This window comes from Streptomyces sp. NPDC096323 (assembly GCF_040302845.1).
Taxonomy (GTDB): Bacteria; Actinomycetota; Actinomycetes; order Streptomycetales; family Streptomycetaceae; genus Streptomyces.
This window is the reverse complement of the sequence record NZ_JBEOSI010000005.1, coordinates 110,623-166,172: the sequence shown is the minus strand read 5'-3', so window position 1 is coordinate 166,172 and position 55,550 is coordinate 110,623. Positions and strand designations below refer to the sequence as shown.

Sequence of the window (55,550 nt, the reverse complement as noted above, 5' to 3'; positions counted from 1 at the left end):
TCACCGTCACCCGGGCGGACGGGTCCGACGCGGTGTTCGCCGTACGGCGCCTCCAGCAGGTTGACAAGGGCGCCTTCCCGACCGACGCGGTCTACGGCGACACCACCGGTCCCGAGCTGCGACTGATCACCTGCGGCGGAGAACTGAGAGGTGGCCACCGGCCGGACAACATCATCGTCTTCGCGGACCTGGTGAGCTGAGACGGAGTGGGCGGGAGCTGTCGCGGGGCCACACGGAGGAGTGATCTCTCGCCGAATGTCCGCGGCGCTGGATAAGCTCGTGAACAGGTGGTCCCCGAAAGGAGGATGCCGTGGCCGTCATACAGCACGAGGAGCAGGTGCACGTGCAGGAACAGCCGGAGCTGATGACGCTCGGCGACGCAGCTGACCAGCTCGCTCGCTCGCTGCCTGGGCATCGCGTGGAGATTCTCCAGGGGAGGCTCACGGTGACGCCACCGGCCGACGTATCGCATGCTCTGGCGCTGTCCTGGCTCAGCGAGGAATTCGGTGCTCGGGCACGCAAGACGGGGCTGAGACTCGTCCAAGGGGTCGGGCTGTGGCTTCCGACAGGGCCGGAGGACTATGCCATCCCTGACCTGTCGGTGGTCGAAGCCGACATCAAGGACGCCTACGTCATGAAGAACTGCTACGCCGCCCACGTCTTCCGGATGGTCGTGGAGGTGACCTCGACCAACTGGGCCGATGACCTCGGGCCCAAGGTCGAGGACTACGCCCAGGCGGGCATTCCGGTCTACGTCGTGGCCGACCGCAAGCACGACCAGGTGCTGCTCTGCAGCGACCCCCGGGGCGGCGAGTACAAGAACAAGGCGCACCACAAGCGCGGGATGTCGTTCCTCGTTCCCGAGGAGGTCGGCGTGGAGATGGAGCTCTCGGTGGACCGGCTGCTCGACGGCGACGAGGTCTGAGGGGGCGCCGCCCCACCCTGTGGAACCCTCCGCCGCCGCAAGCGGCTCTCGGCGGGGGCCACTTCGGCGGCGGGGGTGCTGTTCCTCGGCTTCGCGGCGAAGCTCTCGCTCAACAGCGTCTGAGGTCCGGGCCGAGGCCCAGCCGTGCGGCGTACTCGGCGAGCCCGGCGGTGTCCTCGCCGGCCCAGCCGACGTAGCCGTCCGGCCGGATCAGGAACAGGCCCTTGCCGTACGCCTCGCAGGCATCCGTGCGGTGCACCCGGACGGCCTCCCCGGCGAACTCCGGCAGCTCCGCGTCGGTGCCGACCGCAAGCAGCGTGAAGTGCGGGCCCCGGAAGACGTCGAACAGCCGCCGGTCTCCCGCGGGCCCGTCGGGGGCCCGGTCACCGGCCTCCAGGACGCCCGCACGCCCCGTCGACAGCGGCCCCTCGCGGTAGCCGGTGCCGAGCTGCTGGGCGGCCGCGCCGCGCTCCTGCTCACCGCGGTGGATACGGGTGGACAGACCGAGCACCTCGGCGGCGACCGGGCGGCGCTCCTGCTCGTAGCTGTCGAGCAGCGCCGCGGGCGCCCCGTGCCGCAGGACCTGGCCGAGCTTCCAGCCCAGGTTGTACGCGTCCTGCACGCTGGTGTTGAGCCCCTGGCCGCCCGCGGGGGAGTGGATGTGGGCGGCGTCCCCGGCCAGGAACACCCGCCCGTCGCGGAACCGGTCGGCGAGCGCGGCGCGCGGCCGGAAGTCGGAGGACCAGAGCACCTCGGTGACGTCCTCGGCTGCCAGATGGGTCCGCTCGGCGACGACGGCGCGCACGCCCTCCGGGGTGGTGTCCGGCTCACCGTCCTTGTACTGGGCGACCAGCTGGAAGTCCGGGGTGCCGGGCAGCGGGCACAGCGCGAGGTATCCCGCCTCACCGCTCATCATGTGCCAGTTGAGCCGGTCGAGGGCGTCCCCGGCGATCCGTACGTCGGCCACCAGCATCGGCGCCGGGTCCACCGTCTCCCCGGTCATCGTGATGCCCAGGGCCCGCCGCACGGTCGAGCGGCCCCCGTCCGCCGCGACGAGGCAGGAGGCCCGGACCGGGCCGGTGCTCAGCTGCGCGGTGACCCCGTCGGTGTCCTGGGCGAGCCCGGTCAGCGCGGTCGAGAACACCACGTCGCCGCCCAGTTCACGCAGCCGGGCCAGCAGGATCTCCTGGGTACGCCACTGCGGCATCAGCCACGGCTCCCCGTACGGCTCCGCGTCCGTCGGGGCCGCGACCCGGAACATGTGGTGCTCGCCCATCCGCTCACCGCCTTGCCAGATCATCCCGACCGGCGCGGGGCCCCCGTGCTCGCGGACCGCGTCGCCGACGCCGAGATCGTCGAGGACCTCCCGGGTCCGGGGCTGGATCCCCTTGCCGCGCGAACCGGGGAAGAGCGCGGGCGCCTGCTCGACGAGGAGCGCGGGGACGCCGCGCCGGGCCAGGTCGCAAGCCAGGGCGAGGCCGCACGGGCCCGCTCCGACGATGAGGACGGAGGTCTCCGTCACACACTCCTTAACGCTGTTAAGTTCCATGCGGTGGAGTGTGTGCTTAACGCTGTTAAGTTGTCAAGGAGGGGCTGTTAACTTGGCAGGGTGGGTACGACGAAGATCGACCGGTCCCAGGTGGCCGACGCGGCGCTGCGGCTGCTGAACGAGGTGGGCCTGGACGGACTCAGCCTGCGCGCCATCGCCAGGGAGCTGGACGTCAAGGCACCCGCCCTCTACTGGCACTTCAAGGACAAGCAGGCGCTGCTCGACGAGATGGCCACGGTGATGTACCGCCGGATGCTCGACGAGGGCCTGCCCGGCCCGACGCCGGAGCGGTGGCAGGACCAGCTCGTCGCGTACAACAGGGGGCTGCGCCGGGCCCTGCTGCGCTACCGCGACGGGGCGAAGGTCTACGGAGGGGCGAAGTTCACCGGCACCGACCACGCCGAGGGGCTCGAAGGCCACCTGCGGACCATGGTCGACGCGGGCTTCGAGCTGTGGCAGGCCGTCCGGGCGGGCACCACCGCGTACTCCTACACGATGGGCTTCGTCAGCGAGGAGCAGGGCGTGCGCCCGACGCCGGGCCGGCCACGCGAGGGCTTCGACATCGGCGAACGCGCCGAACGCATGGCCCGCTATCCGCTGGCCGCCGCGGCCGGGGAGGAGATCTTCGCCCACTACGAGGAGCGCTTCGAGGACGGCCTGCTGCTGATCGTCGCGGGCATCGAGGCGCGGTACGGGGTACAGGACGGGGCGTGAGGTGATGCGGCGGCGTCACGCCACGCGCGGATGAGGTCTTGGTGTCCTCACGGCTGCGCGTGTGGCGTCCGGGGCGCCAACCGCCGACCGCCCCGCGTCCGCACCCAGGGGATCAGCACCGTCGCCAGCAGTGCCGCCAGGGCCCCCGCCCCGGCAAGGGTCCCGGCCCGCAGCCCCGGCGGCCGGAACGTGCAGTCCAGGCTCGTCCGGTCGCCGCTCACCGGCACCGCGACCAGGCCGAGGTACGAGTCGGCGGGCCGGCCGTCGCAGCTCCAGCCCGCGATCCGGGGTGCGGCGAGCACGGCCAAACCCTCAGGCTGCGGCGGTAGTTCGGCGTGAACGCCGCTGCTGGTGACGGAGACGCTCGTCGCCCCCGTGTGCTTCAGCCCCGCCACCGCATCCGCCAGGCGCCCCCGGTCCAGGCAGCCGACGGCCTCGTGCGGAACGGTCCCCGCCCGGGCCACCCGCAGCGACACGGCGAGCTTGCCGCCGCCCGTGCCCAGCATGCGCATCCCCGCGCGCCGGCCCGGCAACTCGCCGCGGAAGTCGGCCGGTTCACCAGCGGTCCCCAGCTGCGCCCGGCCGAACAGATCGGGGGCCCACAGATACGCCTCGCTGCCCACGGGACAGCTCGCGCCCAGGGTGTACGTACCCGGCCGCACCCGGTAGTCGTACGCACCCTCGTCCGTGGCGTCGCTGCCGTCCGCGGCGCGCAGCGTGGTCACGGGCACCGTGTACACCGGCGCACCCAGCAGCTTCTCCTGGTTGTGGAACGGCGAACGGCCCATCCGCGCACCGGAGTCGGCGGCCGGCCGCACCGTCACCAGCGGCGGCACGTCCTGCCGGGTGACCGTGACCGGCCGGTCGTCCGGGCGGTTCCAGCCCTGGTGCGGATCGCGGGGCACATGGACCCGGGCGCCGACGGAGAACACCGCGTCGGTCACCGGGTTGTCCAGGCTGTGCAGCGCGCGGCCGTTCGACGTCCAGCCGGCGCCCAGAGCGAGGAAGGTGCGGGTCAGCACATCGGGTGTGTGGCTGCTGTAGTAGGCGCCGCCCTGCCCGCCGACCAGCAGCGGGTCGTTGGCGGTGGACTGCTCCAGACCGGGGTCGGTGCGGTAGCGCGGCCAGCCGTCGGCGCCGGCGACCGCGGCGGCCTGGAGGGTCTGGCGCTCGCCCCAGAGTGCGTAGTCGTCGAGCCGGTTCAGCCGCTGCCGGTCGGCGTACGCGGTCGTCGCGGCGGCCTGACCGGCCTGCGCCCCGACCAGCAGCAGGGCCGCGAGTACGGCGAACCTGCCGGTGCGGGCCAGGACCAGCGCACCGATCACGGCGACCAGTCCCGCCGCGAACAGCGGATACGTCCATCCGGTGATCAGGGTGCTGGACGCGGCTGTGGCGGCGATGAGTGTCAGCACCGCGCCTCCGCCCAGCAGGGCCCGTCTGTCCGGCCAGGCGGTGGCGACCGAGGTCCAGGCGGCGATCACCACGAGCCCGGAGAGCACGAAGGTCTGCCGGTACGGGCTCCCGTTCGGCGTCGCGAAGGCGTGCCACAACAGATGCGTCGGGCCCCACTGCAACGACAGCGCGACCGCGGCCACCAGCCCCGGCCACACGAACCGTTCGGCGCGCGGCACGGCACGGTGGAAGGCCGGCGCACACGCCAGCAGCAGCGCACCGCTCCCGAGGAAGAGCGCCGGACTGAAGAAGCTGTACGTGGCCGGCAGCAGCCGTGCGGCGACATCGGGCCAGGCCGCCGGGGCGAACTCCCGGTTCCAGCCCGGGTAGGCGTGCCGGGTGCCGAGGAACACCGGGATCAGGACCGGCGCGGCGAGGCCGATGCCGATGAGCACCGTCCGTACCGCACGCACCAGGCCCCGGACACGCTCCCGACCCGTGCCGTCCTCCAGCAGCAGTCGTACCACCAGCACCAGGGCCGCCCCGAGCGTGGCCATGTACGCGGTGTAGAAGTTCGACACCCAGGCGAGCGTCACCAGGAGCGTCCCGAGCACCGGCCGCCGCCCCGTGCGCGCCCACTCACCGGCCAGGCAGAGCAGCGGGAAGGCGATCAGCCCGTCCAGCCACATCGGGTTGTACGCGGCCTCGACGACCGACCAGCCGCACAGGGCGTAGGAGGCACCGAGCACGGCCGCCGCCCACTCCCGGCCGCGGCCCCGGCGCAACGCGGTGAGCAGCCAGGTCATGGCCGCCGCCGCCACCCCAGTCTTCACCAGCGTGACCGCGTACACGGCCAGGTCGATCCGGTCCCTCGGGAAGACCCCGACGATCAGGGCGAACGGGCTGCTCAGATACGTACCGAAGTCAGGCAGGAAGCCGCTGCCGAAGCCGGACTGCCAGTTCAGCAGCAGCCCGCCGTCCGCACGCCCGTGGAGCAGGTCCCAGAGCCGGGCGTGGAACGGGACGAACTGATTGCCCAGGTCGTTCACGCTGCGGGTGTGCGGGCCGAAGGGGTAGCTGCGGGCCACCGCGTCCCCGGCGCAGACGGTCAGGGCGGTGAGCAGGGCGGCCAGGGCGGCGCCGCGGGCGCGCGGCGATCGGAGTATCGGCAGGGGCTTCGCCGTCGACGGAGTTCTCATGATGAGTCGAATATGTCATCGGACATCATGAAACGCGGGCGTGGACGGCCGGTTCATCCAATGGACGGCCGGGCTTCACGCAGCCGTTCCCGGCCGACCCGCCCGGACCGACGGATCAGCCCGCGGCCGGCCGGCTCAGCCCGCCGCCGCGCGCTTCAGCGTCCTGGCCTTGCGGGCGAGGCGGCGGACCGTCGCGTTGCGCGGGATGAACGCGAGCTGTGCGGGGAGGGCTCCGGGCAGCCCCAGCGCGGTCAGCCGGCGCCGTTTGAAGTACCGCCAGGTCGTGTCGCGGTGGCGGCCGAGGTAGCGCTCGGCGTCAGGGCGCAGGGCGGCCTGGAGCTGCGGCTGCATGGCGTAGCCGACCGCGGCGAGGAGAGCGGTCGGCTCGCCCCGTACCTCGTCGGCGCTCGGCAGCGACCAGCCGGTGACGGCGGACGGGTCCTCCAGATCGGGCAGCAGGGCGTCGACGATCGTCAGCGGGACGCGGTTGCTGTTCTGGTACGGGGCGAGCCGCTGTAGCAGCGGGCCGGTGCCGACGCGGGCGACCGGGAGCCCGTAGAACGAGGCGGCGGTGAGCAGCGCGGTGGAGAAGCAGCCGACGACCAGGGCGGGACGCATGGTCTCGAACAGTGTCTCGGCGAGGACCGGGCTGTCGAGCACGGTGAGCTCCGCGCCGAGCCGTTCCGCCTCCTGCTCCAGCGCGCGGGTCCAGTGGGCCGGTGCGCTCGGGTGCGGCTTGAAGACGACCCGGGTGTGACCGAGGGCGACGGCCCCCCGCAGCATCCGGGCGTGCAGCTCCTCCTCCTGCTGGGCCGTGAGAATGCCCAGCGTGGAAAGGTACTGCCCGAGCAGCAGCGCCGAGCCGGATCCGCCGTGCACCTCGGGGAGTCGCGCCGCCGCGCCGGCCAGCTCCCCCAGCACCTTCAGGAAGGCGTCGGTCGGCACGATCTCCGACTCCACGCCGAACTCGGTGAGCAGCAGCGGCCGCAGACCTGGCACCAGATCGAGGTGGAGGAGCCGGCGGATGCGGGTGCCGACCAGCTGGTCGAGCCTGCTGCGGGTCGGACCGTAACTCATCAGCCCGTCCGCGTAGATGTGCACCGGGCTGTCGCCGAAGATCACGGCGAGGGCCTGGGCGGGGTTGGCCTGGATGGACTCGCAGGCGAGCTCGACCGGTTCGTCACCGAGGTCCCAGGCCTGTCGCACGGCCCGCTCCCACAGGGAGGCGTCCTGGTCCCTGGGCGACCAGCCCGCGGGGTGGAAGGGCCGGATGAAGTCGTTCCAGGAGTGCACCGCGTCGAACTCGGCCGCCAGCGCGTCGAATCCGGGCCGGAGGTGGAGTGGTGTGCCGAGCTCGGGGGAGGGGGAGGTGTCGCTCACGACGAGGACGCGCCGGTGTTCGTCCCGCGGGCCGAACTGGCCGGAGCGCAGGGCGGCGACGAGCGTGGCGGCGGCGTACTGCGTGCACGCGGAGAAGAGCTGAGTGGTGGACCGGCCGGCCGGCGCGGTGTACGTGCCGGGCATCAGGCCGCGACCTCCCGGGAGACGGAGCGGCGGCGGACCCGTCGCAACTGGTCCGCGCGGCGGTCGCCCAGCGAATTCAGGGTATCGGCGAGAACTTCCTGAGGCATGCGCCGCAGGGAAGCCGCGCTCATGGAGCGCAATTTCCGTGCCACTGCGGGTTCGAACCTTTCGATGGATTCCAAATGGTGCGCCATGACCGCGCAATAGGTGCGTACGGCCTTCGGCAGAAGCCGGTCCGCCTCGGGGTCCCGGGACGTCTCCTCCAGGACCTGGTCGAAGGCCCGGATGAAGTCGAGTTGGCGCACATCGCCGATCTGGGTGAGCGAGGACGCGACCCCGCGCCGGTAGAAGACCCCAGGCAGGCCGACGACCGCGAACGATTCGGCCTCCCGGTGCAGACGCCAGATCCAGGGCCGGTCCTCCGCGGTGCGCAGCCCGTCCCGGAACCGGAGGAGCCCGGAGTCCGCGAGCCGCCGGTGATAGGCGCCGGCCCAGGCGTACGCGTAGTCCACCGGTGTCGACCGGTCGGAGGGCGTGATCACGTCGCGCGGGCGCAGCACGGTGTTCCGCAGGCCGTGCGGGACCCGGTGCACGGTGCGCGCCCGGTCCGTGAACTGCACGTGGTCCGTACGGACGAAGTCGCACCCCAGCCCCGTGATGGAGGCCAGCAGCCGCTCGTAGTGACCGGGAACGACCCAGTCGTCGCCGTCGAGGAAGGTGAGGTACTCGCCGCGCGCCGCGTCGATACCCGTATTGCGCGCGGTGGCCAGGCCCCCGTTCCTCTCGTGCGCGACCAGGACGGCACCCGGGATCTCGCGCTCGGCGCGCCGGAGGATCTCCAGGGTCCCGTCGGTCGAACAGTCGTCGACGAAGATGAATTCGAAATCGTCACGGGCATTGGCCCGCAGACTTCGCAAGGTATCGGGGGCGTAGGCCCGTACGTTGTAGAACGGCACGATGACGGAGAGCTTAACCACGCGTCACACGCTAGGCGGAGGTCCGTCATTTGCCCTGGCCCTGACAGGAACGCCAGGTGAACGACGAAAGTCGACCTGATGAACCAGGCCGAATCCCCGCCGGAAACAGAGCATTTGCCGGGGCGATTAGCCAAGCGTCGTCGGGCTGTTAACCCGCTGTTGCCGTCACGTTGGGCCGCGAATCGGAATGCCTTCCTAAGTTCTGGGACGTGCCCCCACGTAACCAAAGGACGACCGCCCTCCGGGCAGCCGTGCTCGCCGACTCCGACACCCGCTGGAAGTGGGGCGCGCTCACCGCGCGCCGGCTGACCACGGGTGACACGAGCGCGCCCACGCCCCGCGCGGAGATCAGCGGACTGCTGCTGCGCGGCCGGGCGACCCCGACACCCCGCCAGCTCGCCGAGGTCGGCGACGTCGGCATCGACACCGACCGGGTGCGCGAGGTGACGGCTCTCGAATTTCTCGACACCGTGCGCGACGAGGGGTACGACCTCGTGGTCCTCGCCCTCGTCGGCGGCGCCGTCCAGGCCATGCTGCACGGCCTCGCCGCCCTGCGTCTGCCTGCCAGGCCCGTCGTCGTCACCGGCTACGTCGGCGTCGTCTACGAGAAGCTCGCCGACGGACTGCTGCTGCGGCACGGCGCCGACGTGATCCTCGCCAACTCCCGCCATGACGCGGAGCGTTTCCGCGCGGTGTACGAGGGAGTGGGCGCCGGCGCCTCGGCCGTCACGGAGGCCGCCCTGCCGTTCCTCGGCGGTACCCCGCACCGCCCCGAACCGGGCCGCGACACCGTCGTGTTCGCCGCACAGCCCTCCGTGCCCGCCTCCCGCGCCGACCGTACGTACCTGCTGCGCAGGCTCATCGAGCACGCCAGGCTCCACCCGCGGCGCGAGGTGCTCCTCAAGCTGCGCTCCAAGCCCGGCGAGCACACGACGCACATCGAGGAACTCCCGTACCAGCGCCTGGCCGAGAAGCTGCCCGGCGCGCTCCCGCCCAACTTCCGCCTCGTGTACGGGCACATGGGGGAGGTCCTGGACCGCACCGACCTGCTGGTCACCGTCTCCTCGACCGCCGCCCTGGAGTCCCTGCACCGGCGCATCCCCACCGCCGTCCTCACCGACCTCGGGGTGCGCGAGACCCTCGGCAACCACCACTTCATCGGCTCCGGCCTGCTCACCTCCTGGGACCACCTGGACGGCGGCGCCCATCCGCACCCCGACCCCGAGTGGCTGGCCGGCCAGGGCGTCGCCGCCGACGGCACGTACGCCACGGCCTACGACACCGCCCGGGCCCGGGTCACGGCCCTGCTGGCGCAGGACCGGCTGCCGGAACTCGCCCCGTACTACACACCCGCCACCGCCCCCGGCTACCTCCCCGGCGTCCTCGCCCGCCACCACCTGGCCCTCGACGGCCGCCCGCTCCCGGGAGCCGCCGCGCCCCGGGAGACCGGCCGGGTCAGGGGAGCGGTCCGCGAGGCGGTCCGGGACGCGGCCCGGGGCGCGTACCGCCAGGGCGTCCAGCGGGTCGCCCCGGTCATCCGACGGATGGGCGAGCTGTGAAGCATCCGACGGATGGGCGAGCTGTGAACACCACCCCTACGACACCCACTGGAGCAGCGATGACGCCGCAGCCCACCGTGCTCGCCGTGATCCCCGCCCGCGGCGGATCCAAGGGCGTACCCGCCAAGAACCTCGCCCAGGTCGGCGGAGTACCGCTGGTCGTCCGCGCGGTCCGCGCCTGCCTGACGTCGACCGAGGTGACGGACGTCGTCGTGACGACCGACGCACCGGCGGTCGCGGAGGCGGCACGCGCCGCCGGTGAAGCGCTCGGCGCGTCGGCGCGGCTGCACTGCGTGCAGCGCCCCGAAGCCATCGCGGGCGACACCGCCACCAGCGAGGCGGCCGTGCTGCACGCGATGGACCGCTACGAGGACGAGCACGGCCGGTCCGTGGACGTCGTCCTGCTCGTCCAGTGCACCAGCCCCTTCCTCGCCCGCGAGGACATCGACGGCGTCGCCGCCGCGGTCGCCCGGGAAGGCGCCGACACGGCCGTCACCGTCGCCCCCTTCCACGGCTTCCTGTGGCGCGACGGCAGCGCGGTCGAGGACCACAACTACGGCGTCAACCACGACAAGGCCGTCCGCCCCCGCCGCCAGGACCGCCCCGAGGACCTCCTGGAGACGGGCGCCGCCTACGCGATGGACGCGACGGGATTCCGCACCCACCGCCACCGCTTCTTCGGCCACACCGCGCTGGTGCGCACCGACCCGGCCCGCGTCCTGGAGATCGACGACCCGCACGACCTCGCCCGCGCCCGCGCCCTGGCCCCGCTCCTGGACCCGGCCCCGCTGCCCACCCGCGAGGACATCGACGCGGTCGTCCTCGACTTCGACGGCACCCAGACCGACGACCGGGTGCTCATCGACTCCGACGGCCGCGAGACCGTCGCCGTCCACCGCGGCGACGGCCTCGGCATCGCCGCCTTGCGCAAGGCGGGCGTCCCCCTCCTGATCCTGTCCACGGAACAGAACCCGGTCGTCGCCGCCCGCGCCCACAAACTCCGCGTCCCCGTCCTGCACGGCATCGACCGCAAGGACCTCGCGCTCAAGCAGTGGTGCGACGAGCAGTCCGTCGCCCCCGAACGCGTCCTGTACGTCGGCAACGACGTCAACGACCTCCCCTGCTTCGCACTCGCCGGATGGCCCGTGGCCGTCGCGAGCGCACACGACTCGGTACGCGCCGCGGCGCGCGCCGTGACCACCACCCCCGGCGGCTTCGGCGCCATCCGCGAGATCGCGGCCTGGCTCCTGGGCCCCACCCTCAGCGACACCACCACCGACTCCACCACCAAGTAAGTAAGGAACACCCCCATGAGCACCTCCCGCCTGCGCACCTTCGGCACCCGCACCGCCGGCCCCGGCCAGCCCGTCTACATCACCGGCGAGATCGGCATCAACCACAACGGCGACCTCGACAACGCGATCGCGCTGATCGACGCCGCCGCCGAAGCCGGCTGCGACGCCGTCAAGTTCCAGAAGCGCACCCCGGAGATCTGCACCCCGCGCGACCAGTGGGACATCGAGCGCGACACCCCCTGGGGCCGGATGACGTACATCGACTACCGCCACCGCGTCGAGTTCGGCGAGACCGAGTACCGGGCCATCTCCGAGCACTGCGCCGAGCGCGGCATCGACTGGTTCGCCTCCCCGTGGGACACCGAGGCCGTCGCCTTCCTGGAGAAGTTCGACGTCCCCGCCCACAAGGTCGCCTCCGCGTCCCTCACCGACGACGAGCTCCTGCGCTCCCTGCGCGCCACCGGCCGCACGGTGATCCTCTCCACCGGCATGTCGACCCCGCGCCAGATCCGGCACGCCGTCGAGGTCCTCGGCTCGGACAACATCCTGCTCTGCCACGCCACGTCGACGTACCCGGCCAAGGCCGAGGAGCTGAACCTCCGCGTCATCAACACCCTCCAGCAGGAGTACCCCAACGTCCCGATCGGCTACAGCGGCCACGAGACCGGCCTGCAGACCACGCTGGCCGCCGTCGCGCTCGGCGCCGCGTTCGTCGAGCGCCACATCACCCTCGACCGCGCCATGTGGGGCTCCGACCAGGCCGCGTCCGTCGAGCCCCAGGGCCTGACCCGCCTGGTCCGCGACATCCGCACCATCGAGGCGTCCCTCGGTGACGGCGTCAAGAAGGTGTACGAGTCGGAGCTCGGCCCGATGAAGAAGCTCCGCCGGGTCCCGGGCGTCGTGGCAGAGAGCGGCGAGACGGCCCTGGCCGCCGAGCCGGTCGCGGTCTGACGGGCAGACCGGTGAACCTCGCCTTCGTCGAGAGCCCGGTCCAGCTCCTGAACGTCCTGGAGTGGGCCTACACCGAGGGGGGCGGCGGCCGTGTCGTCGCGGACGTCACCGTCGTCGTCCTCCCTCCAGTCGACCCGATGTCGCGCGGTCAGCTGCGCCGGATGGCGGAGCTGGCCCGCGACGAGGGCATCACCGTGCGCTGGCAGGAGGCGCGCGGCGACTCGGGGACGCCCCTGAAGTCGCTGCGCGCCCTGACCCGGCTGGTACGCAACGCCGACCACATCGTCATCGGGGACCCGTTCTCCCGCTACGTACAGCTCCTGCTCTCCCTGGTCCGCCCCCGCCGGCTCACCGTGGTCGACGACGGGACCGCCACCATGGAGTTCGTCGCCCTGATGACCCGCGGCGAGCGCCTGGTGCGCTGGCACCGCCGCGGCGGCTCCGGCCCCCGGGACCTCGCCCTCGCCCCGGTCTCGGCCACGGCCCGCCGCCGCTTCACCCCGTCCGCGGCGCGCGAGGTCGAGCTCTTCACCGCCATGCCGGTGATCCCGCCGCCCGGCATCACCCTCATCCCCAACACCTTCTCCTGGACCCGCTCCCGCTTCGGCCCGCCGCTGCTCACCAAGGGCGCGGACCTGGTCGGCACGTCACTGGTCGAGACGGGCGTGGTCGACCGCGGTCAGTACCTGGAGGCGGTCGCGGCCCTGGCCCGTACCCACGGCGCCACCCGCTACTTCGCCCACCGCCGCGAGTCCACCGAGAAGCTCCACGCCCTGGAGGCCGCCACCGGCCTGGAGATCGTCCGCCCCGACCTCCCCCTGGAACTCATCGCCCGCCGCGGCCCCATCGGCCGCACGGTCCTGAGCTTCCCCTCCACGGTGGTCCACACCCTCCCCCTGGCCCTGGTCGGCACCGAGGTGAAGGTCGCCGTCTGCGACATCGCCCCGGAATGGCTCCGCGAGACGGCGTCGCCGAGAGCCCAGGGCTTCCTCGCGGGCGTGACGGAGACGGCCCGCGACGTCCAGCGGCTGGCGCCGTGGCGGGCTACGGCGGTGACAACGGAGGCGTGATCCCGAAGGGGCCGGCCGCATCCTCCGGCCGTCCGTCGAAGTCATCGGCAATGTGGATCCGCCCCCGGAGCGAACCGCGCCCGGTCCGCTTCACCGGGGCCGACAGCGGCACCAACGTGGGCCTCAGCCCCGGCGGCAGTTCGGACTGCCGCCCGAACACCAGGACGTCGCCCGGGTCGATGCAGTCGTTGTTCAGGGTCGCGATGATCCCTGCTGACAGAAGAATCCTGATCAATGCGTCCTGCATGTGCAGAGTGACCGATCCGAGACGGCGGACGTCCGGTGAATGAGGGTCTCCAGCAGCGACCGCCGCCATTGCGGCCTCGACCAGCCTGTCGTCACCATGCCAGCTCGCGGACACGGCCGCCGAAGCCAGGTCCGCGTCGCGATGGACGTGGACCACCGCACCGGGCCGTGATGCGGAGACGTGGTCGGAGCGGAAAGCGGGCAGTCCGGCGAGCTGAAGCGCCTGGACGACTTCGTCGGCCAACTCGGCGCGTACCGCGATCACCTCGTCGGAGGCGTGGTCGAATCCGTACTCGTCCTTCATTGTTGCGCTTCCTCGCATCCGATCGGCGCCCGTATGCGGCGGAGCGGTCGGCGAGTGTACCCACCCCGCGCTTACCCCACACGCCGCGACCCAGTCATTTATTCGTCTATGTGGCTGAACTTTTCTTGTTTCATGGTCACTTGAAGGGGGAACGGACTTACCCTTCATCAGTGAACCACTCGACGCCCCCCGAGACGCCCCGCGATGGTGAGGCCCGGCCGCTCGCGGCAGAGTCCCTGCCCGGCACGCTGCCCGAAGTGCTGCGCGCCGAGCTCATCGCGTTCCGGCGCGATCTGCACATGCACCCCGAGCTCGGTCACCAGGAGACCCGCACCACCGCGGCCATCAAGGCCCGGCTGGAGCAGGCGGGGCTCGCGCCGCGGGTGCTCGCCTCCGGGACCGGGCTCATGTGTGACGTCGGGACACGGGGCGAGGGGACGCGGCCCATGCTGGCGCTGCGGGCCGACATCGACGCGCTCCCGATCCCGGATACCAAGACGGGCGTCCCGTACCGCTCCACCGTGCCCGACCGGGCGCACGCCTGCGGGCACGACGTGCACACCGCCGCCGTCCTCGGCGCCGGTCTCGTGCTCGCCGAGCTGGACCGGCAGGGGCTGCTGCCCAACCCGGTGCGGCTGATCTTCCAGCCGGCCGAGGAGGTGCTGCCCGGCGGGGCGTCCGACGCGATCGAGTCCGGGGTGCTGGAGGGCGTCGGCCGGATCATCGGCGTGCACTGCGACCCGAAGGTCGACGTGGGCCGGATCGGGCTGCGCGTCGGGGCGATCACCTCCGCCTGCGACCGCCTGGAACTGTCGCTGGACGGCCCCGGCGGCCACACCGCCCGCCCGCACCTGACCACGGACCTGGTCACCGCCGCCGCGAAGGTCGCCACCGAGGTGCCCGCGCTGCTGGCCCGCCGGGTCGACGCCCGGGCCGGGCTCGCGGTGACCTGGGGGCGCCTGGAGGCCGGGCACGCCTGCAATGTCATCCCGCAACACGCCGAACTGTCGGGCACGGTTCGCTGCCTGGATCTGGCCGCCTGGCACGCCGCGCCGGACCTGGTGCACGCCGCGGTCGGCGAGGTGGCCGAAATGTACGGCGCCAAGACGGTGATCGACTACATCCGCGGCGTTCCCCCCGTCGTGAACGACGCGGCGGCGATCGATCTGCTGGCCGGCGCGATGACCGCCCGCCGCGGTTCGTATGCGATCGAGGACACCGAACAGAGCCTGGGAGGCGAGGATTTCTCCTGGTATCTGGAGCACGTGCCGGGCGCGATGGCACGCCTCGGAGTACGTACGCCCGGCGACACGCGCGGGCTCGACCTGCACCGGGGCAACTTCGACGCGGACGAGGAGGCGATCACCGTGGCGGTCGAGCTCTTCACCGCTTCCGCGCTGCTGCACGGCAACCATCCGTAACCGGACAGGTCACCCCAGGTTCGCGACGATCCGATAACGGCTTCCGTACAGGGCTTTATCTGACATCTACGCGCGTTACGATCGCGGCGAAACCAGCGCCGGAAGAGGCGCTTCGGTCAGGTTTGAAGGAGCCTTCCCTTGCGCCGGATCACTAGGATTGCCGCTGTGGGCGTCATGTCCGCAGCACTCGCGCTCAGCGTTACAGCGTGTGGCGACTCGTCCTCGTCGAGCAGCAGCTCCGACTCCAAGGACAAGAAGACCGCCCTCGCGTACGACATCGGCGGTCGTGGAGACCAGTCGTTCAACGACGCCGCTTACGCGGGTCTGGCCAAGGCCGAGAAGGAACTCGGGGTCAAGGGCACCGAGGCCGAGCCCTCCGACGGCGAGTCGGACGCGGACAAGGTCCAGCGCCTCACCTCGCTGGCCCGCGCCGGGAACAACCCGGTCATCGGTGTCGGCTTCGCCTACGCGCCCGCCATCAAGAAGGTCGCGCCGAAGTTCCCGAAGATCACCTTCGGCATCATCGACGACGCCTCGGTGACCGGCCCCAACATCGCCAACATCGTCTTCAACGAGGAGCAGGGCTCCTACCTCGCGGGTGTCGCCGCCGCCAAGGTCACCAAGACCAAGACGGTCGGCTTCATCGGTGGGGTCGAGACCCCGCTGATCAAGAAGTTCGAGGCGGGCTTCACGCAGGGCGTCAAGGACACCAACTCCGCGGTGAAGGTGATCCCCCAGTACCTGACCCAGCCGCCGAACTTCGACGGCTTCTCCAAGCCCGACCTCGGCAAGGCCGCCGCCCAGGGGCAGCTCGACAAGGGCGCCGACGTGATCTACTCGGCGGCCGGTCTGGCCGGTTCCGGTGCGATCGAGGCCGTCTCCAAGGCCGGCAAGTGGAACATCGGCGTCGACTCGGACCAGTACAACCAGAAGGGTCTCGCCGCCTACAAGGAGTCCATCCTGACCTCGGTCACCAAGGACGTCGAGGACTCCGTCTTCAACCTGATCAAGTCCGTGGTGGACGGCAAGCCGCAGACCGGTGAGATCCGCTACGGTCTCGACAAGGACGGCGTCGGCCTGGCCATGTCGAACCCGGCGTTCACCAAGATGACCGAGGTCGTCGCCGCGGTGGACAAGGCGAAGAAGGCGATCATCGACGGCACGATCACCGTCAAGACCGCCCCGTAACGACCCCGGTCGTACGGCTTGACCCCCGTGGGCCCCGGAGCGCGCGCAATGGCGCCTATCCGGCCCGCGGGGGTACTTCGCGAAGTGGTCCGGCCTGTCGCGGCGTCCGCTGCGGACCGGGCCGGACCCGGAGTTCCAGCCGCCCTGTGCGCAGGCGTTTGACGATTCGGCAACGCTACGCGTGTAGACAACCCCGACAGCCTTCAGGCGCGATAACTTCACCCCGCCCCTCTGCCCCTCCGCTCCCGCTCCTGTCCGGCCAAGGAGAGTGCGTCATCAACGCGTCCAGCAGCCCCCCTGCCGTAGAACTGCACGGCATCACCAAGCGTTTCCCCGGCGTCGTCGCCAACCACGACATCGGCATCACCGTGCGCAAGGGCACGGTCCACGCCCTCGTCGGCGAGAACGGTGCCGGCAAGTCCACCCTGATGAAGATTCTCTACGGCATGCAGAAGCCGGACGAGGGCACCATCGCCGTGGACGGCGAGCAGGTCTCGTTCAGCAACCCGGGTGACGCCATCGCGCGCGGCATCGGCATGGTGCACCAGCACTTCATGCTCGCCGACAACTTCACCGTCCTGGAGAACGTGGTCCTCGGCGGCGAGAAGCTGCACGGCATCGGCTCCGCCGCACGGAAGAAGATCAAGGAGATCTCCGACGCGTACGGCCTGGGCGTCCGGCCCGACGCCCTCGTCGAGGACCTCGGGGTCGCCGACCGTCAGCGCGTGGAGATCCTCAAGGTCCTCTACCGCGGCGCCCGCATCCTCATCCTCGACGAGCCGACCGCGGTCCTCGTCCCGCAGGAGGTGGACGCGCTCTTCGCGAACCTCCGCGAGCTCAAGGCCGAGGGCCTCACCGTCATCTTCATCTCGCACAAGCTCGGCGAGGTCCTCTCGGTGGCCGACGACATCACCGTGATCCGGCGCGGGACGACGGTGGGCACCGCCGATCCCGCGCAGACCACGACCAAGCAGCTCGCCGAGCTGATGGTCGGCAGCGAACTGCCGTCGCCCGAAACCCGTGAGTCCACGGTGACGGATGTGCCGATGCTCCGGGTCGAGGGGCTGTCGCTCACCATGACGGACCCGGACGGGGTCGTCCGTGACGTCCTGTCCGATGTCTCCTTCACCATCCACAAGGGCGAGGTCCTCGGTATCGCGGGCGTCGAGGGCAACGGCCAGACCGAGCTGATCGACGCGCTCATCGGGATGAAGGCCGCGGACAGCGGAGTGATCACCCTGGGCGACGCGGACATCTCCCGCGTCCCCACCCGCAAGCGGCGCGAGAGCGGCATCGGCTACATCCCCGAGGACCGGCACCGGCACGGAGTCCTGCTGGACGCGCCGCTCTGGGAGAACCGCATCCTCGGCCACGTCACCGAGAAGCCCAACAGCCGCGGCTTCCTGCTGGACCCCAAGGCGGCCCGCCAGGACACCGTGCGGATCGTGCGCGAGTACGACGTGCGCACCCCCGGCATCGAGGTCACCGCGGCGTCCCTCTCGGGCGGCAACCAGCAGAAGCTGATCGTCGGCCGGGAGATGAGCCACGCGCCCAAGCTGCTGATCGCCGCGCACCCCACCCGGGGCGTGGACGTCGGCGCGCAGGCCCAGATCTGGGACCAGATCCGTGAGGCCCGCCGCGACGGACTGGCGGTGCTGCTGATCTCCGCCGACCTGGACGAGCTGATCGGGCTCTCCGACACCCTGCGCGTCATGTACCGCGGCCGGCTGGTCGCGGACGCCGACCCCGCCACCATCACCCCCGAGGAACTGGGCTCGGCCATGACCGGCGCCGCCGCCGGTCACCTCGAAGCAGCACCGGAGGACGAGGCCTGATGAAGAAACTCGACAAGGACCGGCTGATCCTGGGCTTCGCCGGGCCGGCGCTCGCCCTGGTCGTCGCGTTCGTGCTCAGCACCCTGGTGCTGCTCGTGTCGAACCGCGACCCGTTCGAGCTGTACCGGCTGCTGTTCGAGCAGGCGTCGTACTCCGACGTACAGGTACTGATCATCAACCAGGCCGGTACGTACTACCTCGCCGCTCTCGCGGTCGCGGTCGGCTTCCGGATGAACCTCTTCAACATCGGCGTCGACGGCCAGTACCGCCTCGCGGCGATGATGGCCGCCCTCGTCGGCGCGAGCGTCAACCTCCCCGGACCGTTCCAGATCGCCCTGATCGTCGTCGTGGCGATGCTCGTGGGCGCCTTCTGGGCGGGCATCGCGGGCATCCTCAAGACGACCCGTGGAGTGAGCGAGGTCGTCTCGACGATCATGCTCAACTCGATCGCCACCTCGCTGATCGCCTGGCTGATCCTCCCGAAGAACTTCGGTGACCAGGCGGCCGGGTCCAACAACCTCACCACCGGTGAGATCCACGAGTCCGGCTGGTTCCCGGGAGTGTCCCTGGGCGCCGAGTCCGGAGAGATCTACGGCTTCACCTTCGTCGCCGCCGGCTGCGGCCTCGTGTACTGGTTCGTCCTGAACCGCACCCGCTTCGGCTTCGACCTGCGGGCCACCGGTGCCAGCGAGAGCGCCGCCCAGGCCTCCGGTGTGGACGCCAAGAAGATGATCCTCACCTCGATGCTCATCTCCGGCGCCGTCGCCGGTCTGGCGGGCATGCCGACGCTGCTCGGCGACACCCACACGTACAGCCTCGACTTCCCGGTCGGCATCGGCTTCACCGGCATCACCATCGCGCTGCTGGGCCGCAACCACCCGGTCGGGATCGCCCTCAGCGCCCTGCTGATCGCGTTCCTGGACAAGGCGTCCTCCCCGCTCGACCAGTTCGGGTTCGAGAAGGAGATCGCCACGATCATGCAGGGCCTGATCGTGATCTCCGTCGTCATCAGCTACGAACTGGTCCGCCGTTACGGGACCCGCCGTCAGCAGCAGAAGGTCGGCGAAGAGCTCGCCGCCGGCCACGCCCTCACGACCGAGAAGGAGGCGGCCCTGTGAGCACCAGCAAAGTCTCCGCCGCACGCGTCGCCCCCGCGAAGGGCGGCCGCCGCAGGCTCTCCCTGCCCGTCGTCCTGCTGATCGTGGCCGGCGCGCTCGCCCTGGTCTCGCTGGTCCGGCTGATCAGCGGCGCGAACGACATCACCTCCGTCGGTCAGGTCGCGGGCGCCCTGGAACTGGCCGTTCCCATCGGCCTCGCCGGCCTCGGCGGCCTGTGGGCCGAGCGCGCGGGCGTCGTCAACATCGGCCTCGAGGGCATGATGATCCTCGGCACCTGGTTCGGCGCCTGGGCCGGATTCCAGTGGGGCCCGTGGGTGGGCGTCCTGTTCGGCATCATCGGCGGCGCGCTCGGCGGTCTGCTGCACGCGGTCATGACGGTCACCTTCGGCGTGAACCACATCGTCTCCGGTGTGGCGATCAACATCCTCGCCGTCGGCGTCACGCGCTACCTCTCGAACTTCACCTTCGCCGACGACCCGGGCGGCTCCTCCAAACAGTCCCCCCGCCTGGAGGAGATCGACAAGATCACTATCCCGGGGCTCTCCGACTGGCTGCAGGACCTCCAGCAGCACCACTGGTTCTTCGTATCCGACCTCGCGGGCATCATCGGCGGGCTGGTCACCGGACTGTCCCTCCTGACCGTCGTCGCGCTGCTGCTGATCCCCGTCACCTGGTGGGTGCTGTGGCGCACGCCGTTCGGGCTGCGGCTCCGTTCCTGCGGCGAGAGCCCGGTGGCCGCCGAGACCCTCGGCGTGAACGTCTACAAGTACAAGTACATCGCCGTCGTCATCTCCGGCGGACTGGCCGGGCTCGGCGGTGCCTTCCTCTCCATCGTCGCCACCTCCATCTACCAGGAGGGCCAGACCGGCGGCCGCGGCTACATCGGTCTCGCCGCGATGATCTTCGGTAACTGGATGCCCGGCGGCATGGCGCTCGGCGCCGGACTCTTCGGCTTCACCGACAGCCTCAAGCTGCGCGGCGGCGCGGAGAACGTCCACGCCATGCTGCTCCTCCTGGCGATCCTGCTCGCGATCGCCGCCCTCTGGCAGCTGTACCGGAAGAAGTACGTGGCCGCGGTGATCTCGGCGGCCTGCTCCGCGCTGCTGTTCACCTGGTACGCGCTGACGGACCAGGTCCCGAGCCAGTTCGTCGACGCCGCCCCCTACGTCACCACGCTGCTGGTGCTCGCGCTGTCGTCGCAGCGGCTGCGGATGCCCAAGGCGGACGGCGTGCCCTACCGCAAGGGTGAGGGCAAGTGACGGCGGGCGTCATGACCCCGGCCGACTGGGACGCCCTGCGGGCCGCAGCCCGGGACGCGATGTCCCGGGCGTACGCCCCGTACTCCGGCTACCCGGTCGGCGTCGCCGCCCGCGTCGACGACGGCCGCACCATCGTCGGCTGCAACGTCGAGAACGCCTCGTACGGCGTCGGGCTGTGCGCCGAGTGCGGACTGGTCTCCCAGCTCCACGCCACCGGCGGCGGCCGCCTCACCCACTTCACCTGCGTGGACGGGGCGGGCGAGATCCTGGTGCCGTGCGGCAGGTGCCGGCAGCTGCTGCACGAGTTCGGCGGACCGGAACTCGTCCTGGAGACGCCGGACGGCTTCCGCACGCTCGACGAGATGCTCCCGCAGGCATTCGGCCCCGGGCACCTCGGTTAGCCACCCGCCGGGCGGGCCCGCACGCGCGGGCCCGCCCGGCGGCTCTTTTCTCCTCTATGCGCGTAGAGTCAACGGGACTCATGCGTGCTCATGCGTACGTACGTACCGGCCGGAAGGACTCCAGACCATGGACGCCATCTCCGTCATCCGCACCAAGCGGGACCGAGGCGAGCTGACCCCCGAGCAGATCGACTGGGTCATCGACGCGTACACCCGCGGCGAGGTCGCCGACGAGCAGATGTCCGCACTGGCCATGGCGATCCTGCTGAACGGCATGAACCGCACGGAGATCGCCCGCTGGACCGCCGCCATGATCGCCTCCGGCGAGCGGATGAACTTCGACGCGCTCTCCCGCCCCACCACCGACAAGCACTCCACCGGCGGCGTCGGCGACAAGATCACCCTGCCGCTCGCCCCGCTGGTCGCCGCCTGCGGCGCCGCCGTACCGCAGCTCAGCGGGCGCGGCCTCGGCCACACCGGCGGCACGCTCGACAAGCTGGAGTCCATCCCCGGCTGGCGCGCCCACCTCTCGAACGCCGAGATGCTGCACGTCCTCGACACCACCGGCGCCGTCATCTGCGCGGCCGGCGACGGGCTCGCCCCCGCCGACAAGAAGCTGTACGCGCTCCGCGACGTCACCGGCACCGTCGAGGCCATCCCGCTCATCGCCAGCTCGATCATGTCCAAGAAGATCGCCGAGGGCACCGGCGCACTCGTCCTGGACGTCAAGGTCGGCTCCGGCGCGTTCATGAAGACCATGGAGGACGCCCGCGAACTGGCCTCCACCATGGTCGCGCTGGGCACTGACAGCGGTGTGCGCACGGTCGCCCTGCTCACCGACATGGCCACCCCTCTCGGCCTGACCGCGGGCAACGCCCTGGAGGTCCGCGAATCGGTGGACGTCCTGGCCGGCGGCGGCCCGAAGGACGTCATCGACCTCACCCTGGCCCTCGCCCGCGAAATGCTGGACGCGGCCGGGCTCAGGGACGCCGACCCGGAGAAGGCCCTCGCGGACGGCTCCGCGATGGACGTCTGGCGCCGGATGATCTCCGCCCAGGGCGGCGACCCCGACGCCACCCTCCCGGTCGCCCGCGAACAGCACGTCGTCACGGCCCCGTCCTCCGGCGTGCTGACCCGCCTGGACGCGTACGACATCGGCGTCGCCGCCTGGCGCCTCGGCGCGGGCCGCGCCCGCAAGGAGGACCCGGTCCAGGCCGGCGCGGGCATCGAACTGCACGCCAAGCCGGGCGACCGCGTGACGGCCGGCATGCCGCTGCTGACGCTGCACACGGACACCCCGGAGAAGTTCGAGTACGCGCTGAAGGCCCTGCCCGACGCGTACGACATCGCCCCGGCCGGCACGCCGTTCGCGGCGACGCCGGTGGTGCGGGAGCGCATCGCGTAACCCCTCGCACGCGAACGGCCCGCCGGGACGGTGAGAACCGTCCCGGCGGGCCGCCGTCATGCGGGGCCGGCGCAGACGTGGCGCCGGCCGCTCGGGCTACTTGCCGAAGTAGGCGTTGTAGATCGCCACGGAGGACGTGTTGCCCTTCTTGTCCGTGACCTTGGCCTTGAAGGAGAGCGACTTCTTCTTCGCCGGGTTCTTCACCGAGATCTTCCCCTTCTTGACCGCGGTCTTCTTCCAGGTCTTCCCGGCGTCATAACTGACGTACACCGTGAGCGACTTGAGGTTCTTTCCCGCGGCCGCGCCCTGCACCGTCACCGGCACGGACACGGACTTGCCGGCCTTGGCCGTGCTGTCCAGCGCCACCGCCGGAGCGAAGCGGACCATGGAGACCGGCAGTGCGACGAGGCCCTTGGTCCGGCCGGAGCGGAAGGTCCAGCTCGCGTCGATCCGGGTGGAGACCGAGGCGACGTCGGCGGCGCGCCGTACCGACGTGGTCAGCCGGTAGTCGGCGGCCCCGGCCGGCACGGTGAAGGGTGTCCCGCCCTCCAGCGGGTCGTCGTTCCTGCCGAACACCTTGCCGTTGCGGTAGAGCACCGTCTTCACCGAGCTGTACAGGGAGGTCCCGGCGTTCCGGTTGCCGTCGGCGACCAGCGGCATCGACCCGATGATCCCGTCGCCTTCGCGGAAGACCCCGAAGTCGGCGTTGACGTAAGGCCCGAAGACCGCCGTGTTCACGGTCTTCGGGTACGTCTTGCCGGCCTTGAGGGCCTGCGGGGCGCCGAGGGAGTACGAGGCCTCGAACCGCGGGTAGCCGTCCTCGTCGAGCGGCCCGTTCTGGGAGAAGTCGAAGCCCCAGCGCACCTTGTCGGCGGTGGAGACGTACGCGGTGGTGGTCGCCGGGAGCTTCTGGGTCGTTCCGGCCGACCAGCCGCCGGACGAGCCGGGCAGTTGGCCCCCTGCGTAGACTTCGCCGGTCTTGCCCCTGACGGACGAACCGGCGCGGATGGCGACCTCGGCCAGCTGCCCGCTGCCGAACGCGCGGTGGTAGCCGGTCGCCACGCGGGTCACCGGTCCGCCGAGCGCGACGTCGTACCGGGTCGCCGCACCCTTGGTCCAGGTGCCGTACCAGTGCTGGGAGAGCTGGACGCCGGTCGCCTTCGGACCGATGTGCGCGGTGCGCAGCTGCTTGTACGAGTCGAGCACCCAGCCGTATCCGTAGCCGTTGCCCTCGTAGTCGACCTGGAGGTCGGGCGAGGCCATCACGGGCTTCGCACCGGTGGCCGGAAGGGTGAAGTCCACCGGCTTGGCCAGGCGCGCGTCGAACGTCACCGTGGTGTTCCCGGTGAGGTTCAGACAGGGCTGAGCGAGCCAGTCGACGCCCTTGCCCAGGTCCTCCGGGTCCGCGTACACGGCCGAGTTCAGCACGTACCCGCCCTTGGGGACGCGGAGCTTCGCCGTTCCGTCGACGACCTCGGGGGACTCCCACACTCCGTCCGCGGCGCCGCTCATGCCGTAGACGTCGCTCGTGGTGTACGGGGCCGGCTTGCCGTCGCGCCCGATGGTCTTGAGCGTGAGGTCGTAGGACTCGCGCTCGCGGTCGACCGCGGCCGCGGTGCGGACGGTCTGCCCGGCACCGGTCGCCACGACGTAGGCGGAGTAGCCGCCGTCGGCCGTGCCGCCGAGCTTGGTGTTCACGGTCAGCGGCACCTCGGCGGTGCCGCCCGCCGGGACGGTCACGCGGGTGGCGCCGAGCGCGAAGAAGCCGGCCGGGGCGGGCTTGCCCGTCGGGCCGGTGCCCTGGACGGTGAGCGCGAGCGTGGCGTCGCTCGTGCCGAGGTTGCGGTACGTCACCTTCCTGGCGACCGGCACGTCATCGGTGTGCGGCCACTGCTGGACGCCGAAGCTCACCGAGACCGGGTCGGCGACGACGGACTGGGTGATCGCCCGGTCGACGGCGATCCGGCCCGAGCCCTGCTGGAAGGGGGTGTACTTCCCCGGCTTCGTGGAGGCCGTGAGGGCGCCCTTGAGCTCGGTGTACTTCCAGGTGGGGTGCTGCTGCTTGAGGAGCGCCGCGGCGCCCGCGACGTGCGGGGTCGCCATCGACGTACCGGAGATCGTCAGATAGCCCGCCGGGCTCTGACCGACCTCCTTGTCGATGACGGAGCCGGGTGAGGCGGCCGCCGTGATGTCCACGCCGGGGGCGGTGACATCGGGCTTGATCGCGCCGTCGCCGACCCGGGGGCCCCGGCTCGAGAAGTCCGCCAGCAGGTCCTTGTCGTCGACCGCGCCGACGGTCAGCGCGGCGTCCGCGCTGCCGGGGGAGCCGACCGTGCCCGCCGAGTCGCCCTCGTTGCCCGCCGCGATGGCGAAGAGCACGCCGCTGTCGGCGGAGAGCTTGTCGACCGCCGCCTCCAGCGGGTCGACTCCCGGGGTGTCGGTGCCTCCGAGGCTCAGGTTGATGACGTCGGCGCCCTGGGCGACTGCCCACTCCATGCCGGCCAGGATGCCGGAGTCGTCGCCGAAGCCGTCGTCGTCGAGCACCTTGCCCTCGAGGAGCCTGGCGTCCGGGGCCACCCCCTTGAACTTCCCGCCCGACTTCGCGCCCGTACCGGCCGCGATGGAGGAGACATGGGTGCCGTGGCCGAAGCGGTCCTTCGTGTCGGGCGACGTGGAGAAGTTCTTCGACGCGAGGATCTGGCCCTTGAGGTCCGGGTGCGTGGCGTCGGCGCCGGTGTCCAGGACGGCGATCTTCACGCCCTTGCCGGTGTAGCCCGCCTTCCAGGCGGCCGGGACGCCGATCTGCGCGACGCTCTTGTCGAGGCTCGCCCGGCGCACGCCGTCCAGCCACACCCGGTCGATTCCGGCGGCCGTTGTCCGCTGGGCGCTGCCCGACGGCTTGCTGGTGAGGGCCTGCCAGATGGACCGGGCGTCTTCCTGCGGGGTGGCCACGGACTGGGCGTTCAGCGACTTCAGCACGGGTCCGACACGGGTGGCGCCCGCGTCGCGTACCTCGGCCTTCGCGGCCGTGGCCGCGGCGCCCCGGTAGGAGACGATCAGCTTCAGGGCCGACTTCTGCGCCCTGCGGTTCTCCGCCCGGCTCAGCTCCGTGACGTCGAACAGCCGGCGGTCCAGCTTTCCGGAACTGATCAGCCGGTGGGCGTCGGCCGGGATGAGCAGGGTGTGCCCGTCCCGCGTCTGCCGCTGCACGGGTATGTGTTCGCGCCCCGCCGCGGGACGGAAGCCCAGGACCCGACCCTTGGCGTCCACCGTGACGCGGTCGCCGGTGATGAGTGTCAGCTGATGCCGTGCGCCGGACGAGCTGCCGGCCGGCTGGGACGGGCTGTTGTCGCGGGCCGTGGCCGGGGTGGTCAACCCGGCCGCGAGCGCCACGGCCGCCGCTGTGGCGACGGTGGAAACACACGCTCTTCTCACGTGTTTGCGCAACTCTCCCCCTGGAGAATCAGGCGGCCCCCGAGGGGGCCGGTGGGCAGTCGGCACCGATGCGTGCACCGGAGCCGGCTGTTTCACCCGTATAGAGGGAGATGTGTCCGAATGGGTTCACAGCAGGCGCACAGATGGCCGGAGTTGGCGGATCTTCACCCGCATTCGGTCGCCTGCCGGTCGGTCCTGCGGGATGGGGGACCGGTCGTTACGAGGGTGGCCGGAGGGTCCCCGGGCAGCTCGCGGCCACCGGGGCACCTCCGAGGAGCCGGCGAAGGGGACGCTCGGGTCCTGCGGGAACCGGAGATCGGCGGGGCGATGAGTTTCGGCCGCCGGACCGGTCTTCCTGGTATGGAACCCCTGTCACCGGCCGTACTCGTCCTCTCCGGACGCGTCACCCGAGCCGGCACGCCGCGCCTCTGCGCGGACCTGGAGGCGATATTGACCGCGTCGGACGCCACCGTGGTGGAATGCGACGTGGGCGGCATCGTCGAGCCGGACCTGGCCTCGGTGGAGGCGATCGCCCGTCTGTCCCTGGTGGCACGCCGGTCGGGAGGCAGACGCCTGCGCCTGCGCGGAACGCCGCCCGAACTCCAATTGCTGATCGGGCTGGTGGGGCTCGCCGACGTGGTGGGCCTGGACGACGGGGCGGACCGGGGCGACGGGGCGGGCATCGAGGCGGACCGGGCACCCGGGCCCTGACCGGGCGCCGCCCCGCGCCCGGGCATGCCGTCACCCCGGTCTGTCCCCGTCGCCGACCGTCCCCGTCCCCGATCAGTCGGAGACCGAGTAGTCGCAGGCCACCACGGTGAGCACGCTCCGGCCTTCCCCGGGCCTCGGGTGCTTCGAGGGCAGCGCGGTGGCGGAGGGGGACGGGGGCGACGCCTGGCGCGCCCTCGCGGCCCGTACCTCCTCCGCGCAGTCGAACTCCGGCTGCGGACCCGGCTCCGCACCCGAGGCCGGGGGCGCGACGGGGGCCGGGCCGGGCGTCGCCACCGGCTCACCGGCCCACTGCGTGGCACACCAGCCGGCGACCGCGAGCACGGCCCACCCCACCACCAGCCACCGCTTCACGCGGCGTCGGCCCCCAGGTGGTCCGGCAGCCCGAACAGCGGGAACCAGCGCGGGGTGTCCAGGAAGCAGTGCATGCCCGTGATCGCCCCGTTCTGGATGTCGATGACCTGCACGGCCCACGGCACGAACCCGGGCCCGTCCGGATTCGGCTTGTAGTGCGCGAACGCCGGGGTGCCGTTCGCCGACGTGGCGACCAGCCGGGAGCCCTCGCAGGACGCGCCGATGGACGTCATGAAGCCCGCGATGTCGTCGTGACCCTGCAGCCAGAGGTCGAACGGCGGCATGGTCATGACGGCGTCCTCGTGGAGGAGCGCGGTCAGCGCCTTCATGTCGTAGCCCTCGAACGCCGCCACGTACCGCTTCAGGAGCTTGGCCTGCTCCTCGTCGAGTGGATCCGCGGTGTCGGCGGGGGAGCTCTGCTGATCGGTCAGCGTGGCCCGGGCGCGCTGGAGCGCGCTGTTGACCGAGGCGACGGAGGTGTTGAGAAGCTCGGCGACCTCGCCGGCCTTCCACGCGAGGACCTCGCGCAGGATCAGCACCGCCCGCTGCTTCGGCGGCAGATGCTGGAGCGCGGCGACGAACGCGAGCCGTACCGACTCGCGCGCGACCGCCGCCTCCGCCGGGTCGGCCACCGTCGGCAGGATTCGACCGTCCGGCATCGGCTCCAGCCAGGTGTTCTCCGGCAGCGGATTGAGGGCGGCCTGCGCGAGCGGCGTCGGCCCGGACAGATCGACCGGCCTGGCCCGCTTGTTGCCCGCGTTCAGCATGTCGAGGCAGACGTTCGTCGCGATGCGGTACAGCCAGGACCGCAGCGAGGAACGCCCCTCGAACTTCTCGATGTTGCGCCACGCGCGCACCAGGGTGTCCTGGACCGCGTCCTCCGCCTCGAAGGCCGAGCCGAGCATCCGGTAGCAGTACGCGGTCAGCTCGACCCGGTGCCCCTCCAGACGACTGTCGATATCGGCCGTCGTCGCCGTCAGATCACTCATGCTTCGGCCGCCCCTGTTGCGCTGTGACACCGCTCACTCCAGCACTTCGGAAGCTACCGCACGGCACTGACAACAGGGACGGGACGAGCGGAAGCGGTCACGTGCCGAGCTTGCGCCCGTACACGTACACGTCGTCGCCGTTCTTCAGCAGGTTCCAGTACGACTTCGCGTCGGCGGTGCGCATGTTGACGCAGCCGTGCGAGCCCGGCGGGTTCCACATCTTCACGCCGACCGCGTGGAACGCCTGCCCGCCGTCGAAGAACTGGGAGTACGGCATCGACACGTGGTAGAGCGACGAGACGTGGTTCTTGTGCTTCCAGTAGATCTTCTTGGCGCCCGTACGGGTCTCGTAGCCGTTGCGCCCCGTCCGCACCGGAACGGGCCCGAACTTCAGCTTGCTGCCGTCCTGGATCCAGGTGATCTGCCGGGTCAGGTCCACGCACGCGATGCGCCCCTTGTTCGTGGGGCACTTCTTGGCCTTGTTCGGGGTCTTGCCCGCCGCCTTCTGCGCGGTGAGCGTCTGCATGGTGCGCCAGGTCACGGGCCCGGCGTAACCGAGGGTGGGCGTGACGCCGTACTTGCTCTGGAACGAACGGATCGCCTTGCAGTCGGCGGCCGACTGCTTGCCGTCCACCTTCAGGTGCAGGTACTTCTCGGCCTGCTTCTGGTACGGCCCCTTGGACGCCGTGCACGACGCCGCCTGGGCGGTGCCGCCGGTGCCGAGCACGAACGCCGGTATCGCGGTCAGACCGGCGACGGCCAGCGTGAGCCCGCGCCGCATCCCTACGCTCCGCATGTTCCCCGTGACTGTCATGTAAACCCCAACTCCCCTTCGCGCACAGTGCGGTACTTCCGCCTGCTAGACGCGCGTCGGGGAGTCGATGGTTGTGCGCCGAATGTCTCAGTTCTGTACGGACGCCATCGCGGCTGCCGGCCGCCGCCGCTCGATGCGTGCCGCACGCGACCCGTACAGCGTGATCGATACGACTCCGAGCACGGCGGCCAGACCCAGCGTGACCGTGCCCGCCCAGCCGCCGGCGTGGAAGGCGACCGCGCCGAGCGTGCCGCCCGCGCTGGAGCCCAGGTAGTACGCCGACTGATAGAGCGCCGACGCCTGGGCGCGGCCCGTGGTCGCCGTGCGGCTCACGGAGGACGAGGCGACCGCGTGCCCGGCGAAGAAGCCGGCCGTGATCAGGACCAGGCCGAGGAGTACGGCGGCCAGCTGGTCCGCGAGCGAGAGCAGCAGCCCGGCGGCCGTGGTGGAGACGGCGAGGTAGAGCGCGCCCCGGCGGCCCAGCCGGCCGACGAGGCGACCCGCGGCCGCGGAGGAGAGCGTACCGACGAGATAGACGAGGAAGATCGAACCGACGACACCCTGCGGCAGGCTGAACGGCGCCTCGACGAGGCGGTAGCCGATCACCGTGTAGACCGCGCCGAACACCGTCATGAACAGGGCGCCGATCGCGTACAGCCGGCGCAGCAGCGGGTCGGCGAGGTGCCCGGCGACGGTCTTGGCGAGGGCCTTCGGGTTCAGCGACCCGGGGGTGAAGTGCCGGGCCCGGGGGATCATGAAGTGGAAGACGACCGCGCAGGCCACGGCCAGCAGCCCGACCGCGCCGAGCGCCGCCCGCCAGCCCCACGCCTGGGCGACCCAGCCGGTGAGGATGCGGCCGCTCATCCCGCCGATGCTGTTGCCGGCCACGAACAGCCCGATCGCGGCGACCAGCGCCTTCGGCCGGACCTCCTCCGCCAGATACGCCATCGCGGAGGCGGGCAGACCGGCGAGCGCGGCGCCCTGGACGGCGCGCAGCGCGATCAGCCAGCCCAGCGAGGGCGCGAACGGGACGAACAGCCCCACGGTCACCGCGACCACCAGCGAGGCGGTCATCATCTGACGCCGCCCGAACCGCTCGGACAGCGCGCTCATCGGCAGTACACACAGCGCCAGCGCACCCGTCGCGGCGGACACCGTCCAGCTCGCCTGCCCGGCCGTGGCGCCGAACGACGCGGAGACGGCGGGCAGCAGCGCCTGGGTGGAGTAGAGGAGCGCGAACGTCGCGACACCGGCGGCGAAGAGCGCGAAGCTCATCCGGCGATAGCCGGGACGCCCGGGCTCGAGCCGGTCCGCCGGGACGGCGGCGACGGGAGCGGGGGACGACTGGGTCGAGGCGGCCACGATGAGGGTGGACGCCCCGGTACTGGCAGGAGGCATGCCACGAACGTAGGCCGCCCCCTTTCATGCGTCCAATGCACAAACACCCGATAATCAATCCCATGGCGCATCAGTACAGCTCACAGCCCCGGCTGTCACCAAGCAGTTACGAAGAAGACATCCGCACGGTCCTCGCACCGCGCCTCGCGTACTTCGAGGCGGTCGCCCGCCACGAACACGTCACCCGCGCCGCGCACGAGCTGGGCGTCCCCCAGTCCACGCTCTCCCGGGCAATGGTCCGCCTGGAACAGGACCTGGGTGTCGCCCTGTTCGCCCGCAAGGGCCGCACGGTCTCCCTCACCCCGGCGGGCCGCACCTTCCTCGGCTCGGCGGAACGGGCCCTGGCGGAGGTGGAGAAGGCCGCCGACTCGGTACGGGCCGACGCCGACCCCACCGCAGGCAAGGTCGCCTTCGGCTTCCTCCACACGATGGGCTCCGAAACGGTCCCCGCCCTCATCCGCGCCTTCCGCGTCGACCACCCCAAGGTCCGCTTCCAGCTCGTCCAGAACTACGGCGAGGCCATGATCGAACGCCTCCGCGCCGGAGACCTCGACCTCTGCCTCACCTCACCGGTCCCCGACGCCCCCGACCTCGTCGCCCGCCGCCTGGACGAACAGCGCCTGCGCCTGGTCGTCCCCGAGGACCACCGCCTGGCCACCCGCCGCCGCATCCGCCTGGCGGAGGCCGCCGACGAAACCTTTGTCACCCTGGAACCCGGCTACGGCCTGCGCCGCATCACGGACGACCTCTGCACCCAGGCGGGCTTCGTCCCCCGCGTCGCCTTCGAGGGCGAGGAGGCGGAAACCTTGCGCGGCCTGGTCGCGGCCGGCCTGGGCGTCGCCCTGCTCCCGCCTCCGGCGGTGGCCCGCCCCGGGGTCGTGGAACTGACGGTGACGGCACCGCGGGCCGCTCGGGAGATCGGCGTGGCCTGGCTGGACGGCCACCCGGACACGGCGCCGGTGGCGGCGTTCAAGAAGTTCCTGCTGTCGCGTCGCGGGAACCTGCTGCCGGACTGAGGTGGGCGGTGGTCAGGAGGCGCGGGCGGCGGACGCGTAAGCGGTGAGGGCCGACCAGGCGGCGGTGGAGACGGTGAGCGGAGGGCGGGCGGTGTCACACGGTCTTAGCTTAGGCGCGTGCCCTCAGGGCCGCCGCGGATGAAACGAGACGGTTCCTCTCGAGTCGATCGATCACGTCGGCAACCGTGCCGGGCGGATTCTTCCAACTATCGGCGATGCGCTGGATCTCTGCGTACATGACCTCCGGCGCCAGATCTATCTGCGCTTCGAGGAAGGCATCCGGGTGGACGGCTTCAACGTCCCATGGCGCAAGGGCGTCTGCCGGGAAGTCTTTGAGGTTGAAGGTCACGATCACCTGGGCCTTGGCGCGGATAGCCGTGGCCAGGACGTGCCGGTCGTCCTTGTCGGGGAGTTCCAGTATGTCGATGAGCGGCTCGTGCCCCTTGACGAGGCAGTCCCGTACCGCTGCCTTCATCAGTCGCCGTGTCCTGTCGAGGGCTCCGGGGTCCAGATCCGGCCACTACTACTGAGCGTGACAGCCTCTGAGGGAGATTCTGGGTGTCAGGGGCATCCGGTTGGATGAGCGCATGACTGTCTATGACGTAGCTCGCCAGTTCCCTTCGATTGCTGACCTGCGGAACCTGTGTCGTTCACTGGCGATGCTCGACGCGATCCTGAGCCCGGACTGGGAAGGCCGGTACTACTCCTTCAACGCCGACTGGGCCGACGACGAGGAGATGGCCTCGATGCGCAACGGGTCGGGAGACGAGTACTCCATCGCGTTCTCGGCGGCCGGGGCCTACGTCCGTGGCTTCGACCACGAAGCACCGATGAGCCCGTATGGCAACGATGGCGAGCCTTGGCCGGGAGTGATCGACGAGGTTCCGGAGGTCTTCAAGCCCTTCGTCGTGGAGCCGGCGTTCACCGACGAGGATGACGTCCCCGTCGTGACGGCCTGCCTGTGGCGGGAGGCGACGGATGATAGATGGCGGCACGGCGTGATCGACTTCCCCGCCGGGTGTTCCGACCCCGACGGGGCAACGGGCCTGTTCGAGCTCCTGGTCGACCGCTCGCCGGAAGCGTTCCGGCGCTTCGCCGAGGACTACTACGAGGTTCCCGTGGACCTGGAAGCGGTGCGCGACGTGTATGCCTTGCGACCGCTGGGTCAGAAGCTCGTGTCATCGCTGAACGAGGAGGTCACCCTCGCAGACCTGGCCGAGGACCTCGCCGAGATCGGCTACCCGCAGGTTGCGCGGGACGTGATCTGAGCTTCAACCACCGATCTCTACCCACGCCTGGTGGCCGCGAGCGTGATGGCCGCCAGCAATGTCGCCCTCGAACTGTTCGTACAGGGCGGCACGGGCCCGCCGATGGAGGTTCTGCTGCCCCGGCTCTGCGCATGGTGGCCGCCGGACTCCCTACCCCGTAGATCCCTCCCTTTTCGCTCTGAACAGGGGCTGCTGCTCGCAGCCTCCATCCCGCCACGCCTTGGAAAGGTGAATGGTCGTGCGCGTGCGCCTGCAGCTCGCCGAACTTCTCAATGTGCTCCTGGGAAGCAGGGAGGAGGCTTACGGGATTGCTGTCACCGAGCCCCGTGAGGTCCAGCGTGAATGCGCCGAACATGTATCGGGGTTGCGGGGCGGGGCGGCTCCTCGGACCCGCTGATGCGCGCGTAGAGGCCACGCCGATCGAGCATGCGCACCACCTGCCCGGCCACGCCGTTGGCACGGGCCTCGGGCTTCGGACCGGCCAGTCGCTCCAGCACGACCGGGCGCACCCTGGCCAGTACCAGTTCGCACGCGGCCGGGCGACACCGTGCACATCTCCGAGATGTTCCGCCTCGTACGCGGCACCGGGCACGTCCTCGACGTCCTCCACCGTGACCAAGTGGCGCTGCGCATCCACGACGGCGCGTTCTCCGCGATGGACCTCACCGCCCGCCACCCCCGCACCGGCGAGCTGCTGTCCACCGTGAAGTTCATGGGTGCAGACCCTCGCCGCGGCCGGTGAACTCCAGCGTGATCTCCAGCGGGAGCTGACGGACGACGGACTGCGCGCCGTCAAGGCAAAGGGCAGTAAGGGCGGGCGCCGTCCCGCCGTGGCGCGATCCGCACCTTCGTCACCGACCTCATGCCCGACCACACCACGATCGAAAACGACTCCGCGGCGCCGGAGCTGCTCGTCACCCTCGACATGCCTGGCAAGGGCGCCGACTTCCTCCGCGCCGCCGAACTGGAGCCCGCCGAGCAGGATGCGCTCGACCAGGGGGTGCCCATACGACGCGGCCAGGACTACACCCTGCGCATCAGCGCCGCCCCCGCCGTAGGCCTCTTCAGCATGAACCCGGGGGTGCATTGCCCCGATTCTTGAGGATGGACCCGTGGGTTCGCGGTCCACTCGCGCGGTCGTGTCCGCTTACGCATTGAAGTGCTCAACCGCGTACGGATGAACGCGCCCGACAGCAGGGACTGTCAGGGTTCGCCTTGACCTGAAGTGCGATTGAGCTTCTAGCGTGTCCTCTAGTTGATCATCTGACGACGGGAGAAGGTACTCATGATTCTCGTAACGGGAGCCACCGGGAACGTAGGAAGTGCACTGCTCAAGGAGCTGCACGTGTGCGGTGCCGGGCCGTTGAGAGGGCTCACCCGTGACGCCGCGAGGGCGGTGTTCCCCGAAGGGGTCGAGGCCGTTGAAGGTAACTTCGCGGACACAGCTTCATTGAAGCCCGCGTTGGAGGGGGTGCGCTCACTGTTCCTCGTGTCGCGTCTGGGCTCAGATGCCGACATCCTTGAGGCCGCCCGGCAGGCGAGTGTGGAGCACGTGGTGCTCGTGTCGTCCATTACGGTCCAGACGCATCCGCACCTGGGCCCCGCAGTCGAGAACCTGGCGGTCGAGCAGCTCCTGAAGGACAGCGGCATGGCCTGGTCGATCCTGCGGCCGACGCAATTCGCTTCGAACTCCTTGATGTGGGCGGCGTCGATCCGTGAACACCAGGCAGTCCGCGCGCCATATGCGGACGCCGGACTCCCCACGATCCACCCCGCGGACATCGCGTCGGTGGCGCGGGTGGCGCTGACCGAGCCCGGTCACCACGGGCGTACGTATGCGCTGACCGGTCCGGAGCGGGTGACTGCCCGGCAGCAGGTCGAGGCCATCGCGGCAGTACTGGGGCGGGAGGTGCCTTTCACCGAGATCAGCCGGGAGGAGGCCCACGCTCAGATGGCCGCTGTCTTCGGGGACGAAGCCGCGGACGCGGTGCTCGACGTCATGGGCGGGGACGTCAACGACGAGATACTGACGGTGCGCAACACGGTTTCACAGGTCACCGGCTCCCCAGCCAGACTGTTCCAGCAGTGGGTTGCGGAGAATGCCGCCGCCTTCCGCTGAACCGCCGGATCCTGAGCAAGGGATGTCGCACACCTGCCCTCGGGGGCGCCGCTTGCTCAGGCTTCGACGGCGGACGCGTAAGCGGTGAAGGCCGACCAGGCGGTGGTGGAGACGGTGAGCGCGGGGCGGGCGGTGTCCTTGGAGTCGCGTACGTGGACGGTGTGGGGGTGCGGGGCGACCTCTACGCAGTTGTCGCCGCCGCTGCCGCTGTAACTGCTCTTGAACCAGGCCAGTTCGGTAGTCATAGCGCTCCTAGCATCTGCTTCAGCAGGCCCGCCGAGGCCTCGTGACTCAGCGCCTGTGAGCGCATCTTGCCATAGCGCTGGAGCATGGCACTGACTACTTTCGGGTCAGTGAGGAGGGTGCTGCTGTCATGACCTTCGACATAGCCGAACCAGCTGTGGGAGGGGGTCTCCGCGAGGTACATCTGCCCGTCGATGCCGGAGTGATCCGGCTGCCTGAGCGGCATGACGAGAACCTCGACGTTGCGACGCCCGCCCTGCGTCAGCAGGTTGTCGATGAGCGTGGACGTGACCTGCGTACCCCCTAACCGGCGCTCAAGGACCGCCTGCTCGATGAGGAAGGAAAAGGACGTGGTGGGGCGCCCGGGCAGGAGATCCTGCCGCGCCAGACGTGCGGCCACCTGCTGCTGGAACGCGTCTTCCGCGAGCGGCGGCAGGCGCCGGTCGAAGACTGCCCGGATGTAGCCCTCGGTCTGGAGTAGTCCCGGCACCCCCCGGCACTCGTACGCGTACAGCGTGATCGCTCCCTCCTCGATCCCCGCCCACTGCTGGAACCAGGAGGCGAGTCCGGCCCTTCTGCGCAGACTCCGCGCGGCGGCGCCGAGGACCTTGCCGGCGACCGCCCCCAGGGCTTCCGCCGCCCGCTCCGGCAGGTTCTCCGGCGGGAACCGCTTGCCCTGCTCGATCTTGGCGATGTAGGCGGGTGAGTACTGCACGCGAGGTGCGAAGTCCTCCTGGGTGAGGCCGGCGGCTTCGCGCAGGGCCTTCAGTACGGCCCCGAACGTCCGCAGGCTGTCGGACAGCTCGGGTTCGCCGCTCGCCGTGGTGCTCTCGTGGTCCGCCGTCATCGCCGCCCCGTCTTCCGTGCATCGATCCACGCGGCAATGATCACGGACGGTTACTCACCCCGTCCAGAGCGTCAACCCATACAGAGGGATCTGTATGGGTGTTGTTCCTGCTGGCGCGGGTGGTCGAGGCGGAACGCTTGGCGCATGACAGCGCTGCAAGCCCAACCGCCCGTAACCGTAAGCGTGTTCGTCCAGAGGTTTTCCGCCACCCGCCTGGGTGCGACCCTCGCGCGGCGCCTGGCCGTGTGGAAGCTCGACGTCTGGGGGGTCCCCTACGGCACGCAGCTCTCCGACACCGTGGCCCTGCTCGTCGCGGAGCTCGCGGCGAACGCGGTCCTGCACGGGCGCGTACCCGGGCGCGACTTCGAGCTGCGGCTCTCGTGCGCGTACCGGACCGGAGTCGTACGCGTCGAGATCTCCGACACCCACGAGGCCCGCCCGGACCCCGCCGCCGTGCCCCGGCCCGACCCGGAGGCCGACGGGGGCAGGGGCCTCCTCATCGTGGAGGCCCTTGCCGCCCGTTGGGGCGTGAGCGATCGGCTCGGGCCGGGCAAGACGGTGTGGGCGGAGACGGGGTCGGTTGCCCGGTGAGCCGAATGCGTGCCGGGCTCCGTCAGGGGAACAGCGGCTCGTGGTTGGCCCAGACGACCTTGTAGGGGTGGCGGGACTGCCAGCGCTTGATGACCTCCTCGAGGCCGGGGGTCGTGAATGAAGCGTTGAGGGCGTCGAGGCCGGCGAGGGCGATCTGCACGATTGCCGAGGCCGTGGGTACGGGGCTGTGCTCTTCGGCGGGTACGCGGATGTGTCGCGAGGCGGCGAACGTCTGGATCTGCCCCGAGTCGCGCATGACCTGTTCGATGTCTATGAGGAACTGATCCAGCTCGGCATCAGGAATGGGCTCGGCGAAGGAGACGATCATTGTGTGGTGAATCATGGGTCAATCGAACCTCGCTCCAGGAGCGAAGTCCAAGACCGATCGGTTCTCCAGCGATAACCTGAAGGCATGAGTGAGCTGGAGACGCGTGAGCTTGAGTACTTCGTCGCGGTCGCCGAGGAACTGCACTTCGGCCGTGCTGCCGCGCGCCTCGCCATCGCGCAGCCGGCGCTGTCGAAAGCGATCCAACGTGTCGAATCCCGACTCGGCGTTCAGCTGCTCCTGCGCTCCAGCCGTCGCGTCTCGCTGACGCCGGCCGGGGAGGCGCTGCTGCACCACGGCCGCCACGCGCTCAACGCGGTGAGCGCCGCGGCCCGGAGCGCGCGCCGGGCCGGTGACGTCCAGGCGCAGCTGCGGTTGGTGATCAAGCCCGGTGGCGATGCCAACCTGCTGTCCGGGATCCTCGCGGCGTATGCCGGACAGCCCGATGCGCGGCGGGTGGACGTCCTGTTCGGCGGCGCCACCGACCGCGCCGACTATCTGCGTGACGGGAGAGCCGATGTGGCGCTGCTGTACGCGCCGTTCGACGACCTCACGGGGCTGGAGTCCGAGACGCTGTTCGTCGAGGGGCGTGTGGCGATTCTGCCGCAGGGCCACCGGCTGGCCTCGCGCGGCGAGCTGTGCATGGCCGACCTGGAGCACGAGACGCTGCCGCGCTGGAAGGGGGTGCTGGACGGCGGGACCGGTCCGGAGATCGCGGACGTGGCGCAGATGACTCAGATGATCATGCTCGGCCGGACGATCGCGCTGCTGCCGCGCTCGTCCGTCGAACCCGTTCACCCGGGGCTGGTCTACAAGCCGGTGGCCGACGCGGCGCCCAGCCGCCTGGTCGTCGCGTGGTCGCAGCTCGACCAGCGGCCCCTCGTCGCCTCGTTCGTTGCCGCAGCGGTCGCCGCGAGCCGGTCACAGCCGGACGCGGCGTCGGACCAGAAGGCGGGCGCTTCCCCGGGCGGCGAAGCGGGGTAGGCGACCGTCGACCACCCCGAACCGGCCGATGCGTGGCGGGTGGCAGCGTGGCGTACGCGCCTTCCGTCATGGGGCGGAACCGAGGGCGTCGTGATCATTGCGATGCTGTCCTGGCCTTGTAACTGCGCTTCTCCGCTGGTCGCGTCATCAGGCAAGGTAGTGATCGATCAAGCAGGCGAGCCGTCACGACCGGTCGGCCGCCTCATTGCTACCCGTCGGGGGAACCCCATCATGCTTCGCAGCCGCCACCGCAAGACCGCGCTCACCGCCACTGCTCTGATGGCCACGGCGCTGCTCCTCACGGCCTGTCAGGGCGAGGACGCCGCAACCTCCGGCACGTCGAACAGTCCCGCGGCGTCGGCATCGGGGTCGGCTGCCAAGGGCGGGTCCGGCGGCAAGGACACCGCTGACGGCGCCGGGGCGGACTCGGGCAAGGACTCGGGCGAGGCCTCGGGCGGCAAGGTGACGGGCAGTTGGGCCGGTGCGGTCTCCTACATGGCGCCGGGCAAGTACATGGTGACCCGCAAGGGGGGCACGGGGCAGGCGTTCTTCACCTCGGACGACACCGACATCCAGGGCGCGGGCAAGATCTGCGGCGACGCGGACGGCCAGGCGGCGACGCCTTGCAGCGAGGACGAGCTCGAGGCCGCGTCCAAGAAGGGCTTCGGGGCGACGGTCAAGCTCGAGAACGGTGTGGCGGTGAGCATCGTCGAGGACCACACCGACAGCGGCAGTGGGACCGATGACGACGCGGGCAGCGGTGACGCGGCCGGGCTCGTCACCGGGACGCTCGCGTTCATGGCGCCGGGCAAGTACATGCTGACGAAGACGTTCGCGGGCGGTGACCGTTCGTTCTTCACCGCCGACGACACCACCATCAACGGTGCCGGATGGATCTGCGGTGAGGAGGGCCAGGGGACGACGCCTTGCAGCGAGGACGACCTCGAGGCAGCCGCCAAGAAGGGCGGCATCATCGTCGTTGCCGACATCAAGGACGGCGTCGCCGTCACCATCGACGAGAACCACAACTGACTCCTGCCGGTCCCGGCCCGCGCCCACAGCATGGGCGCCTGCCCACCGCTCCGTCCGAAGTTGAGATCGATGTGGGCGCAAAAGGTGCCGCTGAGGCGGCCTCAACGCGCCCACATCGATCTCAACTTCCGCGGACCGCGGGGCCGCCGCGACGGAGCCGCACCGGGACGAGCCGAGTCGGGCCGGGCCGGGGATCTCCGACCCCGGTCCGCCTCGCCCCTCATCCCCGCAACGACTCCCCGAACCCCGCCGCCAGCGGCATCCGCAGCCCCAGCGGCGGCGGGGCCGCCAGTGCGTCCGCGAGTGGGCGGGCGTAGTGCCGGCCGAAGAGGGAGCCGCGGATGAAGTCCGCGGCCAGGGCGGTGACTTCCGTGTGGTGCTGGCGCAGGGCGTGGCCGTCCGAGTGGACTTCGAAGCGGCAGGTGTCGCGGTTGGACTTCTTGGCGCGCTCCGCCAGGCGGAAGGAGAGCTCCGGGTCCGAACGGGCGTCGTTCGTGCCGTGGACCAGGAGGACGTGGCGGCCGACCAGGTGCTTGACCGGCTCCGGCTCGGCGTCCGGGTCGGCCGGGAGCCAGGGGGCCATCGCGAGGACCGAGGTGACGGCCGGGTGGCCGCCGGCGCGGAGGGCCGCGCGGCCGCCCATGCCGTGGCCGGCCAGGCAGACGGGGATGTCGCCGTAGCGGCGTACGACCTCGTCCACCGCCCATTCGGCGTCCGCGGCGAGGTGGGCGTCCGTCGTGTTCCAGCCGCGGCAGCGGTAGTGCACGACGTGGGCGCAGAGGCCGTCGTCGCCGCCGGCGCGGGCCAGGGCCCTGGCCAGGGGGAGCCGGCGGGCGTACGAGAGGGAGGAGGGGCGACGGTGCGAGTAGGGCTCGCCGTCCGGGAGCAGCAGGACCACGCCGCTGACCGTAGGAGATGCTCCGGCCGTCCTGACGGCCCGTCCCAGCCTTGCAGCAGGCAGGGGGAGTGCGCGCTGTGCCATGACGCAACAGTGTCAGAAGGCCAGATGTACGCCACCCGTATTCGCGGTCTCTGTTACGTATCGGGAGCGCGCTCTACGCGCGTAGGCGCTAGAGTGCGTGAATGATGAGCCCCACCCTCAATGTGCCCGGCCAGGATCAGATCCGGCGTGCCCCCAAGGTCCTTCTCCACGACCACCTCGACGGCGGCCTGCGCCCGGGGACGATCGTCGAACTCGCCGTGGCCAACGGATACGACGGACTTCCCGAGACCGACGCCGACAAGCTCGGCATCTGGTTCCGCGAGGCCGCGGACTCCGGTTCGCTGGAGCGGTATCTCGAGACGTTCGCCCATACCTGCGCCGTCATGCAGACCCGTGACGCGCTGGTCAGGGTCGCCGCGGAGTGTGCGGAGGACCTGGCCGCCGACGGTGTCGTCTACGCGGAGATCCGGTACGCCCCCGAGCAGCACCTGGAAGCCGGCCTGACCCTCGAAGAGGTCGTCGAGGCCGTCAACGAGGGCTTCCGGGAGGGCGAGCGCCGGGCGCGCCAGGACGGCAACCGGATCAGGGTGGGCGCGCTGCTCACCGCGATGCGGCACGCCGCCCGTTCGCTGGAGATCGCCGAGCTGGCGAACCGCTACCGCGAGCAGGGTGTCGTCGGCTTCGACATCGCGGGCGCCGAGGCGGGCTTCCCGCCCACCCGGCACCTCGACGCCTTCGAGTACCTCAAGCGCGAGAACAACCACTTCACCATCCACGCGGGCGAGGCCTTCGGCCTGCCGTCGATCTGGCAGGCCATCCAGTGGTGCGGCGCCGACCGGCTCGGCCACGGCGTCCGGATCATCGACGACATCGAGGTCGCGGAGGACGGCAGCGTGAAGCTCGGCCGCCTCGCCTCCTACGTGCGGGACAAGCGCATCCCGCTGGAGATGTGCCCGACCTCCAACCTGCAGACCGGGGCCGCGACCTCGTACGCCGAGCACCCGATCGGGCTGCTGCGCCGGCTCCACTTCCGGGCCACCGTGAACACGGACAACCGGCTGATGAGCGGTACGAGCATGAGCCGGGAATTCGAGAAGCTGACCGAAGCCTTCGGATACACGCTCGACGACATGCAGTGGTTCACCGTCAATGCGATGAAATCAGCATTCATTCCTTTCGATGAACGTCTGGCCATGATCAATGACGTCATCAAGCCCGGGTACGCCGAGCTGAAATCCGAATGGCTCTTCGAGCAGACCGCTGCGACCAGGGTTTCCAGCTCGCTCGCCGGCTGATCGACTGCCTTCGGGAAACGGCCGGGAACGTGTTTTCCGGCCGTTTTCCGTGTCTTTCGATGTTTGCGGGAGGGGCAGGGGGCTGGCTAACTTGCAGAGCCGCTCACATCCCCTTCCCCAAGGATGAATTTCACATGAAGCAGTCTGCTGCCAGGACTCTCGGCGTCGCCGCTCTCGGTGCCGCTTTCGCCGCTGCCGCCGCCGGTACCGCGTCGGCGTCCGCGCTGCCGCTGGAGACCGCGACGAGCGTCCTGCCCGTCGCCGGCGCCCTGGCGAACGCCACGTCGACCCTGCCGGTCCAGGACACCGCCAACCAGCTGCTCGGCACCGGCCAGACGAAGATCCTCGGTGACGTGGCCGCCCCGGCCAAGGGCCTCCTCGGCGGCATGCCCGCCGGTGGTCTGACGACCAGCGGTCTGTCGGCCAACGGCCTGCCGCTCGGTCGCTGAGCCCGGTTCCGCACCTGCCTGTGGGCGGGCACCCGTACACCGGGTGTCCGCCCACAGGCGTGCGCACGTACGAGAGCTACCAGGCGGTCGCGGCCGACGACGGCCGCTCCTGGGGGAGCAGCAGCCACAGCGCCAGGTAGAGCAGGAACTGCGGGCCCGGCAGCAGGCACGAGACGACGAAGATGATGCGCATGGTCTTCGCGGAGGTGCCGAAGCGCCGTGCCAGCGCTGCGCACACTCCGCCGAGCATGCGTCCGTCACGGGGGCGGGCAAGTGCGGCCATGGTGGGCTCCTTCGCGAACCGTTGCTGAGGGAGCGGTTGATTGCGCTCCCGGTATATCCAGGATGGCGCGCGCGGCGGGGACAAACGTCGGCCTACGGGGCGATACCGACCCTGGAAATCGTCGGGGTCGACCCCTGAGAGGCCGCGGATCCCTGCGGGGTGCGGAACTCGCGGCCCGCCCGGGCCGGCGAGTGGCCCCGGTGCTGCTCGCGGCGGCGCAGCCGTGCCCGCCACGCCGGGACGACCAGGACGTGGGCGAGTGCGACGCCGATGGTGTTCAGGATCAGCGAGTCGACGTCGACGACCTGGCCCGGCACCCCCGTCTGGCCCAGCTCGATGGCCAGCGAGATCAGCGCCCCGGCCGCGAGCGTACGGGTCAGTGAGGCCCACGGCGAGACGAGGAGGCGGCCGCCGGCCAGCGGCAGCAGCACCCCCAGAGGGGCCAGCAGCAGGAGTTCCTTGCCGATGCTGCGGACGGCGGTGACCGGGCCGAGGGACAGGTCCGCCTTGATGCCCGCGAACGGCTGGAGGTTGGCGGCTGTCATCCACGGCACGTCCAGCGGGCGCAGAGTCAGCCACCCGACGAGCAGCAGATGCGCGAGGAGGAGCGACACTCCGACCGCGCGGAAGCGGATGACGGCCTGGCCGCCCGAACCTTGACGCACGCTTCCCAAGACGCGGGCGGCGGCAGGATCGGTTCCGCTCGCGCGGGGGAGACCTGGCTCACGCCGCGTCGCAGGGCCGGCTCACGGCAGCCGGGCCGCCTGAAACCGCACGCTCACAGTACCCGGGCCGCCTGAGAGGCCCGCTCGACGGCACCCGGGCCGCCTGAGAGGCCCGCTCGACGGCACCCGGGCCGCCCGAAAGAGCCCGCTCACGGCGCTTGGGCCGCGCCCTTCGTCGGTACGGACTGCGGGCTGGCCTTCGTCTCCGTGGTGCACACATAGCCGCGCGGCGCGTAGTTCCCCGGGCCGCCGAGCGTGACCGGGCCGTCGGGGACGAGCGACTCGCTCTCGGCGTACGTACAGACGATCTGCGCGAGCGCCTCGGACGGCAGGTCCTCCGGCTGCTCGCTGAGACGCAGGGTGCCCTTCGGGTCGCCCGCGAGGGGGCCGGCTACGCGGAGCGTCTCGGGGACGTGGGTGGAGAAGCCCGCCTGTCGTTCGGCGCCCGGTGGGTCCACGCGCAGTTCGTCCAGCAGGGCGCGGGCGATCCGCAGCCGGTCGGACGTCGCCTCCCGGACCTGCACCGTGCGGTCCACGGTGACCAGTTCCGAGGCGCAGACCAGATAGATCTGTACGGGGATGCCCTGCTGGGCCTGGGTGGTGATGTCCTCGGCCGGCATGGCGCACGGCACCCGGGACGGGGCCGGGCCTGCGTCGACGGGTACGGACGTCGTCCTGATCCCGCAGCCCGCCGCCAGTACGGCGCAGAGCGCGGCACCGGCCAGGGCCCCGGCGGGACGGCGGCCCCGGCGTTCGCTGCGTGTCACGTCGCGTCGTCCTCCTCGTCCGGGATCCCGGCGCCGTGACCCTCGGTGGTGCCGTTCAGCGCCTCCGCGTCGCGCGGCAGGCGCAGGACGAATATCGCGCCGTCGCCGTCCGGCGAGTTGGCGGCGGTGATGTCGCCGCCGTGGATGTGCGCGTTCTCCATGGCGATCGACAGCCCGAGCCCGCTGCCCTCGGAGCGCGGCCGGGAGGCGCTGGCCTTGTAGAAGCGGTCGAAGACGTGCGGCAGCACGTCCTCGGGGATGCCGGGGCCGTGGTCGCGGACCTCGATGACGAGGTCGTCGCCCACGGTCCGTACGGCGACTCGCACGGGCGAACCGCCGTGCTTCAGCGCGTTGCCGATCAGGTTGGCCAGGATCACGTCGAGCCGGCGCGGATCGAGGCGGACCATCATGCCGCGCTCGGCGTCCAGGTCCACCGCGTCCAGCCAGGCGCGGGCGTCGATGCAGGCGGTGACCTGGTCGGCGACGTCGACGGTGTCGAGGACGAGGCGGGCCGTGCCCGCGTCGAAGCGGGTGACCTCCATCAGGTTCTCCACCAGGTCGTTGAGGCGCCGGGTCTCGCTGACCACCAGGTGAACGGCGGGCGCGATCATCGGGTCGAGGCTGTCCGCCTCGTCCTCCAGCACCTCGGCGACCGCGGTGATCGCGGTCAGCGGGGTGCGCAGCTCGTGCGACATGTCGGCGACGAAGCGGCGGCTGGACTCCTCCCGCGCGCTCATGTCCGCGACCTTCTTCTCCAGGGAGCTCGCCGTTCTGTTGAACGTCCGGGAGAGATCGGCCAGTTCATCGGTGCCGGACACCACGAGCCGGGTGTCGAGCTTGCCTTCGCCGAGCTTGCGGGCCGCGTCGCCGAGGCGCTGTACGGGGCGCAGCACCGTCGTCGCCGCCGCCTGGGCGAGCAGCGCGGAGCCGACGAGGGCCAGCGCGGTGGCGATCCCCAGGGACCAGGCAAGCGAATTGAGGTCCTGCCGTTCCTGGTCGAGCGACTTGAGCATGTAGCCGGTCGGACCCCCGCCGATGATCTTCGTGCCGGCGACGAGATACGGCGTGCCGCGGATCGAGGTCCGCTGCCAGAACAGGTGGTACCGGTACTTGTTGCCCGCCTTGACCGGCTGCTTCCTGCCGACCTGTTCCTGCAGCGACACCGGGACGTTGTCCCGGGTGAAGGTGTCCAGGTCGGAGTTGCCGACGATCGGCTTGCCCGGATCGCGCTCGTCGATCAGCAGCACGCTGTACCCGGGGCTGCTGCTCGCCATCTGCACGGCGGCGGTCTGCAGGTCCTCCCGGGTGGGCTTCAACGGCAGCGAGGCCGCCCGGCTCTGCATCTCCTGACGGAAGTCCCCGAGCGCGGAGTCCTGCGTACGCGTCAGCACCGCCTCGCGGTTCAGCCAGTACGCGATCCCCGACGCGGACACCGCGGCGGTCAGCGCGACCAGCGCGAAGACGACGACGAGCCGCAGCCGCAGGCTGGTCCAGCGGAGCCCGGCGAGCAGGCTCCGCCGTACAGCCGTGCTCACTGCGGCGAGTCCAGCCGGTATCCCACGCCCCGCACGGTACGGATCAGGGTCGGCGACGACGGTACGTCCTCCACTTTCGCGCGCAGCCGCTGGACACAGGCGTCCACCAGCCGGGAGTCGCCGAGGTAGTCGTGCTCCCAGACGAGACGCAGCAGTTGCTGACGCGACAGGGCCTGGCCCGGCCGGCGGCTCAGCTCCAGCAGGAGGCGCAGCTCGGTCGGCGTGAGCTGCAGGTCCTCCCCGTTCTTCGTCACGGTCATGGCGGACCGGTCGATCACCACGCTGCCGAAGGTGGCGGAGTCGGTGGACTCCCGCTCACCGCGGCGCAGCACCGCGCGGATGCGGGCGTCGAGCACCCGGCCCTGCACGGGTTTCACCACGTAGTCGTCGGCACCGGACTCCAGACCGACCACGACGTCGATGTCGTCGCTGCGCGCGGTCAGCAGGATGATCGGCAGCTGGTCGGTGCGCCGGATGCGCCGGCACACCTCGAAACCGTCGATCCCGGGCAGCATCACATCCAGCACGACCAGGTCGGGCCGCTGCTCGCGCAGCAGGTTGAGGCCGTCCTCTCCCGTCGCCGCGGTGGCCACTCGGTGGCCCTGGCGTGACAGCGAGAGTTCGAGGGCCGTGCGGATGGCGTCGTCGTCCTCGATCAGCAACAGGAAAGGCACGGGGGTCATTCTGACCCATGGGGGAGCCCTAGTTCGACAGTTGGTCCCCTCTCATGCATCCGGGAGTCCCGGATCGCGTCCGCGCCGGGCCCTGTGACAGGCCTGTGACAGTCGGCGGACAGGGCCATGAAGTCGCCCCGGCAAGCTCGTTGACACAAGGAACGGACGGACTCCACCGACGGGGGGCGCGAGATGAACGCAACGCACAGCATCACCACGAGCGCAGTTGTCACGCGTCTCCACGACGTCGGGCGGAGCACCGAGCAGTCCGGCGCCGCACTGAACGGGCGTGCGTGCGTGCGAAGCGCCGGGCGCACGTACCCGTCGTCGGAGCGCAAGCCGTTCCTGACGGTGGTCGACACGCCTGGCGCCACGGGGGCGGGTCACGGGGGAAGCGCGTACGGGGAGGTCACGGGGGAGCGGAACGCCGCGGAGCGGGACGAGGACGCCGAAGCGGCGTTCACGGCCTACGTCCAGGAGCGCCGCGCCTCCCTGTACGCCACCGCCTATCACCTGACCGGTGACCGGTTCGAGGCCGAGGACCTGCTGCAGAGCGCCCTCTTCTCGACGTACCGGGCATGGGACCGGATCAGCGACAAGGCGGCCGTCGGCGGCTATCTGCGCCGCACCATGACCAATCTGCACATCAGCGCCTGGCGCAGGCGCAAGCTGAACGAATACCCGACCGAGGAGCTGCCGGAGACGGCGGGCGACACGGACGCGATGCGCGGTACGGAGCTGCGCGCCGTGCTCTGGCAGGCGCTGGCGCGACTGCCCGAGACACAGCGCACGATGCTGGTCCTGCGCTACTACGAGGGCCGCACGGACCCGGAGATCGCGTCGATCCTCGACATCAGTGTCGGCACGGTGAAGTCCAGCATCTGGCGGTCGCTCCGCCGGCTGCGCGAGGACGAGGTCCTCAGCTTCGGCCGTGACGAGGAGGAGTCCTTCGGCGAGCTGGTGGCCTGAGGCAGGGGGTACGGGGGCGCCGCTTCGGGGGAGGCGGCGGTGTTACGGGGGAAGTGGGCCGTCGCTTCGGGGGAGGCGGCGGTGTACGGGGGTAACGGGGTACGGGGAAGCTGAGGGGTCGGACGGGCCGGGGGGACCTGTCCGGCCCCTCGGCGTTTGCGCGCGAGCTTCGGGGCGCGGGCTTTTCGGGGGCGCTGCCCCGGACCCCCGCTCGCTCCGGTCAGTCGCCGGAAGGGCTCACCGGCGCGGGTGCGGGCGCCGGCGTCCGGCAGCGTCCCGCCGCGGCAGCGGCGAGCCGGCCCAGGGCCTCCGCCTTGCCGCACGGGTGCGCGCCCAGCTCCACCTGGCGGGCCACGATGCGGCGTTCGGCGCGCATCAGGCGCCAGCCGCGGCGGATCAGGAACGGCACCGATTTGCGGCCCTCGCGCAGGTCGCGCAGCAGGCGGCGGCGGAACGTCGTGGACGGGCGGCCGCGCAGGCACAGGGCGTCCGCCAGAAGGCCCAGCGACTGGCACCGCTCCACGATGTCCGCGGCGAAGATCCCCTCGGCGACGAACAGCGGCGTGCGCTCGATGTGGAAGCCCTCGTGACCGGTCCGGGAGCTGGTCGCGATGTCGTACACCGGTATGTCGGTCCGCCCGGTGCGGCACAGTTCCGTGATCGCGGCGACCGCCGCGTCCGCGTCCCAGGACAGTGCGGAGTCCCAGTCGATGTCCGTGCTCCCGCTGACGAGCGGCAGCGTGGGGTCGCCCGCCCCCTTGTAGAAGTCGTCGAGCCGCAGCACCGGAAGACCGGTACGGGCGGCGAGGGAGGACTTGCCGGAGCCGGAGGGGCCCGCCAACAGAACGACGCGGGTCGAAATCGCATGGGAACTCACGGAACACAAGTGTGAGGCATTGATCCGCACAGGGGATCCCCGGAGGCGTGGTTGGTATCCGGCATCACACCTCAACTACGCTGTGCACTCGATTGATTACTCGATCGATGGTTCGATCGGCCCGATCAGGTGGGAACTCCATGGCACGTCACGCACTTTCCAAGTCCCGGCGCCGCGCACTGCTGCGGGCAGGTCTGACCGTCACCGCGGTGGGTGCCGCGCTCGGCGCGGGGGGTGCGGCGGCCCAGGCCGCCCCGCTGCCCCTCGTACAGGCGACGGGGACCGACACCAGCCTCGGTGATGCGAGCGAGGCCGCGGGCGGCGCGGTCACGGGGGCGCTCGGCCACTCGCTCGACAACGGCATCGCGCCCGTGACGCATCTGCGCCTCGACCCGCTGGCCGGTACGGGGGTGGATCCGCTGGACAACGCGGTGGGGACGCAGGTCGCCGACTTCAAGCCCGTCTCCACCGCCGCCCTCACCGACCCGGTGACCAGCGGCGGCGCGCTGAAGGACCTGCCCCTGCTGGGGCAGGTCACGGGCCTGCTGCACGGCTGAAACGGACGCGGCCCGTGCCCGGGGTGTCCCGGGCGCGGGCCGCTGCCGTATCCGCGTCAGTACGAGGAGCCCGCCGCGCCCAGCGCGCCCGTCGGGTGCCAGACCGTCTTGGTCTCCAGGAATGCCGTCAGACGGCGGGTGCCCGGATCGGCCGACCAGTCGGCTCCGTCCACAGCCTGTGGGCGGGAGACGCGCTTCAGGTTGTCGGCCGCCGCGATCTCCAGCTCCTTCGCCAGATCCGCGCCGGCTCCCGTGAGGTCGATGCCGTTGACGTCCTGGTGCGAGGCGAGCGGCGCGGCGATCTCCGCCGTCCTCCCCGACAGGATGTTGACGACTCCGCCCGGCAGGTCCGAGGTGGCCAGCACCTCGCCCAGCGACAGGGCGGGCAGCGGGGACTGCTCCGAGGCCACGACGACCGCCGTGTTGCCGGCCGCGATCACCGGGGCGAGCACCGAGATCAGGCCCAGGAACGACGACTCCTGCGGGGCCAGGACGGTCACGACGCCCGTCGGCTCCGGGGTCGAGAGGTTGAGATACGGCCCCGCGACCGGGTTCGCCCCGCCCACGATCTGGGCGATCTTGTCCGTCCAGCCCGCGTACCAGACCCAGCGGTCCACCGCCGCGTCCACGACGGCCGCGGCCTTGGACTTCGAAAGCCCCTCGGCCTCCGCCACCTCACGGACGAACTGGTCCCGGCGGCCCTCCAGCATCTCCGCGATGCGGTAGAGGATCTGGCCGCGGTTGTACGCGGTCGCGCCCGACCAGCCGCCGAACGCCTTGCGCGCCGCCACGACGGCGTCCCGCGCGTCCTTGCGGGAGGACTGGGGAGCGTTCGCCAGCCACGTGCCCTTCGAGTCCGTCACCTCGTACACCCGGCCGCTCTCGGAGCGGGGGAACTTGCCCCCGACGTACAGCTTGTAGGTCTTGAAGACGCTCAGTCGCCCGTCAGACATCGAGGTAGGCCTCCAGACCATGACGGCCGCCTTCGCGGCCGAAGCCCGACTCCTTGTAACCGCCGAACGGCGAGGTCGGGTCGAACTTGTTGAACGTGTTGGCCCAGACGACGCCCGCCCGGAGCTTGTTCGCCACCGCGAGGATGCGGGAGCCCTTCTCCGTCCAGATGCCGGCCGAGAGGCCGTACTGGCTGTTGTTGGCCTTGGCGACCGCCTCGTCCGGCGTACGGAACGTCAGCACGGACAGGACCGGGCCGAAGATCTCGTCGCGGGCGACGGTGTGCGCCTGGGTGACGCCGGTGAACAGCGTCGGCGCGAACCAGTAGCCGGCCGAGGGGAGCTCGCACGGCGCCGACCAGCGGTCCGCGCCCTCGGCCTCGCCCGTCTCGACGAGCGCGGTGATCCGGGAGAGCTGCGCCGCGGAGTTGATCGCGCCGATGTCGGTGTTCTTGTCCAGCGGGTCGCCGAGGCGCAGCGTGGTGAGCCGGCGCTTGAGGGCGTCCAGCAGCTCCTCCTCGATGGACTCCTGCACGAGGAGGCGCGAGCCCGCGCAGCAGACCTGGCCCTGGTTGAAGAAGATGCCGGTGACGATGCCCTCGACGGCCTGGTCGATCGGCGCGTCGTCGAAGACGATGTTGGCGCCCTTGCCGCCCAGCTCCAGCGTGGCCTTCTTGTCCGTGCCGGCGATCTGGCGGGCGATGGCCTTGCCGACCGCCGTCGATCCCGTGAAGGCGATCTTGTTGACGTCGCCGTGCTCGACGAGGGCCGAGCCCGCGTCCCCGTAGCCCGTCAGGATGTTCACGACACCCTTGGGGAGACCGGCCTGGCGGCAGATGTCCGCGAAGAAGAGCGCGGAGAGCGGGGTCGTCTCGGCGGGCTTGAGCACCACCGTGTTGCCGGTGGCGAGCGCCGGGGCGATCTTCCACGCGAGCATCAGCAGCGGGAAGTTCCACGGGATGATCTGGCCGGCGACGCCGAGCGGGCGCGGGTTCGCTCCGTAGCCGGCGTGGTCCAGCTTGTCGGCCCAGCCCGCGTAGTAGAAGAAGTGCGCGGCGACCAGCGGGAGGTCCGCGTCGCGGGTCTCCTTGATCGGCTTGCCGTTGTCCAGCGTCTCCAGGACGGCCAGTTCGCGCGAGCGCTCCTGGATGATCCGGGCGATCCGGAAGAGGTACTTGGCGCGCTCGGAGCCGGGCAGCGCCGACCACTTCTCGAACGCGCGGCGGGCCGCCTTCACGGCCCGGTCCACGTCCGCGGAGCCCGCCTGCGCGACCTCGGAGAGCACCTCCTCGGACGACGGGCTGACCGTCTTGAAGACCTTGCCGTCGGCGGCGTCGGTGAACTCGCCGTCGATGAACAGGCCGTACGAGGGGGCGATGTCGACGACGGAACGGGACTCCGGCGCCGGTGCGTACTCGAATGCAGATGCCATGGGAATCAGTCCACCGTCACGTAATCGGGGCCGGAGTAACGGCCGGTGCTGAGCTTCTGGCGCTGCATCAGCAGGTCGTTCAGCAGGCTGGAGGCGCCGAAGCGGAACCAGTGGTTGTCCAGCCAGTCCTCGCCCGCCGTCTCGTTCACCAGCACCAGGAACTTGATGGCGTCCTTGGTGGTGCGGATGCCGCCGGCCGGCTTCACGCCGATCTGGACGCCGGTCTGCGCACGGAAGTCGCGCACCGCCTCCAGCATCAGCAGGGTGTTCGCGGGGGTGGCGTTGACCCCGACCTTGCCGGTCGACGTCTTGATGAAGTCCGCGCCCGCCAGCATCCCGAGCCAGGAGGCCCGCCGGATGTTGTCGTACGTGGACAGCTCGCCGGTCTCGAAGATCACCTTCAGCCGTGCCCGGCCGCACTCGGCCTTCACGGCGAGGATCTCCTCGTAGACCTTCAGATAGCGGCCGGAGAGGAAGGCGCCCCGGTCGATCACCATGTCGATCTCGTCCGCACCGGCGGCCACCGCGTCACGGACGTCCGCGAGCTTCACACCGAGCGCGGCGCGCCCGGCGGGGAAGGCCGTCGCCACCGACGCGACCTTCACGCCGGAGCCGGCCAGGGCGGCGGCCGCGGTCGCCGCCATGTCGGGGTAGACGCACACGGCCGCGGTGCGCGGGGACGTGCGGTCGGTGGGATCGGGGTTGACGGCCTTGGCGGCGAGAGCCCGGACCTTGCCCGGGGTGTCCGCGCCTTCCAGCGTCGTCAGGTCGATCATCGAAATGGCCAGGTCGATGGCGTACGCCTTGGCCGTCGTCTTGACCGAACGGGTTCCGAGCGAGGCGGCGCGCGCTTCCAGGCCGACGGCGTCGACGCCGGGCAGCCCGTGCAGGAAGCGGCGCAGCGCACTGTCGGACGCCGTCGCGTCGGCGAATGCGGGGGCAGTGGTGGGCATGGTCACCACATGAGCATATCTACGCGCGTAGCGGCCTGTACAGGGGGCCGTGTGCTTCGCGCATCACGCGGCGCCCCCGCGGGAGGCGTGAAGATACACGCGCGCGCGTCCGGGCCCGCCCTGCCCGCCGTCGTAAGCACGTCGGTGACCTGCCCCTTCCTCCTCCGTACGCGTGTCCGGGCGGCCGCCCCCGCGCCCATGGCGGACGTCAGGCAGAATCGGGCGCATGACGAGCCCCACACCGCCCTCCGAGCCCACCTACGCCGACCGGACGTTCCGGTCGCCCGCCGGGCTGGTCGGGGGTGTCCTGCTGTTGCTGCTCCTCGGCTGGATCGGCGGGGACGCGGCCGTCCGGGGCGAGGGCCGGGTGCCGTGGCTGGCGCTGGCCGGTCTGCTGACCGTCGTGCCGCTGGTGGTCGCCTTCACGTTGCGGCCGGCGGTGTTCGCCAACGACCGGCGCATCCGGATCCGTAATCCGTTCCGGACGATCACGCTGCCGTGGAGCGACGTCGCGGATGTCCGGGCCGGGTACTCGAGCGAGCTCTTCACGCACGACGGCGGGAAGTACCAGCTCTGGGCGGTCCCGGTCTCGCTGCGGCAGCGCAAGAAGGCCGCCCGTCACCAGTCCCGGCAGTCGCTCGACGACCCGTACGGCAGGACGTCCGTCACCGCCGACGTGCGGGACGCGCAGGCGCGGTCGGCGGCCGCCGACCAGTCGGTCCGTGACCTGAGGGAACTGGCCGAACGCGCGGCAGACAAGCCCGCCGCCGACGGCCCCGCAAAGTCGGTCCGCTGGGCGTACGAGGTGATCGCGCCGGCCGTGGTGGGTGCGGTGCTGCTGGTGGTGCTGGGCGCCATCGGCTGAGGGCCTTCCGGGCGGGGTCCGGGGGCCGTCAGGCCCTCAGGCGGCGCGTCCCTCCGTGCCGCGGCCGCCGCCCGCCGCCTGCCCCGCTCCGGCGAGGAACGGTTCCAGCAGGCCGAGCAGCGCCTGCGGGCGGTGCAGCGGAATGATGTGGCCGCAGTCCTCGACGAGGTGGCCGACGAGGTCGTCGGCCACCGGCCGGAGCTGCTGTTCGAGCGCTCTGCCCACGGGGTGGGAGCCGATCGTCATGACCGGGACGGTCAGCCGGCCCCGGCGCACGGATTCCCGGATCTGGCGGGCGCTCGTCGGCAGTGCCCGGTAGTACGAGAAGGCGCAGCGCAGAGCCTCGGTCCCGGTGTACGCGCGGACGAAGGCGTCGCGGACAGCGGGAGCCACGCCCTCGCCGAGCGTCCCCTCGGTGAGGAACCAGTCGATGTACCGGGCTTCGTGCCCGGTGAGCACGGACTCCGCGAGTCCGGGCACGTCGTGGAAGCCGAACCACCAGGGCGCCCCGTGGGCCAGGAATTCCTCGGCACCCGGCAGGCCGCCCATGAGCGACTCCATGAGGACGAGCCGCCCGACCCGGCCGGGCCGGCGCATGGCGAGCAGGAACGCCGATGGTGCGCCCGCGTCGATGCCGATCACGGACGCGGAGCTCTCCCCGAGGGCGTCGAGGAGGGCCTCGGCGTCGCCCGCGAGCGTCCCGGCGTCGTATCCGCCCTCCGCCCGTGTGCTCAGCCCGAATCCCCGCAGGTCGGGTGCGATGACGCGGTGGCGACCGGCCAGCTCGTCCATGACGTGGGTCCACAGCTGCCAGGTGTGGGGGAAGCCGTGCAGCAGCAGGACGGCAGGGCCGTCGCCGGCGACCGCCACGTTGAGCTCGACGCCGTTGGCCGTGATCCGGCGGAGCTCGACGGGGTGGTGAGCGCTGCGCGGCGGGGGCGGTGACACGGGCATGTGGTTCTCCAGGCGGTTACCAATGGTGACAACACAACCGTAGGTAACTAGCCTGGGGGTGCCAAGACCGCACTTCTGCCTCAGGTGGTGAGTTCCAGGTGACCTCTTCGGCACCACAGTCCCGCGACGGACGCCGCGGGGACCTCTTCGATGCGCAGTGCCCGACCCGCCGCCTGCTGGACCGCATCGGCACGAAGTGGATGTCGATGGCCGTCAAGGTGCTGGCGGAGGCGGCCCCCGGGGAGGTGCGCTTCGGTGAGCTCCAGCGCGCGATGACGGGCATCTCGCAGAAGATGCTGTCGGTCACCCTTCGAGGGCTGACCCACGACGGCCTGGTCGGCCGCCGGGTGGAACCGTCGGTGCCGCCTCGCGTGTACTACCGGCTCACCCCGCTCGGCCTGACCCTGGTGGAACCGCTGGCCGCGCTGCGCGCGTGGGCCGAGGAGCACATGGCCGAGGTCGACCTGGCGAACCTGCGCGGCGAGCAGGAGGAAGCGGCGGCCGAATCCTGACCTGCGGGCCGGCAGGGCGGGCGCGAGGCGCCGGCTCACGTGCCCGAGAGGTACGTGAGCCGGCGTCCGGATGCTCCGCGTGTTCGGCGTGTTCCGGGTCAGATCCCGGCCGCGGCGGCCAGGTCGCGCTTGATGCCGGCCAGGAGCTCGGCGCCCCTCGCTCGGGCCGCGGGCAGCTCGCCGGCCGAGCCGACCGGCACCACGACCTCCAGATAGCACTTGAGCTTCGGCTCGGTGCCGCTCGGGCGGACGATCACCCGGGCGCCCTGAAGGTGGTAGCGCAGCCCGTCCGTGGGCGGCAGCAGCTCGGTGCCGTTCGACAGGTCCTCGGCGGAGGTGACGGCCAGGCCCGCGAGCGCGGCCGGCGGCTGCTCGCGCAGGCGGCGCATGGCGTCCGCGATGACGGACAGGTCCTCGACGCGGACCGACAGCTGGTCGGTGGCGTGCAGCCCGTGGTCGACCGCGAGGTCGTCCAGAAGGTCGAGCAGGGTGCGGCCCCGCTCCTTGAGTACGGAGGCGAGTTCGGCGACCAGCAGCGCGGCCGTGATGCCGTCCTTGTCGCGGACGCCGTCCGGATCGACGCAGTAGCCGAGCGCCTCCTCGTAGCCGTACCGCAGTCCGTCCACGCGGGCGATCCACTTGAAGCCGGTCAGCGTCTCCTCGTAGCCGAGGCCCGCCTTCTCCGCGATCCGGCCGAGGAGGGACGAGGACACGATGGACTCGGCGAAGACGCCGGTGACACCGCGGCCCACGAGGTGGGCGGCGAGCAGCGCGCCGACCTCGTCGCCGCGCAGCATCCGCCAGCCGCCGTCCGCCGCCGGGTCCGGGACGGCGACGGCACAGCGGTCCGCGTCCGGGTCGTTGGCGATGACGATGTCAGGGTCCGCGCGCCGGGCCGTGGCGAACGCGAGATCCATCGCGCCGGGCTCCTCCGGGTTGGGGAAGGCCACGGTGGGGAACGCGGGGTCGGGCTCGGCCTGCTCGGCGACGAGGACCGGGGCGGGGAAGCCCGCACGGTCGAAGGCGGCGGTGAGCACGGAGGCGCCGACGCCGTGCATCGCGGTGTAGACGACGCGGGCGGTGCGCGGCGACCCGTCGGCCAGCACGGTGTCCGTACGCGCCAGGTAGGCGTCCAGGACCTCGTCGCCGAGGGTCTCCCAGCCGTCGTCGGGGCGGGGCACGGTGTCCAGCGGGCCGACCGCGGCGATCGCGGCGGCGATCTCCCCGTCGGCCGGCGGCACGATCTGCGAACCGTCCCCGAGGTAGACCTTGTAGCCGTTGTCGCGCGGCGGGTTGTGGCTGGCGGTGACCTCGACGCCCGCGACGGCCCCGAGATGCCTTATGGCGTACGCCAGCACGGGGGTGGGGAGCGGGCGGGGGAGCACGGCCGCCCGCAGACCGGCGCCGGTCATGACGGCGGCCGTGTCGCGGGCGAAGTCGGTGGACTTGTAGCGGGCGTCGTAGCCGATGACGACGAGGCCGCCGGCCTGCCCCTGGTCCTTCAGGTACGCGGCGAGGCCGGCGGCGGCGCGGATGACGACGGCCCGGTTCATCCGCATGGGCCCGGCGCCGATCTCACCGCGGAGGCCGGCGGTGCCGAACTGGAGCGTGCCGGCGAAACGGGCGGTGAGCTCGTCGAGGTCCTCGGCGGCGATGAGCGCGGCGAGCTCGTCGCGGGTCTCGGGGTCGGGGTCCTCGGCGAGCCAGGTCCTGGCCCGGGCGATGAGGTCCTGGGTCGTCACGGTGTCGGCCTTTCCGGTTTCGGGGGTGTGGGTGTGGGTGCGGGGTGGTGGGGCCTGCGGCGCTTGTGTTCCCCTACCCGCCCTTCCCGAACCCGGGGCTACGCCGCCGGACCCCGCGCCTCGAACGCCGGGGGGCTGGGCGTGCGGCCCCGGGTTTCGCCCGCGGCAGTCACCATCACGCCGGCCGGGCAAAATCAAGCCCCCGGGGGGACCGAGAAGCGGGGGTACGGGGGCCAGCGCCCCCGCAAAGGCGCCGGGCGGGCGTCAGATCCGGTCCAGGACCCGCGCCAGCAGCGAGCCCATCCGGGTCGCCGAGTCGCGGCCCGCCTGCAGGACCTCTTCGTGGTTCAGCGGCTCACCGCTCAGGCCGGCCGCCAGGTTCGTCACCAGGGAGATGCCCAGCACCTCCGCACCCGCCTCGCGGGCCGCGATGGCCTCCAGCACGGTGGACATGCCGACGAGGTCGCCGCCCATCACGCGGACCATGTTGATCTCGGCCGGGGTCTCGTAGTGCGGGCCGGGGAACTGCACGTACACGCCCTCTTCGAGGGTCTCGTCGATCTCCTTGCACAGCGCCCGCAGCCGCGGGGAG

General features: G+C 71.2%; 56 protein-coding genes (2 of these 56 only partly in view). 29 read left to right on the top strand and 27 right to left on the bottom strand.

The window, feature by feature from the left end:
- Positions 1-200, top strand: the final stretch of a protein-coding gene (locus ABTX18_RS15560) for a class F sortase (RefSeq protein ID WP_352123254.1). The gene continues 427 nt to the left of window position 1, outside the view; the window shows 200 of its 627 coding nt (coding positions 428-627); its start codon lies off the left edge, out of view; it ends in the stop codon at positions 198-200.
- Between the two features lie 110 nt (positions 201-310).
- Positions 311-925 carry a Uma2 family endonuclease gene (locus ABTX18_RS15555; protein WP_352123253.1) on the top strand — a complete coding sequence of 205 codons (615 nt, stop codon included), beginning with the start codon at positions 311-313 and terminating at the stop codon, positions 923-925.
- Positions 926-1,034: 109 nt separating this feature from the next.
- Here ABTX18_RS15555 and ABTX18_RS15550 read toward each other — a convergent pair whose 3' ends face one another.
- The gene (locus ABTX18_RS15550; protein WP_352123252.1) at positions 1,035-2,474 is read right to left on the bottom strand and encodes an FAD-dependent monooxygenase; all 1,440 of its coding nucleotides are present in this window, start codon (positions 2,472-2,474) and stop codon (positions 1,035-1,037) included.
- A gap of 60 nt (positions 2,475-2,534) precedes the next feature.
- Here ABTX18_RS15550 and ABTX18_RS15545 point away from each other — a divergent pair, with 60 nt between their 5' ends.
- Positions 2,535-3,188: a TetR/AcrR family transcriptional regulator C-terminal domain-containing protein gene (locus ABTX18_RS15545; protein WP_352123251.1), complete on the top strand. Its 654-nt coding sequence runs from the start codon at positions 2,535-2,537 to the stop codon at positions 3,186-3,188.
- A gap of 47 nt (positions 3,189-3,235) precedes the next feature.
- Here ABTX18_RS15545 and ABTX18_RS15540 read toward each other — a convergent pair whose 3' ends face one another.
- From ABTX18_RS15540 to ABTX18_RS15530, 3 genes are all read right to left on the bottom strand, one after another.
- Positions 3,236-5,779 (bottom strand): YfhO family protein, encoded by a 2,544-nt coding sequence (locus ABTX18_RS15540; RefSeq protein ID WP_352123250.1) that lies wholly within the window; start codon positions 5,777-5,779, stop codon positions 3,236-3,238.
- Between the two features lie 135 nt (positions 5,780-5,914).
- A complete protein-coding gene (locus tag ABTX18_RS15535; protein ID WP_352123249.1) occupies positions 5,915-7,303 on the bottom strand; it encodes a polysialyltransferase family glycosyltransferase in 1,389 nt (462 codons plus the stop codon).
- Positions 7,303-8,280: a glycosyltransferase family 2 protein gene (locus tag ABTX18_RS15530; RefSeq protein ID WP_352123248.1), complete on the bottom strand. Its 978-nt coding sequence runs from the start codon at positions 8,278-8,280 to the stop codon at positions 7,303-7,305. Before ABTX18_RS15530 ends, ABTX18_RS15535 begins: the two co-directional genes overlap by 1 nt.
- Positions 8,281-8,489: 209 nt before the next feature.
- On the opposite strand from ABTX18_RS15530, the gene ABTX18_RS15525 reads away from it, so the two are divergent.
- The 4 genes from ABTX18_RS15525 to ABTX18_RS15510 are packed head-to-tail and all read left to right on the top strand — an operon-like array spanning position 8,490 to position 13,155.
- Positions 8,490-9,839, top strand: coding sequence for a DUF6716 putative glycosyltransferase (locus tag ABTX18_RS15525; protein ID WP_352123247.1), 1,350 nt, complete (start codon positions 8,490-8,492; stop codon positions 9,837-9,839).
- Positions 9,840-9,898: 59 nt separating this feature from the next.
- A complete protein-coding gene (locus tag ABTX18_RS15520; protein ID WP_352123246.1) occupies positions 9,899-11,134 on the top strand; it encodes a cytidylyltransferase domain-containing protein in 1,236 nt (411 codons plus the stop codon).
- 15 nt (positions 11,135-11,149) lie between these two features.
- Positions 11,150-12,085 carry an N-acetylneuraminate synthase family protein gene (locus tag ABTX18_RS15515; protein WP_352123245.1) on the top strand — a complete coding sequence of 312 codons (936 nt, stop codon included), beginning with the start codon at positions 11,150-11,152 and terminating at the stop codon, positions 12,083-12,085.
- A gap of 11 nt (positions 12,086-12,096) precedes the next feature.
- Entirely contained in the window at positions 12,097-13,155 is a 1,059-nt protein-coding gene (locus ABTX18_RS15510; protein ID WP_352123244.1) for a hypothetical protein, read from the top strand.
- On the opposite strand, the gene ABTX18_RS15505 is transcribed toward ABTX18_RS15510, so the two are convergent.
- Positions 13,130-13,705 carry a hypothetical protein gene (locus ABTX18_RS15505; RefSeq protein WP_352123243.1) on the bottom strand — a complete coding sequence of 192 codons (576 nt, stop codon included), beginning with the start codon at positions 13,703-13,705 and terminating at the stop codon, positions 13,130-13,132. The genes ABTX18_RS15510 and ABTX18_RS15505 overlap by 26 nt on opposite strands.
- Positions 13,706-13,941: 236 nt before the next feature.
- Between ABTX18_RS15505 and ABTX18_RS15500 the strand changes: the two genes are divergently transcribed.
- The 7 genes from ABTX18_RS15500 to ABTX18_RS15470 all read left to right on the top strand — a co-directional run bounded on the left by ABTX18_RS15500 (position 13,942) and on the right by ABTX18_RS15470 (position 22,332).
- On the top strand, positions 13,942-15,126 hold the full coding sequence (locus ABTX18_RS15500; protein ID WP_352123596.1) for an amidohydrolase: 1,185 nt from the start codon (positions 13,942-13,944) through the stop codon (positions 15,124-15,126).
- A gap of 138 nt (positions 15,127-15,264) precedes the next feature.
- Entirely contained in the window at positions 15,265-16,314 is a 1,050-nt protein-coding gene (locus tag ABTX18_RS15495) for a BMP family lipoprotein (protein ID WP_352123242.1), read from the top strand.
- A gap of 251 nt (positions 16,315-16,565) precedes the next feature.
- The gene (locus ABTX18_RS15490; RefSeq protein ID WP_352123595.1) at positions 16,566-18,149 is read left to right on the top strand and encodes an ABC transporter ATP-binding protein; all 1,584 of its coding nucleotides are present in this window, start codon (positions 16,566-16,568) and stop codon (positions 18,147-18,149) included.
- Complete coding sequence (locus ABTX18_RS15485; RefSeq protein WP_352123241.1) at positions 18,149-19,267, top strand: ABC transporter permease; 1,119 nt, start codon at positions 18,149-18,151, stop codon at positions 19,265-19,267. The genes ABTX18_RS15490 and ABTX18_RS15485 overlap by 1 nt, the downstream gene beginning before the upstream one ends.
- Positions 19,264-20,526: an ABC transporter permease gene (locus ABTX18_RS15480; protein WP_352123240.1), complete on the top strand. Its 1,263-nt coding sequence runs from the start codon at positions 19,264-19,266 to the stop codon at positions 20,524-20,526. The genes ABTX18_RS15485 and ABTX18_RS15480 overlap by 4 nt, the downstream gene beginning before the upstream one ends.
- A gap of 11 nt (positions 20,527-20,537) precedes the next feature.
- Positions 20,538-20,927, top strand: coding sequence for a cytidine deaminase (locus tag ABTX18_RS15475; RefSeq protein WP_352123594.1), 390 nt, complete (start codon positions 20,538-20,540; stop codon positions 20,925-20,927).
- A gap of 127 nt (positions 20,928-21,054) precedes the next feature.
- Entirely contained in the window at positions 21,055-22,332 is a 1,278-nt protein-coding gene (locus ABTX18_RS15470; protein ID WP_352123239.1) for a thymidine phosphorylase, read from the top strand.
- Positions 22,333-22,428: 96 nt separating this feature from the next.
- Here ABTX18_RS15470 and ABTX18_RS15465 read toward each other — a convergent pair whose 3' ends face one another.
- A complete protein-coding gene (locus ABTX18_RS15465) occupies positions 22,429-25,725 on the bottom strand; it encodes a S8 family peptidase (protein WP_352123238.1) in 3,297 nt (1,098 codons plus the stop codon).
- A 402-nt stretch (positions 25,726-26,127) separates the two neighbouring features.
- Between ABTX18_RS15465 and ABTX18_RS15460 the strand changes: the two genes are divergently transcribed.
- Positions 26,128-26,478, top strand: a complete 351-nt coding sequence (locus tag ABTX18_RS15460) for an STAS domain-containing protein (RefSeq protein WP_352123237.1) — start codon at positions 26,128-26,130, stop codon at positions 26,476-26,478.
- A gap of 72 nt (positions 26,479-26,550) precedes the next feature.
- Here the strand turns inward: ABTX18_RS15460 and ABTX18_RS15455 are convergent, their stop codons facing one another.
- The 4 genes from ABTX18_RS15455 to ABTX18_RS15440 all read right to left on the bottom strand — a co-directional run bounded on the left by ABTX18_RS15455 (position 26,551) and on the right by ABTX18_RS15440 (position 30,051).
- Positions 26,551-26,850, bottom strand: a complete 300-nt coding sequence (locus ABTX18_RS15455) for a hypothetical protein (RefSeq protein ID WP_352123236.1) — start codon at positions 26,848-26,850, stop codon at positions 26,551-26,553.
- Positions 26,847-27,839 carry a sigma-70 family RNA polymerase sigma factor gene (locus ABTX18_RS15450; protein ID WP_352123235.1) on the bottom strand — a complete coding sequence of 331 codons (993 nt, stop codon included), beginning with the start codon at positions 27,837-27,839 and terminating at the stop codon, positions 26,847-26,849. Before ABTX18_RS15450 ends, ABTX18_RS15455 begins: the two co-directional genes overlap by 4 nt.
- Positions 27,840-27,936: 97 nt before the next feature.
- On the bottom strand, positions 27,937-28,620 hold the full coding sequence (locus ABTX18_RS15445) for a L,D-transpeptidase family protein (RefSeq protein WP_352123593.1): 684 nt from the start codon (positions 28,618-28,620) through the stop codon (positions 27,937-27,939).
- 120 nt (positions 28,621-28,740) lie between these two features.
- On the bottom strand, positions 28,741-30,051 hold the full coding sequence (locus ABTX18_RS15440; protein ID WP_352123234.1) for an MFS transporter: 1,311 nt from the start codon (positions 30,049-30,051) through the stop codon (positions 28,741-28,743).
- Positions 30,052-30,113: 62 nt separating this feature from the next.
- Between ABTX18_RS15440 and ABTX18_RS15435 the strand changes: the two genes are divergently transcribed.
- Positions 30,114-31,067 (top strand): LysR family transcriptional regulator, encoded by a 954-nt coding sequence (locus tag ABTX18_RS15435; protein WP_352123233.1) that lies wholly within the window; start codon positions 30,114-30,116, stop codon positions 31,065-31,067.
- A 109-nt stretch (positions 31,068-31,176) separates the two neighbouring features.
- Here ABTX18_RS15435 and ABTX18_RS15430 read toward each other — a convergent pair whose 3' ends face one another.
- Positions 31,177-31,542: a VapC50 family PIN domain-containing toxin gene (locus tag ABTX18_RS15430; RefSeq protein WP_352123232.1), complete on the bottom strand. Its 366-nt coding sequence runs from the start codon at positions 31,540-31,542 to the stop codon at positions 31,177-31,179.
- Positions 31,543-31,654: 112 nt separating this feature from the next.
- Here ABTX18_RS15430 and ABTX18_RS15425 point away from each other — a divergent pair, with 112 nt between their 5' ends.
- The 4 genes from ABTX18_RS15425 (at position 31,655) to ABTX18_RS15410 (ending at position 34,454) form a co-directional block, all read left to right on the top strand.
- Complete coding sequence (locus tag ABTX18_RS15425) at positions 31,655-32,335, top strand: hypothetical protein (RefSeq protein ID WP_352123592.1); 681 nt, start codon at positions 31,655-31,657, stop codon at positions 32,333-32,335.
- 547 nt (positions 32,336-32,882) lie between these two features.
- Entirely contained in the window at positions 32,883-33,077 is a 195-nt protein-coding gene (locus tag ABTX18_RS15420) for a hypothetical protein (RefSeq protein ID WP_352123231.1), read from the top strand.
- A gap of 120 nt (positions 33,078-33,197) precedes the next feature.
- Entirely contained in the window at positions 33,198-33,437 is a 240-nt protein-coding gene (locus tag ABTX18_RS15415; RefSeq protein ID WP_352123230.1) for a hypothetical protein, read from the top strand.
- A 183-nt stretch (positions 33,438-33,620) separates the two neighbouring features.
- Entirely contained in the window at positions 33,621-34,454 is an 834-nt protein-coding gene (locus ABTX18_RS15410) for an NAD(P)H-binding protein (protein ID WP_352123229.1), read from the top strand.
- A gap of 56 nt (positions 34,455-34,510) precedes the next feature.
- On the opposite strand, the gene ABTX18_RS15405 is transcribed toward ABTX18_RS15410, so the two are convergent.
- Complete coding sequence (locus tag ABTX18_RS15405) at positions 34,511-34,699, bottom strand: DUF397 domain-containing protein (protein ID WP_352123228.1); 189 nt, start codon at positions 34,697-34,699, stop codon at positions 34,511-34,513.
- The gene (locus ABTX18_RS15400; RefSeq protein ID WP_352123591.1) at positions 34,696-35,544 is read right to left on the bottom strand and encodes a helix-turn-helix domain-containing protein; all 849 of its coding nucleotides are present in this window, start codon (positions 35,542-35,544) and stop codon (positions 34,696-34,698) included. Before ABTX18_RS15400 ends, ABTX18_RS15405 begins: the two co-directional genes overlap by 4 nt.
- Positions 35,545-35,688: 144 nt before the next feature.
- Between ABTX18_RS15400 and ABTX18_RS15395 the strand changes: the two genes are divergently transcribed.
- Positions 35,689-36,135: an ATP-binding protein gene (locus tag ABTX18_RS15395; protein ID WP_352123227.1), complete on the top strand. Its 447-nt coding sequence runs from the start codon at positions 35,689-35,691 to the stop codon at positions 36,133-36,135.
- A 22-nt stretch (positions 36,136-36,157) separates the two neighbouring features.
- Here the strand turns inward: ABTX18_RS15395 and ABTX18_RS15390 are convergent, their stop codons facing one another.
- Complete coding sequence (locus ABTX18_RS15390) at positions 36,158-36,478, bottom strand: hypothetical protein (RefSeq protein ID WP_352123226.1); 321 nt, start codon at positions 36,476-36,478, stop codon at positions 36,158-36,160.
- 69 nt (positions 36,479-36,547) lie between these two features.
- Here ABTX18_RS15390 and ABTX18_RS15385 point away from each other — a divergent pair, with 69 nt between their 5' ends.
- Positions 36,548-37,444, top strand: coding sequence for a LysR family transcriptional regulator (locus ABTX18_RS15385; RefSeq protein ID WP_352123225.1), 897 nt, complete (start codon positions 36,548-36,550; stop codon positions 37,442-37,444).
- Between the two features lie 231 nt (positions 37,445-37,675).
- Positions 37,676-38,476: a hypothetical protein gene (locus tag ABTX18_RS15380; protein ID WP_352123224.1), complete on the top strand. Its 801-nt coding sequence runs from the start codon at positions 37,676-37,678 to the stop codon at positions 38,474-38,476.
- A gap of 220 nt (positions 38,477-38,696) precedes the next feature.
- Here ABTX18_RS15380 and ABTX18_RS15375 read toward each other — a convergent pair whose 3' ends face one another.
- Entirely contained in the window at positions 38,697-39,374 is a 678-nt protein-coding gene (locus tag ABTX18_RS15375; RefSeq protein ID WP_352123223.1) for an alpha/beta fold hydrolase, read from the bottom strand.
- 185 nt (positions 39,375-39,559) lie between these two features.
- Between ABTX18_RS15375 and ABTX18_RS15370 the strand changes: the two genes are divergently transcribed.
- Positions 39,560-40,714, top strand: coding sequence for an adenosine deaminase (locus tag ABTX18_RS15370; RefSeq protein ID WP_352123222.1), 1,155 nt, complete (start codon positions 39,560-39,562; stop codon positions 40,712-40,714).
- A 134-nt stretch (positions 40,715-40,848) separates the two neighbouring features.
- A complete protein-coding gene (locus tag ABTX18_RS15365) occupies positions 40,849-41,163 on the top strand; it encodes a hypothetical protein (RefSeq protein WP_352123221.1) in 315 nt (104 codons plus the stop codon).
- A 76-nt stretch (positions 41,164-41,239) separates the two neighbouring features.
- Here ABTX18_RS15365 and ABTX18_RS15360 read toward each other — a convergent pair whose 3' ends face one another.
- From ABTX18_RS15360 to afsQ1, 5 genes are all read right to left on the bottom strand, one after another.
- A complete protein-coding gene (locus ABTX18_RS15360; protein WP_352123220.1) occupies positions 41,240-41,446 on the bottom strand; it encodes a PspC domain-containing protein in 207 nt (68 codons plus the stop codon).
- Between the two features lie 92 nt (positions 41,447-41,538).
- Positions 41,539-42,111, bottom strand: coding sequence for a VanZ family protein (locus tag ABTX18_RS15355; protein WP_352123219.1), 573 nt, complete (start codon positions 42,109-42,111; stop codon positions 41,539-41,541).
- Positions 42,112-42,320: 209 nt separating this feature from the next.
- The gene (locus ABTX18_RS15350) at positions 42,321-42,938 is read right to left on the bottom strand and encodes a hypothetical protein (RefSeq protein ID WP_352123218.1); all 618 of its coding nucleotides are present in this window, start codon (positions 42,936-42,938) and stop codon (positions 42,321-42,323) included.
- A complete protein-coding gene (locus tag ABTX18_RS15345) occupies positions 42,935-44,473 on the bottom strand; it encodes an ATP-binding protein (protein ID WP_352123217.1) in 1,539 nt (512 codons plus the stop codon). Before ABTX18_RS15345 ends, ABTX18_RS15350 begins: the two co-directional genes overlap by 4 nt.
- Positions 44,470-45,147 carry a two-component system response regulator AfsQ1 gene (afsQ1, locus tag ABTX18_RS15340; protein WP_185095372.1) on the bottom strand — a complete coding sequence of 226 codons (678 nt, stop codon included), beginning with the start codon at positions 45,145-45,147 and terminating at the stop codon, positions 44,470-44,472. Before afsQ1 ends, ABTX18_RS15345 begins: the two co-directional genes overlap by 4 nt.
- A gap of 192 nt (positions 45,148-45,339) precedes the next feature.
- Here afsQ1 and ABTX18_RS15335 point away from each other — a divergent pair, with 192 nt between their 5' ends.
- A complete protein-coding gene (locus tag ABTX18_RS15335; protein WP_352123216.1) occupies positions 45,340-46,116 on the top strand; it encodes a SigE family RNA polymerase sigma factor in 777 nt (258 codons plus the stop codon).
- Positions 46,117-46,336: 220 nt separating this feature from the next.
- Here ABTX18_RS15335 and ABTX18_RS15330 read toward each other — a convergent pair whose 3' ends face one another.
- Positions 46,337-46,993: a uridine kinase family protein gene (locus tag ABTX18_RS15330; protein ID WP_352123215.1), complete on the bottom strand. Its 657-nt coding sequence runs from the start codon at positions 46,991-46,993 to the stop codon at positions 46,337-46,339.
- A 140-nt stretch (positions 46,994-47,133) separates the two neighbouring features.
- Between ABTX18_RS15330 and ABTX18_RS15325 the strand changes: the two genes are divergently transcribed.
- Positions 47,134-47,550 carry a hypothetical protein gene (locus tag ABTX18_RS15325; protein WP_352123214.1) on the top strand — a complete coding sequence of 139 codons (417 nt, stop codon included), beginning with the start codon at positions 47,134-47,136 and terminating at the stop codon, positions 47,548-47,550.
- Positions 47,551-47,606: 56 nt separating this feature from the next.
- Here the strand turns inward: ABTX18_RS15325 and ABTX18_RS15320 are convergent, their stop codons facing one another.
- Genes ABTX18_RS15320 through deoC form a run of 3 tightly spaced genes read right to left on the bottom strand, consistent with a single transcriptional unit; the run spans position 47,607 to position 50,885 of the window.
- Positions 47,607-48,503, bottom strand: coding sequence for an aldehyde dehydrogenase family protein (locus ABTX18_RS15320; RefSeq protein ID WP_352123213.1), 897 nt, complete (start codon positions 48,501-48,503; stop codon positions 47,607-47,609).
- Complete coding sequence (locus ABTX18_RS15315; RefSeq protein WP_352123212.1) at positions 48,496-49,932, bottom strand: aldehyde dehydrogenase family protein; 1,437 nt, start codon at positions 49,930-49,932, stop codon at positions 48,496-48,498. The genes ABTX18_RS15320 and ABTX18_RS15315 overlap by 8 nt, the downstream gene beginning before the upstream one ends.
- A gap of 5 nt (positions 49,933-49,937) precedes the next feature.
- Positions 49,938-50,885 carry a deoxyribose-phosphate aldolase gene (gene deoC / locus ABTX18_RS15310; protein ID WP_352123211.1) on the bottom strand — a complete coding sequence of 316 codons (948 nt, stop codon included), beginning with the start codon at positions 50,883-50,885 and terminating at the stop codon, positions 49,938-49,940.
- A gap of 226 nt (positions 50,886-51,111) precedes the next feature.
- On the opposite strand from deoC, the gene ABTX18_RS15305 reads away from it, so the two are divergent.
- The gene (locus ABTX18_RS15305) at positions 51,112-51,750 is read left to right on the top strand and encodes a PH domain-containing protein (RefSeq protein ID WP_352123210.1); all 639 of its coding nucleotides are present in this window, start codon (positions 51,112-51,114) and stop codon (positions 51,748-51,750) included.
- Between the two features lie 36 nt (positions 51,751-51,786).
- Here the strand turns inward: ABTX18_RS15305 and ABTX18_RS15300 are convergent, their stop codons facing one another.
- Entirely contained in the window at positions 51,787-52,704 is a 918-nt protein-coding gene (locus ABTX18_RS15300) for an alpha/beta fold hydrolase (protein ID WP_352123209.1), read from the bottom strand.
- Positions 52,705-52,802: 98 nt separating this feature from the next.
- On the opposite strand from ABTX18_RS15300, the gene ABTX18_RS15295 reads away from it, so the two are divergent.
- Positions 52,803-53,216 (top strand): winged helix-turn-helix transcriptional regulator, encoded by a 414-nt coding sequence (locus ABTX18_RS15295; RefSeq protein WP_352123208.1) that lies wholly within the window; start codon positions 52,803-52,805, stop codon positions 53,214-53,216.
- Between the two features lie 98 nt (positions 53,217-53,314).
- Here ABTX18_RS15295 and ABTX18_RS15290 read toward each other — a convergent pair whose 3' ends face one another.
- A complete protein-coding gene (locus ABTX18_RS15290) occupies positions 53,315-54,958 on the bottom strand; it encodes a phospho-sugar mutase (RefSeq protein WP_352123207.1) in 1,644 nt (547 codons plus the stop codon).
- Positions 54,959-55,222: 264 nt separating this feature from the next.
- On the bottom strand, positions 55,223-55,550 hold the 3' end of the coding sequence (locus ABTX18_RS15285) for a purine-nucleoside phosphorylase (protein WP_352123206.1). It continues 497 nt past the right edge of the window; 328 of the gene's 825 nt are visible here — the last part of the coding sequence; its start codon lies off the right edge, out of view — the gene reads right to left on this strand; it ends in the stop codon at positions 55,223-55,225.

What these genes read in the sequence shown, in the direction of transcription:
- ABTX18_RS15380 (WP_352123224.1), top strand. Translation starts at nt 37,676, where the DNA reads ATGCTTCGCAGCCGCCACCGCAAGACCGCGCTCACCGCCACTGCTCTG.
- ABTX18_RS15450 (WP_352123235.1), bottom strand. Translation starts at nt 27,839, where the DNA reads ATGAGTGATCTGACGGCGACGACGGCCGATATCGACAGTCGTCTGGAG.
- ABTX18_RS15475 (WP_352123594.1), top strand. Translation starts at nt 20,538, where the DNA reads ATGACCCCGGCCGACTGGGACGCCCTGCGGGCCGCAGCCCGGGACGCG.
- ABTX18_RS15395 (WP_352123227.1), top strand. Translation starts at nt 35,689, where the DNA reads ATGACAGCGCTGCAAGCCCAACCGCCCGTAACCGTAAGCGTGTTCGTC.
- ABTX18_RS15460 (WP_352123237.1), top strand. Translation starts at nt 26,128, where the DNA reads ATGGAACCCCTGTCACCGGCCGTACTCGTCCTCTCCGGACGCGTCACC.
- ABTX18_RS15440 (WP_352123234.1), bottom strand. Translation starts at nt 30,051, where the DNA reads ATGCCTCCTGCCAGTACCGGGGCGTCCACCCTCATCGTGGCCGCCTCG.
- ABTX18_RS15540 (WP_352123250.1), bottom strand. Translation starts at nt 5,779, where the DNA reads ATGAGAACTCCGTCGACGGCGAAGCCCCTGCCGATACTCCGATCGCCG.
- ABTX18_RS15400 (WP_352123591.1), bottom strand. Translation starts at nt 35,544, where the DNA reads ATGACGGCGGACCACGAGAGCACCACGGCGAGCGGCGAACCCGAGCTG.
- ABTX18_RS15485 (WP_352123241.1), top strand. Translation starts at nt 18,149, where the DNA reads ATGAAGAAACTCGACAAGGACCGGCTGATCCTGGGCTTCGCCGGGCCG.
- ABTX18_RS15320 (WP_352123213.1), bottom strand. Translation starts at nt 48,503, where the DNA reads ATGTCTGACGGGCGACTGAGCGTCTTCAAGACCTACAAGCTGTACGTC.
- ABTX18_RS15415 (WP_352123230.1), top strand. Translation starts at nt 33,198, where the DNA reads ATGCCCGACCACACCACGATCGAAAACGACTCCGCGGCGCCGGAGCTG.
- ABTX18_RS15470 (WP_352123239.1), top strand. Translation starts at nt 21,055, where the DNA reads ATGGACGCCATCTCCGTCATCCGCACCAAGCGGGACCGAGGCGAGCTG.
- ABTX18_RS15360 (WP_352123220.1), bottom strand. Translation starts at nt 41,446, where the DNA reads ATGGCCGCACTTGCCCGCCCCCGTGACGGACGCATGCTCGGCGGAGTG.
- ABTX18_RS15430 (WP_352123232.1), bottom strand. Translation starts at nt 31,542, where the DNA reads ATGAAGGCAGCGGTACGGGACTGCCTCGTCAAGGGGCACGAGCCGCTC.
- ABTX18_RS15365 (WP_352123221.1), top strand. Translation starts at nt 40,849, where the DNA reads ATGAAGCAGTCTGCTGCCAGGACTCTCGGCGTCGCCGCTCTCGGTGCC.
- ABTX18_RS15505 (WP_352123243.1), bottom strand. Translation starts at nt 13,705, where the DNA reads ATGAAGGACGAGTACGGATTCGACCACGCCTCCGACGAGGTGATCGCG.
- ABTX18_RS15435 (WP_352123233.1), top strand. Translation starts at nt 30,114, where the DNA reads ATGGCGCATCAGTACAGCTCACAGCCCCGGCTGTCACCAAGCAGTTAC.
- ABTX18_RS15535 (WP_352123249.1), bottom strand. Translation starts at nt 7,303, where the DNA reads ATGCCCGGCACGTACACCGCGCCGGCCGGCCGGTCCACCACTCAGCTC.
- ABTX18_RS15390 (WP_352123226.1), bottom strand. Translation starts at nt 36,478, where the DNA reads ATGATTCACCACACAATGATCGTCTCCTTCGCCGAGCCCATTCCTGAT.
- ABTX18_RS15325 (WP_352123214.1), top strand. Translation starts at nt 47,134, where the DNA reads ATGGCACGTCACGCACTTTCCAAGTCCCGGCGCCGCGCACTGCTGCGG.
- ABTX18_RS15315 (WP_352123212.1), bottom strand. Translation starts at nt 49,932, where the DNA reads ATGGCATCTGCATTCGAGTACGCACCGGCGCCGGAGTCCCGTTCCGTC.
- ABTX18_RS15425 (WP_352123592.1), top strand. Translation starts at nt 31,655, where the DNA reads ATGACTGTCTATGACGTAGCTCGCCAGTTCCCTTCGATTGCTGACCTG.
- ABTX18_RS15385 (WP_352123225.1), top strand. Translation starts at nt 36,548, where the DNA reads ATGAGTGAGCTGGAGACGCGTGAGCTTGAGTACTTCGTCGCGGTCGCC.
- ABTX18_RS15305 (WP_352123210.1), top strand. Translation starts at nt 51,112, where the DNA reads ATGACGAGCCCCACACCGCCCTCCGAGCCCACCTACGCCGACCGGACG.
- ABTX18_RS15520 (WP_352123246.1), top strand. Translation starts at nt 9,899, where the DNA reads ATGACGCCGCAGCCCACCGTGCTCGCCGTGATCCCCGCCCGCGGCGGA.
- ABTX18_RS15370 (WP_352123222.1), top strand. Translation starts at nt 39,560, where the DNA reads ATGATGAGCCCCACCCTCAATGTGCCCGGCCAGGATCAGATCCGGCGT.
- ABTX18_RS15410 (WP_352123229.1), top strand. Translation starts at nt 33,621, where the DNA reads ATGATTCTCGTAACGGGAGCCACCGGGAACGTAGGAAGTGCACTGCTC.
- ABTX18_RS15335 (WP_352123216.1), top strand. Translation starts at nt 45,340, where the DNA reads ATGAACGCAACGCACAGCATCACCACGAGCGCAGTTGTCACGCGTCTC.
- ABTX18_RS15300 (WP_352123209.1), bottom strand. Translation starts at nt 52,704, where the DNA reads ATGCCCGTGTCACCGCCCCCGCCGCGCAGCGCTCACCACCCCGTCGAG.
- ABTX18_RS15550 (WP_352123252.1), bottom strand. Translation starts at nt 2,474, where the DNA reads ATGGAACTTAACAGCGTTAAGGAGTGTGTGACGGAGACCTCCGTCCTC.
- ABTX18_RS15515 (WP_352123245.1), top strand. Translation starts at nt 11,150, where the DNA reads ATGAGCACCTCCCGCCTGCGCACCTTCGGCACCCGCACCGCCGGCCCC.
- ABTX18_RS15405 (WP_352123228.1), bottom strand. Translation starts at nt 34,699, where the DNA reads ATGACTACCGAACTGGCCTGGTTCAAGAGCAGTTACAGCGGCAGCGGC.
- deoC (WP_352123211.1), bottom strand. Translation starts at nt 50,885, where the DNA reads ATGCCCACCACTGCCCCCGCATTCGCCGACGCGACGGCGTCCGACAGT.
- ABTX18_RS15445 (WP_352123593.1), bottom strand. Translation starts at nt 28,620, where the DNA reads ATGCGGCGCGGGCTCACGCTGGCCGTCGCCGGTCTGACCGCGATACCG.